51 protein-coding genes and 1 other annotated feature (2 of these 52 running past the window's edge) are annotated in these 57,671 nt (G+C 46.5%); of the genes, 49 read left to right on the top strand and 2 right to left on the bottom strand.

The window, feature by feature from the left end; translation table 11 throughout:
• The 5 genes from KAI37_RS17225 to KAI37_RS17205 form a co-directional block, all read left to right on the top strand.
• Window positions 1-171, top strand: the 3' end of a protein-coding gene (locus KAI37_RS17225) for a TerC family protein (protein WP_071641784.1). It extends 489 nt beyond the left edge of the window; 171 of the gene's 660 nt are visible here — the last part of the coding sequence; its start codon lies off the left edge, out of view; its stop codon occupies window positions 169-171.
• 94 nt (window positions 172-265) lie between these two features.
• On the top strand, window positions 266-757 hold the full coding sequence (locus tag KAI37_RS17220) for a hypothetical protein (protein WP_220029882.1): 492 nt from the start codon (window positions 266-268) through the stop codon (window positions 755-757).
• A gap of 292 nt (window positions 758-1,049) precedes the next feature.
• On the top strand, window positions 1,050-2,891 hold the full coding sequence (gene typA, locus KAI37_RS17215) for a translational GTPase TypA (RefSeq protein WP_013311112.1): 1,842 nt from the start codon (window positions 1,050-1,052) through the stop codon (window positions 2,889-2,891).
• 125 nt (window positions 2,892-3,016) lie between these two features.
• A complete protein-coding gene (locus KAI37_RS17210; RefSeq protein ID WP_068942355.1) occupies window positions 3,017-4,078 on the top strand; it encodes an LCP family protein in 1,062 nt (353 codons plus the stop codon).
• A 300-nt stretch (window positions 4,079-4,378) separates the two neighbouring features.
• Window positions 4,379-5,710 carry a PhoH family protein gene (locus tag KAI37_RS17205; RefSeq protein ID WP_025722103.1) on the top strand — a complete coding sequence of 444 codons (1,332 nt, stop codon included), beginning with the start codon at window positions 4,379-4,381 and terminating at the stop codon, window positions 5,708-5,710.
• 100 nt (window positions 5,711-5,810) lie between these two features.
• On the opposite strand, the gene KAI37_RS17200 is transcribed toward KAI37_RS17205, so the two are convergent.
• A complete protein-coding gene (locus KAI37_RS17200) occupies window positions 5,811-6,896 on the bottom strand; it encodes a coiled-coil domain-containing protein (protein ID WP_076293498.1) in 1,086 nt (361 codons plus the stop codon).
• A 297-nt stretch (window positions 6,897-7,193) separates the two neighbouring features.
• On the opposite strand from KAI37_RS17200, the gene KAI37_RS17195 reads away from it, so the two are divergent.
• The 37 genes from KAI37_RS17195 (at window position 7,194) to KAI37_RS17015 (ending at window position 48,684) form a co-directional block, all read left to right on the top strand.
• Window positions 7,194-7,844, top strand: a complete 651-nt coding sequence (locus KAI37_RS17195; protein WP_013311108.1) for an RsfA family transcriptional regulator — start codon at window positions 7,194-7,196, stop codon at window positions 7,842-7,844.
• A gap of 126 nt (window positions 7,845-7,970) precedes the next feature.
• Window positions 7,971-8,930 carry a ketopantoate reductase family protein gene (locus KAI37_RS17190; protein ID WP_076293497.1) on the top strand — a complete coding sequence of 320 codons (960 nt, stop codon included), beginning with the start codon at window positions 7,971-7,973 and terminating at the stop codon, window positions 8,928-8,930.
• A gap of 4 nt (window positions 8,931-8,934) precedes the next feature.
• Entirely contained in the window at window positions 8,935-9,324 is a 390-nt protein-coding gene (locus KAI37_RS17185; RefSeq protein ID WP_220029881.1) for a DUF3397 domain-containing protein, read from the top strand.
• 153 nt (window positions 9,325-9,477) lie between these two features.
• Entirely contained in the window at window positions 9,478-11,178 is a 1,701-nt protein-coding gene (locus KAI37_RS17180; RefSeq protein WP_220029880.1) for a peptide ABC transporter substrate-binding protein, read from the top strand.
• A gap of 197 nt (window positions 11,179-11,375) precedes the next feature.
• Window positions 11,376-12,308: an ABC transporter permease gene (locus KAI37_RS17175; protein WP_023989458.1), complete on the top strand. Its 933-nt coding sequence runs from the start codon at window positions 11,376-11,378 to the stop codon at window positions 12,306-12,308.
• A 4-nt stretch (window positions 12,309-12,312) separates the two neighbouring features.
• Complete coding sequence (locus KAI37_RS17170; protein ID WP_013311103.1) at window positions 12,313-13,263, top strand: ABC transporter permease; 951 nt, start codon at window positions 12,313-12,315, stop codon at window positions 13,261-13,263.
• Between the two features lie 11 nt (window positions 13,264-13,274).
• On the top strand, window positions 13,275-14,213 hold the full coding sequence (locus KAI37_RS17165) for an ABC transporter ATP-binding protein (protein WP_076293496.1): 939 nt from the start codon (window positions 13,275-13,277) through the stop codon (window positions 14,211-14,213).
• A 122-nt stretch (window positions 14,214-14,335) separates the two neighbouring features.
• Window positions 14,336-15,967, top strand: coding sequence for a bacillithiol biosynthesis cysteine-adding enzyme BshC (bshC, locus tag KAI37_RS17160; RefSeq protein WP_220029879.1), 1,632 nt, complete (start codon window positions 14,336-14,338; stop codon window positions 15,965-15,967).
• Between the two features lie 64 nt (window positions 15,968-16,031).
• Window positions 16,032-17,297, top strand: coding sequence for an adenosylhomocysteinase (locus KAI37_RS17155; protein ID WP_013311100.1), 1,266 nt, complete (start codon window positions 16,032-16,034; stop codon window positions 17,295-17,297).
• 332 nt (window positions 17,298-17,629) lie between these two features.
• On the top strand, window positions 17,630-18,067 hold the full coding sequence (gene mraZ / locus KAI37_RS17150) for a division/cell wall cluster transcriptional repressor MraZ (RefSeq protein WP_013311099.1): 438 nt from the start codon (window positions 17,630-17,632) through the stop codon (window positions 18,065-18,067).
• A gap of 17 nt (window positions 18,068-18,084) precedes the next feature.
• On the top strand, window positions 18,085-19,035 hold the full coding sequence (gene rsmH, locus KAI37_RS17145) for a 16S rRNA (cytosine(1402)-N(4))-methyltransferase RsmH (RefSeq protein WP_071641766.1): 951 nt from the start codon (window positions 18,085-18,087) through the stop codon (window positions 19,033-19,035).
• 24 nt (window positions 19,036-19,059) lie between these two features.
• A complete protein-coding gene (locus tag KAI37_RS17140) occupies window positions 19,060-19,440 on the top strand; it encodes a hypothetical protein (protein ID WP_025721604.1) in 381 nt (126 codons plus the stop codon).
• A 60-nt stretch (window positions 19,441-19,500) separates the two neighbouring features.
• Window positions 19,501-21,855 (top strand): penicillin-binding transpeptidase domain-containing protein, encoded by a 2,355-nt coding sequence (locus tag KAI37_RS17135; protein WP_220029878.1) that lies wholly within the window; start codon window positions 19,501-19,503, stop codon window positions 21,853-21,855.
• A gap of 81 nt (window positions 21,856-21,936) precedes the next feature.
• Complete coding sequence (locus KAI37_RS17130) at window positions 21,937-23,853, top strand: stage V sporulation protein D (protein ID WP_025721601.1); 1,917 nt, start codon at window positions 21,937-21,939, stop codon at window positions 23,851-23,853.
• Between the two features lie 55 nt (window positions 23,854-23,908).
• On the top strand, window positions 23,909-25,396 hold the full coding sequence (locus KAI37_RS17125) for a UDP-N-acetylmuramoyl-L-alanyl-D-glutamate--2,6-diaminopimelate ligase (RefSeq protein WP_220029877.1): 1,488 nt from the start codon (window positions 23,909-23,911) through the stop codon (window positions 25,394-25,396).
• Entirely contained in the window at window positions 25,396-26,799 is a 1,404-nt protein-coding gene (locus KAI37_RS17120; protein WP_220031496.1) for a UDP-N-acetylmuramoyl-tripeptide--D-alanyl-D-alanine ligase, read from the top strand. Before KAI37_RS17125 ends, KAI37_RS17120 begins: the two co-directional genes overlap by 1 nt.
• 22 nt (window positions 26,800-26,821) lie before the next feature.
• On the top strand, window positions 26,822-27,790 hold the full coding sequence (gene mraY, locus KAI37_RS17115) for a phospho-N-acetylmuramoyl-pentapeptide-transferase (RefSeq protein WP_013311092.1): 969 nt from the start codon (window positions 26,822-26,824) through the stop codon (window positions 27,788-27,790).
• Between the two features lie 4 nt (window positions 27,791-27,794).
• A complete protein-coding gene (gene murD, locus KAI37_RS17110) occupies window positions 27,795-29,216 on the top strand; it encodes a UDP-N-acetylmuramoyl-L-alanine--D-glutamate ligase (RefSeq protein WP_220029876.1) in 1,422 nt (473 codons plus the stop codon).
• Between the two features lie 49 nt (window positions 29,217-29,265).
• Complete coding sequence (spoVE, locus tag KAI37_RS17105) at window positions 29,266-30,363, top strand: stage V sporulation protein E (protein ID WP_013311090.1); 1,098 nt, start codon at window positions 29,266-29,268, stop codon at window positions 30,361-30,363.
• 6 nt (window positions 30,364-30,369) lie between these two features.
• On the top strand, window positions 30,370-31,479 hold the full coding sequence (murG, locus tag KAI37_RS17100) for an undecaprenyldiphospho-muramoylpentapeptide beta-N-acetylglucosaminyltransferase (protein ID WP_076293491.1): 1,110 nt from the start codon (window positions 30,370-30,372) through the stop codon (window positions 31,477-31,479).
• 146 nt (window positions 31,480-31,625) lie between these two features.
• The gene (murB, locus tag KAI37_RS17095) at window positions 31,626-32,531 is read left to right on the top strand and encodes a UDP-N-acetylmuramate dehydrogenase (protein ID WP_025721591.1); all 906 of its coding nucleotides are present in this window, start codon (window positions 31,626-31,628) and stop codon (window positions 32,529-32,531) included.
• Window positions 32,521-33,831 carry a UDP-N-acetylglucosamine 1-carboxyvinyltransferase gene (murA, locus tag KAI37_RS17090; protein WP_177235814.1) on the top strand — a complete coding sequence of 437 codons (1,311 nt, stop codon included), beginning with the start codon at window positions 32,521-32,523 and terminating at the stop codon, window positions 33,829-33,831. Before murB ends, murA begins: the two co-directional genes overlap by 11 nt.
• 56 nt (window positions 33,832-33,887) lie before the next feature.
• Window positions 33,888-34,652 (top strand): cell division protein FtsQ/DivIB, encoded by a 765-nt coding sequence (locus KAI37_RS17085; RefSeq protein ID WP_071641754.1) that lies wholly within the window; start codon window positions 33,888-33,890, stop codon window positions 34,650-34,652.
• Window positions 34,653-34,851: 199 nt separating this feature from the next.
• A complete protein-coding gene (gene ftsA / locus KAI37_RS17080) occupies window positions 34,852-36,123 on the top strand; it encodes a cell division protein FtsA (protein WP_013311085.1) in 1,272 nt (423 codons plus the stop codon).
• Between the two features lie 67 nt (window positions 36,124-36,190).
• On the top strand, window positions 36,191-37,315 hold the full coding sequence (ftsZ, locus tag KAI37_RS17075; protein ID WP_013311084.1) for a cell division protein FtsZ: 1,125 nt from the start codon (window positions 36,191-36,193) through the stop codon (window positions 37,313-37,315).
• Window positions 37,316-37,503: 188 nt separating this feature from the next.
• On the top strand, window positions 37,504-38,490 hold the full coding sequence (spoIIGA, locus tag KAI37_RS17070; RefSeq protein WP_220029875.1) for a sigma-E processing peptidase SpoIIGA: 987 nt from the start codon (window positions 37,504-37,506) through the stop codon (window positions 38,488-38,490).
• Window positions 38,491-38,596: 106 nt separating this feature from the next.
• On the top strand, window positions 38,597-39,337 hold the full coding sequence (gene sigE / locus KAI37_RS17065) for an RNA polymerase sporulation sigma factor SigE (protein ID WP_013311082.1): 741 nt from the start codon (window positions 38,597-38,599) through the stop codon (window positions 39,335-39,337).
• A gap of 96 nt (window positions 39,338-39,433) precedes the next feature.
• Complete coding sequence (sigG, locus tag KAI37_RS17060) at window positions 39,434-40,216, top strand: RNA polymerase sporulation sigma factor SigG (RefSeq protein WP_007431182.1); 783 nt, start codon at window positions 39,434-39,436, stop codon at window positions 40,214-40,216.
• A 112-nt stretch (window positions 40,217-40,328) separates the two neighbouring features.
• Window positions 40,329-40,673, top strand: coding sequence for a YlmC/YmxH family sporulation protein (locus KAI37_RS17055; protein ID WP_023989440.1), 345 nt, complete (start codon window positions 40,329-40,331; stop codon window positions 40,671-40,673).
• An 82-nt stretch (window positions 40,674-40,755) separates the two neighbouring features.
• Window positions 40,756-41,640 carry a peptidoglycan editing factor PgeF gene (gene pgeF, locus KAI37_RS17050; RefSeq protein ID WP_220029874.1) on the top strand — a complete coding sequence of 295 codons (885 nt, stop codon included), beginning with the start codon at window positions 40,756-40,758 and terminating at the stop codon, window positions 41,638-41,640.
• 8 nt (window positions 41,641-41,648) lie between these two features.
• On the top strand, window positions 41,649-42,350 hold the full coding sequence (locus KAI37_RS17045) for a YggS family pyridoxal phosphate-dependent enzyme (protein WP_220029873.1): 702 nt from the start codon (window positions 41,649-41,651) through the stop codon (window positions 42,348-42,350).
• On the top strand, window positions 42,341-42,793 hold the full coding sequence (locus tag KAI37_RS17040) for a cell division protein SepF (protein WP_023989437.1): 453 nt from the start codon (window positions 42,341-42,343) through the stop codon (window positions 42,791-42,793). Before KAI37_RS17045 ends, KAI37_RS17040 begins: the two co-directional genes overlap by 10 nt.
• A gap of 7 nt (window positions 42,794-42,800) precedes the next feature.
• A complete protein-coding gene (locus KAI37_RS17035; RefSeq protein ID WP_023989436.1) occupies window positions 42,801-43,058 on the top strand; it encodes a YggT family protein in 258 nt (85 codons plus the stop codon).
• Window positions 43,059-43,066: 8 nt separating this feature from the next.
• Complete coding sequence (locus KAI37_RS17030; protein ID WP_071641746.1) at window positions 43,067-43,849, top strand: YlmH family RNA-binding protein; 783 nt, start codon at window positions 43,067-43,069, stop codon at window positions 43,847-43,849.
• A 172-nt stretch (window positions 43,850-44,021) separates the two neighbouring features.
• Entirely contained in the window at window positions 44,022-44,531 is a 510-nt protein-coding gene (locus KAI37_RS17025) for a DivIVA domain-containing protein (RefSeq protein WP_023989434.1), read from the top strand.
• Window positions 44,532-44,699: 168 nt separating this feature from the next.
• Window positions 44,700-44,983 (top strand) — a binding site (T-box leader).
• A gap of 78 nt (window positions 44,984-45,061) precedes the next feature.
• Window positions 45,062-48,151, top strand: a complete 3,090-nt coding sequence (gene ileS, locus KAI37_RS17020; RefSeq protein ID WP_104497042.1) for an isoleucine--tRNA ligase — start codon at window positions 45,062-45,064, stop codon at window positions 48,149-48,151.
• A 140-nt stretch (window positions 48,152-48,291) separates the two neighbouring features.
• Complete coding sequence (locus tag KAI37_RS17015) at window positions 48,292-48,684, top strand: DUF5665 domain-containing protein (RefSeq protein WP_181127285.1); 393 nt, start codon at window positions 48,292-48,294, stop codon at window positions 48,682-48,684.
• A gap of 22 nt (window positions 48,685-48,706) precedes the next feature.
• Here the strand turns inward: KAI37_RS17015 and KAI37_RS17010 are convergent, their stop codons facing one another.
• Window positions 48,707-49,441 carry a TraR/DksA C4-type zinc finger protein gene (locus KAI37_RS17010; protein ID WP_071641742.1) on the bottom strand — a complete coding sequence of 245 codons (735 nt, stop codon included), beginning with the start codon at window positions 49,439-49,441 and terminating at the stop codon, window positions 48,707-48,709.
• Between the two features lie 236 nt (window positions 49,442-49,677).
• Here KAI37_RS17010 and lspA point away from each other — a divergent pair, with 236 nt between their 5' ends.
• From lspA to carB, 7 genes are all read left to right on the top strand, one after another.
• A complete protein-coding gene (gene lspA, locus KAI37_RS17005; RefSeq protein WP_023989430.1) occupies window positions 49,678-50,169 on the top strand; it encodes a signal peptidase II in 492 nt (163 codons plus the stop codon).
• Window position 50,170: 1 nt separating this feature from the next.
• The gene (locus KAI37_RS17000; RefSeq protein WP_071641740.1) at window positions 50,171-51,142 is read left to right on the top strand and encodes an RluA family pseudouridine synthase; all 972 of its coding nucleotides are present in this window, start codon (window positions 50,171-50,173) and stop codon (window positions 51,140-51,142) included.
• A 505-nt stretch (window positions 51,143-51,647) separates the two neighbouring features.
• Window positions 51,648-52,214, top strand: coding sequence for a bifunctional pyr operon transcriptional regulator/uracil phosphoribosyltransferase PyrR (gene pyrR, locus KAI37_RS16995; RefSeq protein WP_043882258.1), 567 nt, complete (start codon window positions 51,648-51,650; stop codon window positions 52,212-52,214).
• On the top strand, window positions 52,211-53,125 hold the full coding sequence (locus KAI37_RS16990; RefSeq protein WP_023989427.1) for an aspartate carbamoyltransferase catalytic subunit: 915 nt from the start codon (window positions 52,211-52,213) through the stop codon (window positions 53,123-53,125). Before pyrR ends, KAI37_RS16990 begins: the two co-directional genes overlap by 4 nt.
• Before the next feature lie 59 nt (window positions 53,126-53,184).
• On the top strand, window positions 53,185-54,507 hold the full coding sequence (locus tag KAI37_RS16985) for a dihydroorotase (RefSeq protein ID WP_220029872.1): 1,323 nt from the start codon (window positions 53,185-53,187) through the stop codon (window positions 54,505-54,507).
• Between the two features lie 60 nt (window positions 54,508-54,567).
• Window positions 54,568-55,704, top strand: coding sequence for a glutamine-hydrolyzing carbamoyl-phosphate synthase small subunit (gene carA / locus KAI37_RS16980; RefSeq protein ID WP_071641736.1), 1,137 nt, complete (start codon window positions 54,568-54,570; stop codon window positions 55,702-55,704).
• 1 nt (window position 55,705) lies between these two features.
• On the top strand, window positions 55,706-57,671 hold the 5' portion of the coding sequence (carB, locus tag KAI37_RS16975; protein WP_220029871.1) for a carbamoyl-phosphate synthase large subunit. 1,250 nt of this gene lie beyond the right edge of the window; only the first 1,966 of its 3,216 coding nucleotides appear in the window; its start codon is at window positions 55,706-55,708; its stop codon lies off the right edge, out of view.

The raw sequence follows: 57,671 nt of genomic DNA, 5'->3' as shown, positions 1-57,671 counted from the left end.
GGATCTGCAATCCTGGCTTTTACGGCAGGAGAAATGCTACTGCGTGATCCCCGATTGGGTGTGTGGTTAGCAGGTACGGGGGAGCTAATACATGCATGGTTACCGGGACTTTTGGGCGCAGCAGTTGTCATTGTAGGAATATATCGTCAGTTACGAGCTCGCCATATTTGAACGTAGTTTTTTTGGAAAACATCGGCTAAAATATACTTAAAAACAATCACATTAAAAGACCTAAAAACAAATTCAGCAAACAAAGGAGACCACGATGAATTCCGGAAAAGAGCGTATGGTCGGAGTGGGTATTGTTGCCGTAGGACTTATTATTTTGTTGGGGAAACTGGGGACGTTCTCCTTCTTGGGACGAAACCTTTGGCCTTTGCTGTTTTTAATACCTGGAATCGTACTGCATGCAATGTACATGAAGCGTAAAGTTTCACCCTTTATGTTGCTGCCGGCAGGGATTTTGTCGGTTTATGGCTTCTTATTTTTGCTCTGCAATATTTGGGGCTGGCATTTAATGGCCTATTTATGGCCTTTGCTACTTCTAGGTGTGGCGATTGGATTATGGCAGTACGCCATTAATGATATTTCGCTTTCTCGTAATGTTTATACAGGGGGCGTGATATTTGGGTTGATATCGGTGTTTTTACTGGTCATTACCCTGCTAAGAACGGGCATCATATATGTAATTGCAGTTTTACTGATCGGAGCTGGAATCTGGTTGGTCTTAAACAACCGTGGCAAACGCAAAAGGTAAAACGACAAGCTGTGAGATTTTATGGCGGTAAATTACGGAACAGGCAATAATGTCTTGCTTTATGACATATTTCAACTATAATATAATGGATATGATAAGAGCGTCGGAATGATTTCTGACGCTTATTTTAAGGTTTTCACGCGAATCGGAGAGAGAAGCTGTCTGTACAAAGCCTGAAACATATAGAAGGCTGGCAGGGAGTGGGCCTAAAGAACGATTGTTAGCCTTGAATCAGCACTGCTTCAGGATAGAGACACTATTTTGATATACGGAAAGGATATGGATACAAACCATGCATGCAAGAGAAAACATTCGCAATATTGCGATTATTGCCCACGTCGACCACGGAAAAACGACGCTTGTCGACAAGCTGCTTCAACAGTCCGGAACATTTAGAGAACACGAGGCTGTTCAGGAGCGCGCCATGGACTCCAACGATCTGGAGCGTGAACGCGGTATTACGATTTTGGCTAAAAATACAGCAATCACTTACAAAGATTACCTGATTAACATTGTAGATACACCGGGACACGCCGACTTTGGTGGCGAAGTGGAACGGATTATGAAAATGGTTGACGGTGTTTTGCTCGTGGTTGATGCTTACGAAGGTTGCATGCCGCAAACGAAATTCGTACTGCGTAAAGCGCTGGAACAAAATCTGACGCCTATCGTTGTAGTGAACAAAATTGACCGTCCGGCAGCTCGCCCGGCAGAAGTCATTGACGAAGTATTGGATCTGTTCATCGAGCTGGGTGCGAATGATGAGCAATTGGAATTCCCTGTTGTGTACGCTTCGGCGCTGAACGGAACATCCAGCATGGATGCTGAAAAGCAAGACGACAACATGCAAGCATTGTACGAAACAGTTGTAGAGCACATTCCGGCTCCAACTGAGAAAGTAGATGAGCCTCTTCAATTCCTCGTAACACTGATGGACTATAACGAATACCTTGGCCGAATTGCAGTAGGTCGTGTAAACCGCGGTATCATCAAGCAGGGGCAAGCAGTCACAGTTATGCAGCGTGATGGTAGCAGTAAATCAGCGCGTATTGAGAAGCTGTTCGGCTTCCAAGGTCTGAAACGTATTGAAACTGACCAAGCGGGCGCTGGTGACATTGTAGCGATTGCGGGAATTAAAGATATCAACATCGGTGAAACCATTGCCGATCCGAATCATCCTGAAGCATTGCCTGTACTGAAGATTGATGAGCCAACGCTGCAAATGACCTTCCTGGTTAACAACAGCCCATTCGCAGGTCGCGATGGTAAGTGGGTAACATCCCGTAAATTGCGTGAGCGTCTTCTGAAAGAACTCGAAACGGATGTCAGCTTACGTGTTGATGAAACAGATAGCCCGGACGCCTTTATTGTATCCGGACGTGGTGAGTTGCATCTGGGTATCCTGATTGAAAACATGCGTCGTGAAGGTTACGAACTGCAAGTGTCCAAACCAGAAGTTATCGTCAAGGAAATTGATGGTAAGAAAATGGAGCCAATCGAACGTCTCCTCATTGATATTCCGGAAGAAAGCATGGGCGCGGTTATGGAAAGTTTGGGCTCCCGTAAAGCCGAAATGGTTAACATGATTAATAACGGCACCGGACAGGTTCGCTTGGAATTCTTGATCCCTGCACGTGGTCTGATCGGTTACACTACAAACTTCCTGACTTTGACTCGTGGTTACGGCGTAATGAACCATGCGTTTGACAGCTATGGACCATTTGTTGGTGGTCAAGTAGGTGGACGTCATCAGGGTGTTCTCGTGTCAACGGAAAACGGCAGCTCTACATTTTATGGTATGCTGGGCGTAGAAGATCGCGGTATTTTGTTCCTGGAGCCAGGTACTGAAATCTATGAGGGCATGATCGTTGGGGAGCACACACGTGATAACGACATCGTCGTTAACATTTGTAAAGAAAAACAATTGACAAACGTTCGTTCAGCAACAAAAGACGATACAGTTAAACTGAAAACACCTGTTATCTTCTCTCTGGAGCAGGCGCTCGAATATCTGAATGATGATGAGTATTGCGAAATTACACCTAATGCCATCCGTTTGCGTAAAAAGATCTTGAACAAAGGTGAACGCGAGCGTGCGGAGAAGCAACGTAAAACAGCACAAGCAAATACGTAATTGATTGGATTGGTCTTTGGCCACAGCGGCGACGCCCGGGAACGGGATGCGCCGCTGTGTGTGTTTTAGGATTGTAAACTTGGAGAAAGCGATATTTCTCAAAACGCAGGAAAAGGTGTTGAAGCATGAGTAATCTTTCGAACGGATTGCCTCCCCGGACACAAAGCGGGAAAAAATCCGCCAAACCGAAAAAAACGAAAAAGAAAAAAAGCTTTTTCAGATCGTTTATGAAGTTTGTCTTGTTTCTGCTCATTATAGGTATTTTGGCAGCAGGTGGTTATACCTACTATCTTTACAATCAGGTAGAGGAAGTTTTGGATACGGGGATCAACAAGGAAGTACCCAAAACACAATTGGCTGAAGCTAAGCCTTTGACTATCTTATTGCTAGGAACCGATTACCGCCCTGATCATCCGACTTATTTGTCAGATGTTATTATGGTAGCTACCTTAAACCCCAATACCAAATCGTCTACCATCGTGTCCTTACCACGCGATACGCGTCTAGAAATGGATGGATATAAACCACGCAAGTTGAATGAGTATTATCCGGTGTTTAAGGCTAGAGAGAAAGAATCTGGTGAAGTTGCTGAAGAACAAATGAAGAAGATGATCGGCAAATATTTAAACATTGATATCGATTATGTGACGGTTATTAACTTCCAGGGCTTTAGAGATGTAGTAGATAATTTGGGTGGCGTAGATGTGACGGTTGATAAAAACATGTGTTATCGTGACCGTGCAGATGGTACCGATATTAACCTGACAGCTGGAGCCAAGCATTTGAACGGTGATCAGGCTCTTGATTTTGTTCGCTACCGAAAATCGAATTGTCGTCCAAGAACAGCTGAATCTGACGATTTTGATCGCAATCGTCGACAAAATCAGGTGCTTCATTCCCTAATTGACCAAATGCAATCCTTTAACGCTTTGACCAAGTTTAGCGCAATTATTAAATCGGTTGATAAGAATATGATGACAGATATCGAGTCACAGCAAATGAAAAATATCGTACAAACCTATTGGAATATTTCCAAGCAAAATGTGAAATACAATCCGGTGGCGGGAACGTGGCGTAGCCCGTATGTGTACATTGATGAGCAACAGCTCGATTTGGCCAAACAAGCGCTACAAGAGGAATTAGCTAAAAAAGCAAGCGACACTACTGCAGCTTCTTCCAATTCCTGAGTATGTATCTTTCTCCTCTCTTATGTTATACTCGCAGCGAGTAAAGCTCTTATATAACATAAGGGGGTTGAGGTATGTCTAAAGTTATAGTGAACCAAGTCTAGGTCCAGTGAGCAATCACTGGGCCTTTTGTGTCTAATTTTAAAAATGTACAGGCTCATAGCTATCTTCACTACAACTTCTCGTTGCTTTATCTGGTGTGTGGGTTCTTTTTTCAGGGAATCAGCAAGTATTGGGTACCTGGTGAATAGGTATAGGTATGAAACACGAGATTGTCCACGCCGCTTTGGAGGGGATTTAATGAAGAAAATTTTTGTGCTGGATACGAATGTGCTGCTGCATGATCCGAAAGCCATTTTTACCTTCAAAGAACATGAAGTTGTCATTCCAGCTGTTGTTCTGGAAGAAATCGACTCCAAAAAACGCAACGCGGATGAGATTGGACGGAATGCCCGCAATGTATCGCGATTGTTAGACGGGTTGAGAGAAGTAGGTCATCTGCATAGTGGCGTTCCACTTCCCCAAGGTGGAAGGCTTAAGGTTGAATTAAACCACCGAAGCTTTTTGAAAGTTCAGGAGATGTTTGGGGAGGTTTCGAACGATAACCGGATTTTGGCGGTCGCCTTGAATTATCATCTGGAAGAGCAGGAGCAGCCTGAACCGCGTTCGGTCGTTTTGGTCAGTAAAGACGTGCTGGTCAGGATCAAGGCAGATGTATTAGGACTGCTGACCGAAGACTATCTATCCGACAGAACAGGCGATCTAAGTGAGCTATATCCCGGATACTCGGCAATACAGGTGCACCCGTCCATCATAGATGAATTTTACTCTAACCGTTTTTTACCAATCAAGCCACTGGAACTACCTTATACGCTGTATCCGCATGAATTTGTTATTCTGAAAGATGAAATGGGAACTGGAAAATCAGCTTTGCTGAAAGTGAATCAGGAGGCAGAGCGATTAGAGCCGCTGTACTTAAGTAACGAATCGGTGTGGGGAATCAGCGCGCGTAATGCTCAACAGCGGATGGCATTGGAGCTTTTGCTTAATGACGATATCCCCCTCGTGACCATTACAGGAAAAGCGGGTACGGGCAAAACGCTGCTGGCGCTGGCGGCAGGTTTGCTTAAGGTAGAGGATGAACATCGCTACAAGAAACTGCTAATTGCTCGGCCTGTTGTTCCTATGGGTAAGGATATTGGTTATTTACCGGGAGAAAAGGATGAAAAACTTCGCCCGTGGATGCAACCAATCTACGACAATCTAGAGTATCTGTTTGATGCCAAAAAATCAGGTGATATCGACAAAATTTTAATGGGCTTGGGCAGTATTCAGGTGGAGGCACTTACTTATATTCGCGGGCGTTCGATACCTGGGCAATTTATTATAGTCGATGAGGCGCAAAACTTATCCCGACATGAGATCAAAACGATTGTGTCCCGGGTGGGTGAGGGAAGCAAGATCATTTTAATGGGAGATCCGGAACAAATTGATCACCCTTACCTGGATGCAGCCAGTAACGGTCTAACCTATGTGGTGGAGCGGTTTAAGCAAGAAGGGATTAGCGGGCATATTATGTTGGAAAAAGGAGAACGCTCCAAGCTCGCACAGTTGGCAGCCGATCTACTATAAAATCCCTACCGTTATTACAATAATAAAGACCTCGGGAATATCCCGGGGTCTATTGTTTTGTACACGTAAAAATTCAGAATAATGAAAGGTGAGCAAAATCTTACTTAAAGTTTAATTCAAGCTTAACTTCAAGCATTCCTGCTAAAGTGCGCACTTCTGTGGCTTTGACATATGAAATAAGCTGCTGTGGGTAGAAACCCAGATCAAAATCCTTTTCCAGTTTGTTGCGAGTCGTATCAGGTAGTTCCAGGCCATTAAACACCAATCGATCCACATGAAATAAAATTGCATTTTTCGGTTCATTCTCTACCGTGTAGTGACCTTCTACCCTTAATTTCATCGTCCCCTGCTGGCCTTCTACTACAATTCGATCCTGCGTAAATGTAAAGTTGAAGTGATTAAACAATTCATTTTCTGACTTTAAAAAACGGTTAAAGTCCTCTTCACGAATGCTTATCGTAATGACTTTTCCATTTGTAACCATGGCACCTTGTTGTTGTTGAATGAATTGTGGTAAATCCTGCATAGCTTGAGCTAATGCTTTAAAGTGCTTATTTACCTCGTAGACACCTACATTCTCCCAATAAGCTGTCATTTCGCCAATTAGCTTGCGTAGTGTATCCGGATCATTACTGGCGTTAACGCCGTCATTTACACGCGACTGAAGCAGGACAATGCGTTTACGTTGTGCCAGTAAGTTTGTTTTGACAGTCTCCAATTCCATTGAGGCTTGGGTAACTTGTTGTTCTGTTTTTCGCATAGATTGATAATTGGATTCGTATTCTTGAAGCACATCCTGATCGTGACTAATCAATAATAAGTAGTAATCGTACAGAGAGAGAAGTTGCCTTATACTTTTCGCCCCTAACACCACACTCAACAGCTTGTCCCTTTCCCCCATATAATAAGATCGCAGCACAGAACCTGCACGCTTCCGTTGTATGGTCATTTGCTCTTGCTGAACGGTGAGATTACTTCGCAGTTTCTGCTGACGCTGCAAAAGGGTATGCTGCTCCTGACTGATTCGCTCAATTTCATGGTCTATCTCTACAATCGACAGGCTATCTTGTAAAATCTGACTTTCTTCATGGGAGGGAGCGGCCAGGGTAGGACGTACATATATGAAAGTTAGCAACATAATGGTGGTCAGCAGGGTGCTGATTGTGATTTTTATTCGTTTGTTCATTTGGTTTCCCCTTTTATGTATTCCCGAAAAAAACTAATGGTAATGTATATGATCCTTTCTGTTTCTTTAACCATTCATTTTATTGTACAGCAGTCTGAGCATGCTTGAAACCCGAAACTGTTTACGTTCACGTATGAGTTCTTGCAGAAATGGAAATACAATTTAGTATCAAATAGATTCTATGAACTCTACGAGAGGCATAGGAATGAATAAACAGCTTTTATACCCTATTCAAATACCGGCAAGATCGGTTCATGAAGACGGTTATTTCAGGATGTTGTTAGGAGGGCTAGAGGCATGACTGCAATAAGACAAGATGCATGGAGTGTGGAAGATGACTTGATATTGGCGGAGGTGACATTGCGGCATATCCGTGAAGGTGGAACGCAGCTCGCAGCGTTTGAGGAGGTTGGACAAAAAATAGGAAGAACCTCTGCAGCATGCGGTTTTCGTTGGAACAGCTGCGTGCGCAAACGTTACGATGAAGCGATCAGTATTGCCAAAGCGCAGCGCCAGAAGCGCAGTTATATCCGTAAGCAGAACCCGGTGGGTGTATCACAGGTTGCGGCTTTTGCCTCGCTTGATACAGTAGAAGGTGGATACAGAACGGATGGTGCGAGTGAGGATACGTTATCTATTGATGCAGTAATTCGCTTCTTGCGCCAATGGAAGGGATCCGTCCAGGAAACGAATCGGCAGATTAAGATGTTGGAGAAAGATTTACGGGAAAAGGAAGAAGAATTGAATCAGCTTCGCTCCATTAATGACCGGCTGTCCAAAGAAGTGAATGATGTACAAACCGACTATCGTGTTGTGAATGATGATTATAAAGCTCTGATTCAGATTATGGACCGGGCTCGGCGCTTGGCTTTAATCACTGAAGATGAGGAAGAGCTTAAATCCAGATTCAAAATGGACGCCAATGGGAATCTGGAGCGCATTGAGTAACAAGATTACTTCTGTAATATTGAAATAAAACGTCAACTAGCGCTTTGCCGTAGTTGGCGTTTTTTGTATTTCTTTAGAGTGCATATGATATAGTAGAAAAAAAGATGGAAGCGAGACGATACAAAGGTGATTGATATTATTGGAGCGGGTTCGCTGGGATTGTTGTTTGCCGGGAGGTTGTCTGCTTCGGGTACAGAAGTAAGGCTGTGGACGCGTACACTTGAGCAGGCACGCGTCATTGCTCGTGAAGGGATTACTGTGTTTGATAAGGAGGGGCAGACGGCAGTACATGTGTCCGGGGATAAATTGAAGGTAGCGCCATTGGCAGATTGGCAACGGTTAAATTCACAGGCTCCAGCACGATGGATAATGCTTATGACCAAACAGGGGGCGATTGAGGAAGTATTAGAACAGATCCAGCCTGCAGCTCAAATGGATAGAGATACAGGAATTGTTTGCTTGCAGAATGGAATCGGCCATATAGAACGCATTAGACAGGCTTGGCCTAAAGCTGTGGTATACCCTGCTGTGACGACTGAAGGAGCCAAGAGGCAGGGAGTAGCATCTATTGTACATGCAGGATCGGGTGTTACTGAAATTGGTAGTTCGGAGGAAAGGGAGGAGGCGAAGAACAATAATTTTAATCAATGTGTGCTAAATCGGTTGCTTGCAGCAGGATTTGACGCCTGCTTGTCGAAAGAAATCGATAACGGTATGTATCGCAAATTGTTGATCAATGCTGTAATCAATCCGCTGACGGCGGTATGGCGAGTTCGTAATGGCGAGCTGCTTTCGGACCCTATTCGAATACATATGATGCGCAGGCTATACGATGAAGGCATTCAAGTGTATGAAGCTCATGGTATCCACTGGGAAAACGCATGGTGGGAGCAAATTATGAATGTATGCCGGGCAACGGCAGAAAATCACTCGTCCATGCTAGCTGATGTACTTGCACAGTCCATGACGGAAGTTGCTTCGATTAACGGACAACTGGTGCAGATGGCAGATCGGGCTGGAGTTACTGCACCAACTCATGAGGTATTGTGGCAATTAATTGAAGGTATGCGGCTAAAAGAGGGGTGATCAGTTGAGTCTTATACAAGGTACTATTATCACTTTCAGTATTCTTCCCTTTTTTCCGTTTTTGATCGTGTTTGCGGTTTGTCGCTACATTCTTAAAATGGAAAAAAAGAAATCGTTACTTACTTCTATGGATATTACCACGTTTTTTCTGATATTTTCCGTAGCAGCACTCTTTAACGTCATTTTTTCATCTCGATTCGGTTTTTATTTGATTCTACTGCTCCTATTACTGGCCTTGGGTTTAATTGGAGGAGCTCAAAATCGAATAAAAGGGAAGGTTGATGGTAAAAGATTATGTAGAGCGGTCTGGAGATTAACTTTTATAGCGATGACATTGGCGTATATTTTGTTAACTGTTGTTGGTATATTTAAGAATATATTCAACATCATGTGATATAAGGTGACATGAAAAGGTGAAAAAATATGAATTAATCATGTTTTTTTGAAAAAAAAGCTCAATTTGAAGAAATGTAATGTAGATTTTTTTGACCGCTGGTTGTATAATCTATAAACATATACCACTTTAGAACTAGGGGGAAAACGCTAGATGAAAAGGAAAAGCTTTTTAGTCCTTTTGACACTCATTCTTGCAGTTGGTGCACTGCTCGCAGGTTGTGGCTCCAGCAAGAACGATAATGGTAAGGGCGCACAAGAAAACACCTCGACTACGCCGGCTCCGGCCAACAAGCAAATTTTGCGCATTAACCTTGCTTCCGAGCCGCCAACCTTCGATCCGGCACAAGCTCAGGATAGTCAAACTAACACGGTTCTGAAAACTTTGTATGAAGGTCTCGTACGTATGGGTCCTGACGGCAAAGAAATCCCTGGCGTAGCTGAATCTTGGAAAATTTCCGATGACGGCAAAACCTATACGTTCAAGCTTCGTGATACTGCAAAATGGAGTAATGGCGACCCAGTCAAAGCAAGCGACTTCGTATTTGCTTGGCAGCGGGTACTGGATCCTTCCACGGCTCCTGCACCTCCATATGCTTACCAATTGTACTATATCAAAAATGCTGAGGGTTACAACCTGAGCACTTCGAAATCTTTTAAAGGCACTAAAGTTACAGACTTTAAAGATGTAGGTGTTAAAGCTGTTGACGACCATACATTGCAAGTAGAGCTGGAGCACCCAACTCCTTACTTCTTGGGATTGACTTCTTTCTACACTTTTTACCCTGTAAATCCTTCCGTTAAAGGTAATGATAAGTGGGCTGTTAAGAAAGATAGCATGATCACTAACGGACCTTACACATTAACGACTTGGGACAGCGGTCAAAAGATCGAAGTAACCAAAAGTGAAAACTATTGGGGTAAAGATGATATCAAGCTGAACAAAATTACGATGTCCCTTGTAAATAGCGGTGCAACAGAGCTGGCTTCTTATAGAAGTGGACAACTCGATTACGCAGGTATGCCAAACGGTGAAATTCCTACCGACCAAATTCCGGCTGTGAAAAAAGAACTGCCTAACGAATTTAAGGCAAAAGGGATTGCAAGTACGTACTACTATCTGTTTAATGTAACTGAAAAACCATTTAATAATGTTAAAATTCGTAAAGCGTTTGCGATGGCTATTGAACGCCAACCAATCGTTGAAAGAGTAACATTGGGCGGTCAAATTCCTGCATACGGCTTTGTACCTCCAGGTATCAAAGGAGTATCTCAAGAATTCCGTACTGAGAATAAAGATGATTACTTCAAAGAAGACTTCACTGAAGCGAAAAAATTGCTTCAAGAAGGTATGAAGGAAGAAGGCGTAACTACACTTCCTCCGGTAACATTGCTGTATAACTCCAGCGAGAGTCACCAAAAGATTGCTTTGGCAGTTGCTGATATGTGGAAGAAAAACCTTGGTGTTGACATCAAAACTCAAAACCAAGAGTGGGGCGTATTTATCCAAACACGTAACAAGCTGAATTTCCAAATCGCTCGTGGTGGATGGTCTGCTGACTATAATGATCCAATGACATTCCTGGATATGTGGACAACAGGCAATGGCAACAACAATGCAGGTTATGCTAACCCAGCATATGATGCTTTGATTGAAGCAGCTAAAAAAGAAACTGATCCAGCAAAACGCATGGAAGATTTTGCGAAAGCGGAGAAAATTCTGGTTCAAGATGATATGGTAATGCTTCCGATCTACTACTACTCAAATGTTTCTTTAACGAAACCGAATGTAAAAGACATTGGGCTTGACTTTAGTGGAGCAGTTGATTTCACAAGAGCGTATATTACACAGTAACTGAAGCTCGATTCTGAAGTTTGATAGTTACTTCGGGATATATATGTGGATAGAACCATATATATCCCGTTTTTTTTGTGTGTCATGGTCTTTTCCATCATCATGTAACCATGCAAATAAGTAGAATGGACAGTCCAATTCTATTTCGATAAAATCGAATGGTGTCGAAAAAAATTTATGGGGGGTGTAAACGGGCAATGACGCGTTATTTGATCAGTAAATTTTTCTATATGCTGCTATCTTTGTTCATTCTGATCTCTGCGACGTTTTTTCTCATGAAAGCAATTCCGGGTAACCCCTTCATGAGTGAAAAAGCGACTTCTCCTGAGATTCAAGCCCGGTTAATGGAGCAATATGGGCTGGATAAGCCTGTATATGTCCAATATTTTAAATACTTAGGTGATATTGCTTCAGGTGATTTTGGTATTTCTATGAAAAAGCTGAATCAAAGTGTAACTGACATTATCGGACAAACTTTTACGGTTTCCCTCAAACTAGGTTTTGTTGCCATAATCGTGTCGATAATTGTCGGTCTCTTGCTAGGTATGCTGGCAGCTTTGTATCATCGTAGGCTAATAGATAACGTTGCAATGGTATTAGCTATCATGGGGATTGCGGTTCCCAGCTTCGTTCTAGCATCGTTGATTCAATTTTTCTTCGCTCAACAGTTAGGTTGGTTTAATGTTATGGGCTTTGACGGTCCGATGGACTACGTTCTGCCTGTTGCAGCTTTATCTGCTTCCCCAATTGCGTTTATCGCTCGACTAACGCGTTCCAGCATGCTGGAAGTGCTTCATGCGGATTATATTAAGACTGCCAAAGCTAAAGGCTTGAAATCCATTACAATTATGTTCAAACACGTTGTACGTAATGCTATTTTGCCGGTCGTTACCTATGTGGGACCCATGACGGCCAATATTATTACGGGTTCAGTTGTTATTGAACGTATCTTCGGGATTGGCGGTATTGGTAAGGTATTCGTAGATAGTATTACAACACGCGATTATACCATGATTATGGGAGTTACTATTTTTTACGGTATTTTGCTGATGGTGGCGCGTTTTATTACAGATATTGCATATGGATTTATTGATCCGCGGATTAAGCTTACTGGCGGGAAGGAGGGATAACTTTATGTCTGTTAAAGATAATGCTGTGAACTTGGATAAGCTTCAGGTGAAACCGGAAGATTTCCAGAAGGTCGGGGCGGATGAAAAGCAGTCTGAAGTTATTCAGCGCGAAAGCCTGTCCGCTTGGCGAGATGCTTGGGAGCGACTTCGTAAAAATAAACTGGCAATGACGAGCTTGAGTGTTTTGGTTCTCATTGTGCTTGCTTCAATTGTTGGTCCGATGCTGTCCCCATATGATGACCGCACGAATGATTTGTTGAGCACCAATCTTCCTCCTTCGGCGGAACATTGGTTCGGAACAGATGATCTGGGGCGTGATATGTTTGTACGTACTTGGATGGGCGCTCGGATTTCCTTGATTATTGGTTTGGCTGCTGCAATGATTGACTTGATGATTGGAGTTATTTATGGTGGAATTATGGGTTACTTTGGTGGCCGCGTTGATGAAATCATGAATAAATTTTCTGAAATCTTGTACTCCATTCCTTACTTGCTTGTTACGATCCTGTTGCTGGTTGTACTGGAGCCAAGTATCACTACAATTATTATTGCGCTCTGTGTAACGGGGTGGATTAACATGTCGTGGATTGTACGTGGTGAGATGTTACAACTTAAAAACCGAGAATTCGTACTCGCTTCCCGTTCAATGGGTGCAGGTGCTGGTCGTCTGCTGTTCCGTCACTTGTTGCCCAATGCGGTAGGACCAATCATTGTCACACTGACTTTGACAGTTCCAAGTGCTATTTTCTCTGAGGCATTCCTGAGCTTTCTTGGATTAGGGGTACAGGCACCTCAGGCGTCACTGGGTTCAATGATTGAATCAGCTCTGACTGGGTGGATGTATTACCCGTGGCGAATGCTTTTCCCAGCAGGTTTGATCAGTTTGATTATGCTTGCGTTCAACCTTTTTGGCGACGGCTTGCGTGATGCGCTTGATCCGAAGTTGAAGAAATAGGAGGTGAGATCATGGTGAGTAGCAACAATTTAATTGAGGTTGAAGGTCTTAAAAAGTATTTTAATGTTGGCAAAAACCGTGTGCTCAAAGCGGTGGACAACCTGAATTTCTATATTCGCGAGGGTGAAACGCTGGGTATGGTTGGTGAATCCGGTTGTGGTAAGTCTACAGCGGGTCGTACGATTTTGCGCTTGTATGAACCTACAGCAGGTAGCGTACGTTTTAACGGTACGGATATTTACAAATTATCACCAAGTAAAATGAAAGCAATGCGCCGTGATATGCAGATGATCTTTCAAGATCCGTATGCATCATTGAACCCGCGTTTTACCGTTTCTGATATTATTGGTGAGGCACTCGATATTCACAATATGGCGGGTAGCCGTGCAGAACGTAAGAAACGGATTGAAGAGTTACTTGATCTGGTTGGTTTGAACCCTGACCATGCAACACGCTATCCGCATGAGTTTTCTGGTGGTCAACGTCAACGGATCGGTATTGCACGCGCACTAGCGGTTAATCCTAAATTCATCATTTGTGATGAGCCGATTTCAGCTCTTGACGTATCTATTCAGGCTCAGGTTGTCAACCTGTTAAAAGAGCTTCAAGAACGTTTGGGTCTGACATACCTGTTCATTGCGCATGATCTGTCGATGGTCAAGCACATCAGTGATCGGGTAGCTGTAATGTATATGGGGAGAATGGTAGAGCTTGCAGAAAGTGCTGAATTGTATGCAAATCCGATCCATCCTTATACGAAAATGCTTTTGTCGGCGATCCCACTTCCTGATCCAGAAGTAGAAGCCAACAAAAAACGGATTATTATGCCAGGCGACCAAGCAGGCCCAATTCATGATGCAGCTGGCAGTAAGACAGGGGCTTATAACCTGGAAAATGCCACGCTCATCGAAGTGTCTAAAGGACATTTTGTAGCTGAGCCTTACGCCTGATCTTGTTTTATGCACCAACCGCCGAATTATTCGGCGGTTTTTTTTGTAGGAAGCTTTGACGTGGACATGGGCTTTCGGTACAATCAAGCAGTAAGGTTTTGGTGGAGACAGGAGGCAGACCCATGAAAATAATTCCGGAAACGCTTCGCGTAGGGTCGGCTTTGGCAGAAGATTATATACAGGGTATAGGACGCGCAAGCGACTTGTATGAATATAATGTGCTGCACGCCGATGCTTATGCCCAACGGGCGAAGTGGCTGGATAAGACGGGGCATCTGCGATTAAACCGTAAGGATGTCGTAGCATGTCTTCGTATATACAATGAGAAATACAATTCGTATGAGGCGGTTCGTGCTTCATTGGACCGTTTGGAAAGTCCAGATGCCTTAGTAGTAGCTGGCGGGCAGCAAAGCGGATTGTTCACAGGTCCGATGCTGGTCATTTACAAAGCTGCTACCCTAATTAAGGCGGCGAGAGAAGCTGAGGAACGGCTTGGACGTCCGGTTATTCCCGTCTTCTGGATTGCTGGCGAAGATCATGACTGGGACGAGGTCAATCATACATACGTAATGGCAAATGACCCACAAGCCGTCAAAATCAAGCTGAATAAGCAACCTGAACGCCGTTCTTCGGTTAGTGCCATTAAAGTTGACGCTGTTGAGTGGAAGCAAGCGATAGCGGATATAGAGCAAAGCTTGCCAGATTCAGAACATAAGGCTGATATAATGCGCATGATTAAGAACGGGCTAACGGATTCATATGGACTGAGTGAAGCCTTTGCCAAGTTGCTGGGCCTTTTGTTCGGCACCTATGGATTAGTGCTCTTGGATTCAGCAGATCCTTCGCTACGCAAGCTGGAAGCATCCATTTTTAAGCAACTGGTTCAGCACAATGATGAGTTGGAGCAGGCTTACCGGACGACTGCTGCGCGGATCGTAGATTATGGATATCATTTACAAGCCGATGTGCATGAAGGTGGCGCGAATCTCTTTTATATCCATGAAGATGAACGCTTGCTGCTTTTCAAAAAAGCTGGACTATTCACGGATCGCCACGGGCTGGTGGCGTTTACTGTGGATGAACTGCTTGAAGAGATAGATAGACATCCCGAACGTTTTAGTAACAATGTGCTAACTCGGCCTATAATGCAGGATTCACTGTTTCCGGTGCTGGCATCTGTGCTGGGTCTAGGAGAGATTGCTTACTGGGCGATTACACGGGATGCTTTCGGGGTGTTGGAGATGCAGATGCCGATACTGCTGCCACGAATGTCTTTTACGTTGGTAGAGCCAGGTGTGGAGAAGCATATGCTTAAGTATGAATTGAGTTTTGGTCAAGTTAGAGACGGACTTGAGGAACGGAAAAAGCTATGGATCGCCACTCAAGATCAGCTTGGAATGCAGGATCAGTTTTCCGGTGCTAAGGAAGCTTTTGTCCGCATGTACGAACCGCTTGTGCAGCAGACAGGTTTGATTGAAAAAGGTTTGCTACCGCTCGGAGAAACCAACCGCGATAAGATTCTGGCACAGATCGCCTATCTGGAGGCAAAAGTTCAAGAAGCATTGCTTCGGCAAAATGAAACAGCACTTCGCCAGTGGGATCGTATTGAATGGTCGATTTTTCCGTTTGGACAGCCGCAGGAGCGGACGTATACGATCTATCATTTTCTCAACCGTCATGGGCTCAGCCTGATTGATATGATTATGAATGTACCATTGGATCTGACGGGTACGCATCGCGTTATTTATGTATGATTTATTATTTTATATAGGATTTATCATGGTTCAAATTTAACCAATATGAAGGAGGAAACAAAGTATGACTTCCCATTCTCTGCAAAATAGCATAGTTCACGATCTTAAATTGGCCCCTGAAGGTCATTTGAAAATTGATTGGGTAGAAGCCCATATGCCGGTATTGAACCGTATACGTCAACAATTCGAGCAAGAGCAGCCTTTTGCTGGTCTGAAGGTAACCATCTGTCTACATCTGGAGGCCAAAACGGCTTATCTGGCTAAAGTGGTACAAGCAGGTGGAGCGCAGGTAACTATTACGGGTAGTAATCCATTGTCCACACAAGATGATGTTTGCGCCGCATTAGTTGAAGATGGCGTTACAGTATTAGCTAAATACAATCCGGACCCAGAAGAATTCAAAAATTTGCAAATCAAGGCACTGGAAACAAAGCCGGATCTCATTATAGATGATGGTGGTGACTTGGTTACTCTGTTGCAATCCGAACGGCCTGATCTGATTTCTACGATCCGTGGGGGAGCAGAGGAGACAACTACTGGGATTATTCGTTTGAAGGCTTTGGAAAAAGAAGGGCAACTTCACTTTCCGATGGTGGCTGTTAATGATGCTTACTGCAAATATTTGTTTGATAACCGCTATGGTACAGGACAGTCAGCTTTCGACGGCATTATTCGTACGACTAATCTGGTTGTAGCCGGAAGTACAGTGGTTGTGGTAGGTTATGGCTGGTGTGGCAAAGGAGTTGCAATGCGTGCGAAAGGACTGGGAGCCAACGTTGTTGTAACCGAAGTTGATCCGATCAAGGCAGTAGAAGCCCATATGGATGGTTTCCATGTCTTGCCGATGGTAGAGGCTGCCAAACTGGGTGACTTCTTTATTACAGTAACTGGAAACAAGGCTGTAATTACAGGAGAACACTTTGATGTGATGAAGGATGGAGCTGTGCTGTGTAACGCAGGGCATTTTGATGTGGAGGTTAGTAAGCCTGAGCTTGCTAAACGTTCCGAATCCATTCGTACGGTGCGTCGTAATATCGAGGAATATCGCTTTAAAGATGGACGTAAAATGTATTTGCTGGCAGAAGGACGCCTCGTGAATCTGGCTGCTGCTGATGGTCATCCTGCGGAAATTATGGATACGACATTTGCGCTTCAGGCGCTTGGCTTGAAATATGTGAATGATCGTTACAATGAGCTAGGCAAAGCCGTTATTAATGTACCTTATGAAATTGATGAGCAGGTAGCTCGATTCAAGCTTGATAGTCTGGGAATCCAAATTGACACGTTAACTGAAGACCAAAAGATCTATTTGGACAGCTGGAACGCGTAATCGGATTATTTCATCACGATTTTCGCTGCAAATGTGTTGCGTTTTTAATGCAAGTGTTTGTTTAGGTTGGCATAATGGACAGAGAGTAAGCCCTTTATTCCGTGTTGTTTCGAAACCTGATGCATATTGTCGGGGGCCGGCTTCATGGGATAAGGGGCTTTTTTGCATCTTGTGACGCAGGGCTACAATAACAGACATAAGGGTATGGATCCGGCTTCTATCACTTTTTGGTAATGAAAAAGAGGTCTTTGATTTTTTAAAGCGAATCTATTATGCTTAGGTGGTGGAAAGTGGGCCAAAGTGGGAGAATGGGGTAAGGGGTGACGAAACCAATGTTTATGGGGGAGTTCCAACATAGCATTGATGAGAAGGGTCGGCTTACTGTACCGGCCAAGTTTCGTGAACTTCTCGGTGCCTCGTTCGTGGTTACCCGCGGGCTGGACCAATGCCTCTTCGTGTATCCCATGGATGAGTGGGCTGTCATGGAGAAGAAACTTAAAGCACTGCCTCTGATGAAGGCCGATGCGCGGGCGTTTACCCGTTTTTTTTTCTCGGGGGCGACTGAATGCGAATTGGACAAACAGGGCAGGGTAAATTTACCGGGGAATTTGTGCGAATACGCCAAGCTTACTAAAGAGTGCGTCGTATTGGGAGTGTCCACCCGTGTAGAGATTTGGAGCAAGCATACTTGGGAGCAATATTTCAACCAATCAGAAGAAGCATTTAACGACATTGCTGAGAAATTGGTTGATTTCAACTTTGAATTGTAATTTAGGAGGTCAGCCGTTTGTTTCACCACATTACCGTACTCAAAGAAGAAGCAACACAGGCACTAAACATCAGGCAGGACGGGATTTATGTGGACTGCACGTTGGGAGGGGCAGGACACAGTTCCGTCATTGCATCACAGCTTGGCCCTGAGGGAAGGCTCATTGCCTTTGATCAGGACGACTGGGCATTGAACAATGCGCGAGAGAAGCTGTCAGCCTATGAAGGAAAGATTTCATTAGTGAAATCCAACTTCCGACACTTGCAGGACAAGCTGACCGAGCTGGGATTGCCCGAAAAAGACGGCGTCCCGCAAGTCCAGGGTATTTTGTTCGATCTGGGTGTATCCTCGCCTCAGTTCGATGAGGGGGAACGGGGATTTAGCTACAATCATGATGCGCCGCTTGATATGCGGATGGATCAGAGTAGCTCGCTTACGGCTTACGAAATTGTCAATGAATGGTCAGAAGCAGAGATTGCGCGTATTTTGTTTCATTACGGAGAAGAGAAGTTTTCACGGCGGATCGCAAAGTTCATGATTGAACGTCGATTGAACAAGCCTATTCACACAACAGGGGAACTTGTCGATATTATCAAAGAAGGAATTCCGGCTGCGGCACGCAGAACCGGGGGACATCCGGCTAAACGCAGTTTCCAGGCTTTGCGGATTGCTGTGAATGATGAGTTGGGTGCACTGGAAGATACTTTGCATCAGGCAATAAGATGTCTGGCTCCAGGAGGCAGAATTTCGGTCATTACATTCCATTCTCTGGAGGATCGGATATGCAAGCATATTTTCAAGGAGTATCTGGCGAAAAGCATCTATCCATCTGATTTGCCTATTTTGGAGGACAAAATGGAAGGCGATCTGAAGCTGGTGAATCGTAAGCCGATTGTGGCGTCAGAGCAGGAACTGGAGCTTAATCCACGGTCCCGGTCAGCGAAGCTGAGAGTTGCCGAGAAATTGTGAATTTAATGGAGAAGGAGAGGCGACATGGCTTATACACGCGGTAATTTGGCTGTAAAAGAAAGAGCCCGTCAGGAACAGGTTCAGCAACAACGGTATCGTGAGACTACCAAAGTCGTTACACGCCGCAGAGAGCTGCCGATTCGAGAAAAGCTGCTGTATCTATTGACACTTGTAGCGTGCATTGTCATTGCTGGTATGTTGATTAGCAGGTACGCTCACATTTATCAAATCAATTATTCGATTAATACGGCAAGCAAGGACATTTCCAAATTACAGACCAATATCGCCCAACTGAAGATTCAAAAGGAGCGTCTGGAAAATCAGATCGTGCCGACTGCAAAGCAACAGGGATATATCGAACCAACAAGAGAGCCCATTCGTGTGGAAAAGCAGGCTGCCAAATAGTTAAGGGCATAGCATCAAGCTATGCTCTGACGTACATTTTTTTGCAGAGAGGTTTGAGCTATGGTCAAAAGAATAAAGCTTCGCACACTGCTAATAGGGGGATGTATTACCCTCTTTTTTCTTGTTCTGCTACTTAAGGTATTTTGGATTCAAGTTGTGAGTGGGGAGTACTGGCATAACCTGGTAGTTAATCAAGTAGAAAGAGATCAGGTGATTCAGCCCAAGCGTGGAACCATTACGGACCGTAAAGGAAACGTATTGGCTACGGATGCACCGGCTTATACGGTAGTTGTCAATCCTAGCATCATTCAGGAGTATGATTTGGAGAATGAGGTTGTAGCTAAGCTGCACCAGTTACTCAAAACGCCTGAGGATGAGCTGAGAGGACATCTTTCTGCAAAGGATAAAAAGGGGAACTACTTAAAAAATCGCGAGATTCGTAATGGGGGCTGGAAGGTAGATCCTGAGGTAAAGGCACAAGTGGATACGTTCAAAGAGTATTTGAAGGATAAGTATGAAGTAATTGGAGCTGTGGACACCGTTCAAGAATCCAAACGCTATTATCCGGAAAATAAGCTGGCTTCCCATGTTCTTGGCTATCAAAGAAAAGATGGCACAGCAGGTATGGGGTTGGAAGCTTATTATAATAAAGAGCTCTCGGGGACGGCTGGAAAGCTTCTGTATCAGCGGGATCGGAAGGGAGTTCCTCTTCAAGGATCGGAAAGTGTCTATGAGCCGGCACAAAATGGTAAAAATTTAAAGCTGACGATTGACGATACGATTCAGTATTATATAGAGGATGCCATGCAGGAAGCTATTGCAAAATACAACCCGAAAACGATGACTGTTGTAGCTGCTGATCCTCAGACGATGGATGTTCTCGGTATGGCAACTTATCCGAATTTTAATCCCAATACATATGGGAGTACACCCTTGGAATATTTCCGTAATAATGCTACTCAATCTATCTACGAGCCTGGCTCCACGTTTAAGATTGTCACCTTGGCAGCTGCGGTCCAAGAAAAGGTGTTCAATCCAAATGAATCTTACCAATCTGGTATGATTCGGGTCGGAGGCTGGGATATTCGTGATGTAAGCCGTAACTGGGGAACGTTAACCTATCTTCAGGGAGTCAAGCGCTCAAGTAACGTCGGTTTCGTCCATCTGGGACTGGATAAGTTGGGTGGCGAGAGACTGAAAAAATATATTAATAACTTTGGATTCGGCGTGAAAACGGGCATTGATCTTCCGAGTGAGTCTACTGGAGCTATTACATTCCATACCCAGTACAAATCGGAGGTCGCAACGGCTTCATATGGACACGGACGTGTCCAGGTAACGCCAATCCAGCAGGTAGCTGCCATCTCGGCAATTGCTAACGGGGGGAAGCTGATGCAACCTCATCTGGTAAAAGAAATCATGAACCCAGATACAGGCGAAGTTCAGACGATTCAACCGAAGGAAGTCCGCCAAGTGATTACTCGGGAATCGGCAGTCCAGACAAGCAGCTATCTGGAGCAGGTCGTATCTGACCAAGAAATTGGTACGGGACGCCTTGCTTATATTGACGGATATCGTGTAGCTGGAAAAACAGGTACAGCGACGAAGGTCGTCGGAAAAGTATATGACCATTCGAAGGATGTCGTGTCCTTTATAGGTTTTGCACCGGTAAATGATCCGAAAATAGCTGTTTTGGTTGTTATGGACGAACCTAACAAATCAGTAGGCGGCGGTACAGCAGCAGCGCCTGTATTTAAAAAAATCGTATCCCAATCGTTGCAATATATGGGGGTTCCAAAAACAGGAACTAAAACGAATAAATCAGGTGGCGCTGTTGTAAAAACAGTGAATTTGCCAACGGTACCAACATTAACTGGTCAGGTGAAGAAGGATGCGCAAAATGCATTGCTCAAACAGGGAATTGCCTATGAAACGGTAGGCAAAGGCTCCAAAATTGTTCGCCAGTATCCTGAAGCAGGCGTCAAAATGAAACCCGGACAACGCATTTACTTGCTGACTGAGGATAGTGCCAACATGACTATTCCTGATTTTACAGGTGTTTCTTTGCGTGACACACTTCAAGTTCTGACCCTTATGAAGGTTGGTGTGCAGGTAAGCGGCGAAGGTTATGTTGTCTCTCAAAAGGCGCAAATGGTAAATGGAAAGCGGATCGTCAGCGTGACGCTTCAGCCAGCCAAAGAAACGGTGACCGGAGTGAAACCGGAGGAAACACAGGACTCGACCAATGGAGTTGCAGCTAACCAGAACGGCAGCGCAACAAAAACGGAGGCCGATACTAAAACCGAATCCAGTACTACTGCTGATGCTGGAACAGACGCGGGAGCTCCTAAGGGAGGAATATCTGCTGTTGCAGATGAGAAAAGTGCTGCTGCGATTAAAGGCGAGGATAACTGATAGCTTGTTCTAATGTCCGTTCTTTTGAATATGCATGAGGTAAGACATGTCATGAGTATTTGAGGAACGGAGGGAGCGCGTTTGAAAAAATCTAACGTGACCATGCGGCGGAGGCTGGTATGGGGGCTAATGGGATTATTTGTACTGTTTGCGGCCTTGTCGATCCGGCTCGCCTATGTTCAATTGGGTAAAGGAGGCGAGCTCTCGGCCAAGGCTGAGGATTCGTGGCGCCGCAATATTCCATTTGCCGCCAAGCGCGGCGAAATTTTGGATCGGCAGGGTACGGCGCTGACTTACAATGTCAGTTCGCCGACAGTCATGGCGATACCAGTGCAAATTAAGAAGCCGGAAGAAACGGCACGCAGGCTGGCGCCCTTGCTGGATATGAGTGAGGATAAAGTGCTCAAGCTGATTACCAAACGAACAGCAAGCCAAAAACTTCAGCCCGGCGGACGAAAAATTACGATGGAGAAAGCGCAGCAAATTCGTGATTTGAAGCTGCCGGGTATCGTTGTTGCTGAAGACAACAAACGTTATTATCCTTATGGTGATCTAGCGGCTCATATTCTTGGGTTTACAGGAATTGATAATCAAGGGCTGACAGGCGTAGAGAAGCAGCAAAACAGTAAGCTACGGGGAATCGACGGAAGCATTGCGTATTTATCGGATGCAGGTGGTCGTCTAATGCCTGGTTCTTCTGAAAAATACATTGAACCGAAGGATGGACTGAATTTACAATTAACCATTGATAAGTCTGTGCAGTCCATTATGGAACGGGAGCTTGACCAAGCCATGGTCAAATTCCAGGCGAAGTCCGCGTTGTCTATTGCTATGAACCCCAAGACGGGTGAAATATTAGGCATGGCTGGACGACCAAGCTATGAGCCAGCGCTATACAAGCAATATGCTCCTGAAATTTATAATCGAAATCTGCCAATCTGGATGACATATGAACCTGGTTCTACTTTCAAAATTATTACACTGGCTGCTGCCTTGGAAGAAAAGAAGGTCAATCTCAAAAATGACCGTTTTTTTGATCCGGGATATATTGAAGTCGGTGGAGCACGCCTGCGTTGCTGGAAGAAAGGCGGACATGGAAGCCAGACTTTCCTTCAAGTAGTGGAGAATTCTTGCAACCCCGGTTTTGTAACATTGGGGCAGCGATTAGGTAAAGAAACACTGTTCAAATACATTCGCAATTTTGGTTTCGGCAGCAAAACGGGGATCGACATGATTGGTGAGGGCAACGGCATTTTGTTCAAGCTACCTCAGGTCGGTCCTGTAGAGCTGGCGACAACCGCTTTTGGTCAAGGGGTGTCTGTCACTCCGATTCAGCAGGTTACGGCAGTATCAGCGGCAATTAATGGCGGTAATCTTTATAAGCCTCACATTACAAAAGGTTGGGTTCAGCCGGGAACCGGAAAAGTGCTGGAAAAAGTAGAACCAGAACTGGTACGTAGGGTTATTTCAGAGGACACCTCCCGACAGGTAAGGGAAGCGCTGGAAAGCGTCGTTGCTAAAGGTACAGGTCGTCCTGCTTTTATTGAGGGTTACCGGGTGGGAGGTAAAACGGGGACAGCACAAAAGGTGATTAACGGACGTTATTCTTCCTCGGAGCATATTGTATCCTTTATTGGTTTTGCGCCGGCGGATGATCCGCAAATCGTCGTTTATACCGCTGTCGATAACCCGAAGGGCATTCAATTCGGCGGGGTGGTTGCTGCGCCAATCGTGCAAAATATTTTAAAGGACGCGCTGATTGCCTTGAAAATACCGCCCCGCACCAATCAAATTGCCAAAGAGTACAAGTATGGAGAAAATCCGATCGAAACGGTACCTGATCTGGTAGGTGCTACTGCAGCTGATTTGTACGAAGATATGAATATGAACTTTATGCTCGTGAAATCTGGGTCAGGCAAAACGGTCGTGAGTCAGGCGCCGAAGCCGGGCTCCAGATTGGAGCGGGGATCAACGATCCGTATTTACATGGGGGATTGATAGGTTCATTTTATACCATACTATGAATAACGAGAGAGCAATGGAGGAATGAAAGATGCAGCTTCAACAATTGGCTTCACTGCTGGCCGTCTCCCGTGTAGTGGGTGACGGTACAGTGGATTGCCGAGGAATCGGGGCGGATTCACGTCGAGTGCAACCGGGGGATTTATTTCTGTGTTTGCCAGGTTTTACAGTGGACGGACATGACTATGCTGAGCAGGCAATTGCGTCCGGAGCGGCAGCTTTGGTCGTTGAACGGGAGCTGGATGTGCCTGTTCCGCAGCTTGTAGTTAAGGATGCACGACATGCCATGGCGGTTTTGGCGGATTATATGTTTGATTCACCGAGCCGACGCATGCGCATGATCGGCATAACCGGAACCAACGGTAAAACAACGATAACTTATCTGATTGAAAAGATCATGAAGGATGCCGGGGTGAACACCGGACTGATTGGTACGATTCAAATGCGTTACGGTGGTCAGCCTTACCCAATGTCTGGCACTACGCCCGAAGCGGTGGAACTGCAACGTTATCTCGGAAATATGGCAGAGCAGGGGGTTCAATGCTGTGTCATGGAAGTATCCTCACATGCGTTGGAGCAGGGCCGCGTCAAAGGAACTGATTTTCGCACCGCTATATTTACAAACCTGACGCAGGACCACCTGGACTACCACAACACAATGGAGGAGTACCGTGCTGCAAAAGGACTTTTATTCTCTAGGTTGGGAAATGCTTTCTCGCGGGATGCATCAGATAGCAAATATGCTGTTCTGAATGCAGACGATTCGGCTTCTTCCTATTTGCAGGCTCAAACTGCGGCCCAAGTGATTACATACGGCGTGGAAAAGGAGTCTGATGTGCAGGCATCTCGTATCACGATAGGTTCCAAGGGAACCTCCTTCCATGTGTCTACTTTTAAAGGAGATACCGATATTGAGCTTCGAATGGTGGGCAAGTTCAATGTGTACAACGCACTGGCGGCCATTACCGCTGCTTTGCTGGAAGGAATCTCGCTGGTGGATATCAAGCGCAGTCTAGAGTCTATCGCAGGCGTAGATGGGCGAGTAGAGCCTGTAGATGCGGGTCAGCCCTTTGCTGTTATTGTAGATTATGCCCATACACCGGACGGATTGGAAAATGTCCTTCGCACCGTAAAGGAATTTGCGGTCGGTAAAGTATGGTGTGTATTTGGATGCGGCGGTGACCGAGATCGTACGAAACGTCCATTGATGGGGAAAATTGCTGCGCGTTACAGCGATCACTCGTTTATTACTTCCGACAATCCGCGAACAGAGGACCCGAAAGTGATTTTGAAAGACATCGAACAAGGGCTGATTGACGAAGGTGTACCCGCAGAACGATACGAATTGATCGTGGATCGCAGAACTGCAATTCATAAAGCTGTTGAAATGGCAAGCCCTGACGATGTAGTATTGATTGCGGGAAAAGGTCATGAGACTTACCAGTTGATCGGAAAAACGGTGCATGAATTCGATGACCGCATCGTAGCCAAAGAAGCGATAAGGGGTTTATCCAAGTGATGAAAAGAACAATCGGTCAGATTGCATCTATGTGTGGAGGAATACTTCACGGAGAAGCGGACACCGAACAGATGGTCGAAGGCGTTTTTACAGATTCTCGCAGGCCGCAAAGCCAAGGGTTGTTTGTTCCACTCGTGGGCGAACGGTTTGATGGGCATAATTATGTGCAGCAGATCGTAAGCGAGGCTGGTGCAGCTGCGTTTTTATGGCAAAAGGATCATGGAGCACCTCCGGCTGAGAACGCTATTGAGGTAGAGGATACGTTAGAAGCCCTGCAGCATCTAGCAGCTGCATACTTACGCGAAACCGGCGTTTCTGTCGTTGGGATCACGGGAAGCAACGGCAAGACGACAACGAAAGACATCGTAAACGCTCTGCTGGGCACGACTTTTAAAGTACACAAAACCGAAGGGAATTATAACAATCATATCGGTTTGCCTTTAACTGTACTGTCCATGCCGCAGGATACAGATATTCTCATTCTGGAGATGGGCATGAGTGGACGTGGAGAGATTCGTCTGCTGGCTAATATTGCCCAACCAGATGTAGCTATCATAACGAACATAGGCGAATCGCACTTGCTGCAGCTTGGTTCTCGTGCGGAAATCGCTCGTGCAAAGTTGGAGATCACAAGTGGCCTTAAGCCCGGTGGTTTGCTGATCTACAACGGGGATGAACCACTGCTTTCACAAGTGTTGGAGGAGTCTGAAACGGTCAAGCCTGAAGGTTTAAAATTGTTTACGTTCGGGCTAGCTGCAGGCAACGATGACTATCCAACTGAAATCACTTCGGATGGAGAAGGTAGCTTATTTATAACAGCCCAATCTGGCAAAGAGGCTTTCCGGCTTCCCTTGCTTGGACAGCACAATGTTGTAAATGGTTTGGCGGCACTGGCGGTAGCGCGTCATTTCAATGTCGATGCAGACCATATACGTAAAGGGTTGTCGTCTTTAAAGCTGACGGGCATGCGCATTGAGGTCGTGAACTGTCCTAATGGACTTACCGTGCTAAACGACGCTTATAATGCCAGTCCGGCTTCAATGAAGGCTGCGATTCAGACGTTGTCTGCGTATAAAACGGACGGACGTAAAATCGCCGTGCTTGGTGATATGCTGGAGCTGGGACCTGAGGAAAAGCAATTCCATGAGGAAATTGGAATTTTCGCGGCAAAGCACGACGTAGAAGTACTGTTTACTTACGGTGCGTTAGGCACTTCGATTGCGCAGGGTGCGCAAGAGTTGATGCCAACTGCTAACGTTCACGCTTATACAGATAAGCAAGAGCTGATCCAGTATTTGCTGGTTCATCTACACGCCAATGATATTGTGCTGGTTAAGGCATCCAGAGGGATGCGACTAGAAGAAATTGTGGATGCGCTGAAAAACGGTCCGCTACAGAACTGATGTTGACGAGAGGAAGACTCCCATGGATATTCAATTATTACTGCTGACGATCGTCGTATCGTTTATATTGGCGGTCATTGCCGCTCCACTGCTCATTCCGCTGCTGCGGCGAATGAAATTCGGCCAGCAGGTCCGGGATGACGGGCCACAGAGCCATCTTAAAAAAATAGGTACGCCTACAATGGGCGGTATCGTAATTCTGGTGGCTTTTACGCTGACCTTTCTTAAGTTTTCAGCTATCAAAAATACGGACTTTTACGTTCTGCTGGTTGCTACGCTCGGTTTTGGGCTGATCGGCTTTTTGGACGACTACATCAAAATTGTATTTAAACGCTCGTTAGGTCTGACGGCGCGTCAAAAGCTGTTTGGGCAATTATTGTTTGGCGCGATCATGTGCTGGCTTCTGCTTAGCAATGATCATAGTACTGCGATCGGCATCCCTGGAACGTCATGGTCATTTGATTGGGGCGGCTGGTTTTATTATCCATTCATCATTATTATGATGCTGGCGATTAGCAATGCTGTCAATTTCACGGATGGGCTGGACGGGCTGCTGTCCGGTACAAGTGCCATTGCCTTTGCTGCTTATGCCATTGTCGCGATTCAGGCAACCTCGCTTCCGGCAGCAGTATGCTCAGCGGCTATGATTGGCGCTGTACTCGGATTTCTCGTATATAATGCTCATCCTGCCAAGGTGTTTATGGGTGACACAGGCTCGCTGGGAATTGGCGGCGCCATAGGTGCCATTGCCATCGTTACGAAAAGCGAAATTTTGTTCCTCATTATCGGTGGTGTATTCGTAATTGAAATGCTGTCCGTGGTCTTGCAAGTAGCTTCCTTTAAAACACGTGGCAAGCGTATTTTCAAAATGAGCCCGATCCATCATCATTTCGAGCTGTCCGGCTGGTCCGAATGGCGCGTAGTTATTACATTCTGGGCTGTAGGACTGTTGTTGGCAGGACTCGGACTTTATCTCAACAAGGGGTTGTAGACAAATGAACCATCCAGACGCATACAGAGATCAGGAAGTCGTCATTATCGGTCTGGCTAAAAGCGGCGTGCAAGTTGCCAAGGTGCTGCACCAAGCCGGAGCCAAGCTGACAGTCAATGATAAAAAAGATAGGGAACAATGTCCCGAAGCTTCTGAATTAGAGGCTTTGGGAATTTCCGTTTTATGCGGGGGTCACCCAGAGGGGCTAATTCATCCTGGAGTGAAGCTGGTTGTCAAAAATCCAGGGATTCCTTATACGGCCCCTCCCGTACAGAAAGCTGTCGAGCTCGGCATTGAGGTCGTGACCGAGGTTGAGGTCGCCTACCATCTATGTAAAGCTCCGATCATCGGAATTACTGGCTCCAACGGAAAGACGACCACGACAACTTGGGTAGGCAAGCTGTTGGAGGCATCCGGCATGAATCCAATCGTGGCTGGTAATATCGGTACGCCCGTATGTGAGGCGGCTGTGGATGCCAAGTCGGACGAGTGGATGGTTGTGGAGCTGAGCAGCTTTCAGTTAAAAGGAACAAAAGATTTCAAGCCCACTGTGGCCTGCCTGCTCAATGTAGCTGAGACCCATTTGGACTACCACGGAGGCATGGAGGACTACGTTGCATCCAAGGCGCGTCTATTTGCCAATCAAACCGCGGCGGATACTGCAGTAGTGAACTGGGATGACCCCATCTGCCGGGAGCTCGTACCCTATATAAAAGCGAAGCTGCTTCCGTTCTCGATGACAGAACGTTTGCAGGAAGGGTTGTTCGCTGACCCGCCATACATACCGGATGTGACGGACGACATTGAACGTAGCATCGTATATCGCGATGGAAATGGTGTGCTGCATCCCATTATAGGCGTAGCTGAGATTGGACTTCCAGGTCGTTTTAACGTAGAAAATGCTCTTGCTGCTTGCGCAATCGCCATTGCTGCAGGCGCAGAACCAGCGAATTTGGCGGAACCATTAAGTACTTTTCGCGGTGTCGAACATCGGCTTGAATATGTTTTAGAACACGCTGGTGTAGCTTATTACAATAACTCCAAAGCAACCAATTCGAAAGCAACAATGATGGCCTTATCTTCCTTTAAGCAACCCGTTGTACTCATTGCCGGAGGATTGGATCGCGGTTCTGATTACACAGAGCTCGTACCTTCCTTGCAGGAAGGTGTGAAAGCCGTTGTGCTCTTGGGTGAGACACGGCATAAGTTGGCTGAGCGGGCCCAGCAGGCCGGAATAGAGTATGTCAAGGTCGTCGATAATGGGGAGGATGCCGCCGCTACGCTCGTGGAGGCTGTGAACAAGGCTGCTGAAATTGCTGAGACGGGAGATATAGTATTACTCTCACCCGCCTGTGCAAGCTGGGATATGTTCCGATCCTATGAAGAGCGTGGACGTATTTTTAAAGAGGCGGCGCATAAATTGTAAGTAGGGGGGTTGGATAAGCCCCTACTTTTATGCAAGGGGTGGCCTCCTGATGAAGCAATCTCGTCCAGCGCCGGATTTATGGCTTTTCGTTTGTATCATAAGCTTATTAGCCATCGGCATGGTTATGGTATACAGTGCGGGCGCCGTCCTCGCTTTTCACGAGTACGGGGACTCCTACTATTTTGTAAAGCGGCAATTGCTGTTTGCAGGGCTCGGCCTTGTAGCGATGTACTTTACTGCCAGAACGGACTACCGAATCTGGCAGAAATATGCCAAGGTCGTGTTGTTGATCTGTCTAGCGTTGCTGGTTGCCGTATTAATTCCCGGCATTGGTGTAGTAAGAGGCGGGGCACGAAGCTGGCTCGGTATTAGCTCTTTTGGCATTCAGCCTTCCGAGTTTATGAAGCTGGGTATGATTCTTTTTCTCGCTCGTTGGCTCAGTCGTCCTGACTATGATATTAGCTCTTTTACGCGTGGCCTGTTGCCTCCGCTTGGACTCATGGGACTGGCTTTTGGGCTTATTATGCTCCAGCCCGATTTGGGCACTGGTACGGTAATGATGGGAGCGTCCATGCTCATCGTATTTACGGCAGGCGCGCGTATGAAGCATCTCGGTCTGCTGGCTTTGTCGGGAGCAGCAGGATTTGCTGCACTGATTGCAGCAGCGCCTTATCGGCTCCAGCGCATCACCGCTTTTCTGGACCCTTGGTCCGATCCGCTTGGCGCAGGTTATCAAATTATTCAATCGCTATATGCGATTGGTCCTGGCGGCCTGGCAGGCTTGGGGCTTGGCATGAGTCGACAAAAATATAGCTACGTTCCTGAGCCGCAGACTGATTTTATTTTTTCCATTTTGGCGGAGGAGCTTGGCTTTATCGGTGGAATGGCGGTGTTGGGGCTCTTTTTGGTTCTCGTGTGGAGAGGAATGCGTGTCGCTATAACCATTCCGGATACCTATGGTAGTTTGCTTGCGGTGGGTATTGTCGCAATGGTCGCCGTACAGGTCGTCATTAATATTGGTGTCGTCATCGGTTTAATGCCGGTGACAGGAATAACACTGCCCTTAATCAGCTATGGAGGTTCTTCTCTGACCTTAATGTTAACTGCTCTGGGCATTTTACTAAATTTATCACGTTATGCGAGGTGAACGTTTATGCGCGTCGTGTTGAGCGGCGGCGGCACCGGAGGGCATATTTATCCGGCGCTGGCCGTAGCCAGACAGTGCGAAGAGATTGATCCGGACGCTGAATTTTTATACATTGGCGGTCAACGAGGACTCGAAAGCAAGTTGGTTCCTCAGGAAAAAATTCCATTTGAGGCTATTGATATCACAGGATTTCGTCGCAGCTTGTCTGTGGAAAATATAAAAACGATCATGCGCTTTTTCAAAGGGGTTCGCAGATCCAAAGCATTATTAAAGAAATTTAAGCCAGATGTCGTTATTGGCACGGGGGGATATGTATGCGGCCCCGTCGTTTATGCAGCTTCCAAGTTGGGAATTCCCAGCATTATTCATGAGCAAAATGCAATTCCAGGGCTGACTAATACATTTCTGAGTCGCTATGTGGATACAGTGGCTGTTAGCTTTGAAGGCTCAGAAGGAGCTTTCCCTAAAGCTAAAAATGTACTGTACACCGGGAATCCGCGTGCTACAACAGTTCGTTTGGCTAACCGGGATCGGGGATTTGCTACTATTGGGGTTCCGATGAACAGTTCGGTCGTTCTTGTGGTCGGTGGCAGCAGGGGAGCGAAGGCCATTAATGACGCCATGATTGCAATGGCTCCGCAACTTTCGCAACTGAAAGACGTCCATTTTGTATATGTAACTGGTGAATCTTATTATGAGCAAACGCTGGATAGCATACGGAATCAGATCGGCTCATTACCCAATCATCTACACGTGCTTCCCTATATTCACAATATGCCAGAGGTGCTGGCTTGTACCTCATTAATTGTTAATCGCGCAGGTGCATCCTTCTTGGCAGAGATCACATCGTTGGGCATTCCGTCCATTCTGATCCCATCACCTAATGTGACGAATAACCATCAGGAGGCTAATGCTCGTACACTTGAAAAAGCAGGCGCATCCGTCATGATTGTAGAAAAGGAACTGAGTGGCCCGGTCCTCTTTCAATCTATAGCGGGAATTATGAAGGATGAGGCATGGCGGAGTCGCATGGCAGAGTCGGCGTCTGCGCTTGGCAAGCCTGACTCAGCAGATATTTTAGTAAAAGAAATGGAACGTCTTGCCCATAAAAGGTAGTCTGCAGCGCAGAATTGGGCGGTTGTCACACACCGGATGGTATTTACATAGGATACCCTATAGATTGTGACCATCACTCAGGCTGCCGGTTGTCAGGTGAGAGCCTTATAACCATGCGGGGCAAGCAACAAGGAGGTTTCAGTACAATGCAGCAATGGATGCCATTATTAGCGGAACATGATATCGGAAAAGTGCTGGAGCATGAGCCGCTGTCCAAATATACGACATGGAGGATTGGAGGCCCTGCGGATGCACTCGTCATCCCGGATACCAAAGAGCAACTGGCAAGAGTATTGAAGCTGGCTAGCGAGCACGGAATTCCCTGGATGCAGTTGGGTCGGGGCTCCAACATGCTCGTCTCTGACAAAGGGATACGGGGACTTGTGATCAAACTGGGGCCAGGATTTGATTATGTTCATTTTGAAGATGAACAGATCGTTGCTGGAGGAGGCGTTTCACTGGTCAAACTGTGCGTTATGGCCAGCAAGCAGGGCCTGTCCGGCCTTGAATTTGCTGGTGGTATCCCAGGATCAGTCGGTGGGGCTGTCTACATGAACGCCGGTGCCCATGGGTCTGATGTGTCACAAATATTCCAGTCCGCTGAGATTGTGCTGGATACAGGGGAATTGGCTGTGTACGATGCCGAGAATATGCATTTCAGCTATCGACACTCCGTGTTGCATGAGCAACGTGGAATGGTGACAGAGGCAGTGTTTCGGATGAAGCGGGGCGACCGCGAGGAAATTTCAGCAGCGCTTGCGGCTTTTAAAGACCGCCGCCGGCTGACCCAGCCGCTACAGTTAGCCTGTGCAGGAAGCGTATTCCGTAATCCTCCAGGAGACTATGCTGCTCGTCTTATTGAGAGCGCAGGTCTCAAGGGCTTGAAGGCGGGAGGCGCAGAGGTATCTGTACAGCATGCCAATTTCATTGTAAATACCGGTCAAGCGACAGCAGAGGACGTGCTTACCCTAATGAAGCATATTCAAAGTACAATATCATCTCAAACCGGCATCAAGCTAGTTCCGGAGGTTTTCGTAGTGGGTGAGCGGTAAACTCGGAGGTGATACATTGGACAAATTGGTGATTGAGGGAGGCCGTCCCCTGTCAGGCACCATACGTATCCATGGGGCAAAAAATGCGGCACTACCTATTCTTGCAGCGAGCTTACTAGCACAAGGTAAGGTAGAAATTCGGAATGTGCCCCATCTTTTAGACATTAAGGTCATGCTGCACATCCTTGAAAGACTCGGTTGTACATGCCGACATGAAGAGGAAACGGTATACGTGGATACGTCGTCCGTCCGAACGTTCCAAATTCCAGAAGATTTGATGAAGCAAATGCGCTCATCTATCTTTCTGATGGGACCGCTGCTCGCCAGATATGGAGAAGTATCCATTTACCAGCCCGGAGGCTGCGCCATAGGCGAGCGCAAAATTGATCTTCACCTAGAGGGCTTAAAAGCTCTTGGCGCAGAGATAGAGGAAAAAGACGAGCAAATTACATTTCGAGCCCACAAGCTAATCGGCTCGGACATCCACATGGATTTCCCGAGTGTAGGTGCAACGGAAAATATTATGATGGCCGCTGCGTTGGCTGAAGGACGAACAACGATCACTAATGCAGCGAGGGAACCAGAGATTCAGGATCTACAAAACTTCTTGAATGCCATGGGAGCCCGCATTATCGGTGCTGGAACCGACACAATTACAATTACGGGGGTCAGTCGCCTCAATCCGTGTACGTATGAGGTCATTCCTGACCGCATAGTAGCTGGAACGGTTATGATCGCAGCTGCAGCTACACGAGGAAGTGTGTCGCTGACCCACTGCAATCCATCCCACTTGTCTGCTCTGATTCACGTCCTCAGGCGGGCTGGTGTTCAAATCGGCATCTTGAATGATATAATGACCGTAAGTTGTATGAGTCGTCCCAAAGCAGTGGAGAGGATCGTTACCTCCCCTTACCCGTCTTTTCCGACGGATTTGCAATCTCAGGTCATGGTTCTGCTTTCCTTGGCGGACGGATTCAGTGTCATGAAAGAGACCGTCTTCGAAAGTCGATTCAAACATGTGGATGAACTAAATGTAATGGGTGCTGATATTACGGTTGATGCAAATGCTGCTTTTATAAGAGGAGTTTCTCGTCTGTACGGGGCTACGGTAGAGGCTACCGATCTGCGGGCAGGGGCTGCGCTGGTCATAGCGGGCCTAGCGGCTCAAGGGCGTACCATTGTCGAGCAGGTTCATCATATTGACAGAGGGTATGACCGGATCGAACGTCTTTTCCAGGGACTGGGTGCTCGAATGAGCCGTCAGTCTCCGGTGCCGGAGCAGCTGGATTTCGTAAATTAATGCCTGTAATGTCCCTCCGTTAGCGGGGGGACAAAAGGCTTTTGTGGAGAGAAGCTATGCCAAATGCTCAAATACCTGTTCTTAAAAAGAACAGAACGAAAAAAAGAACAAGCCGGAAGATTGCTATTCTTCTCATTTTGTTGTTTATCGTACTGCTCGCTGTTCTCTTTTTCCGTTCTTCGTTGAGTCGGGTTTCTGAAATTCGTTTTGATGGTAATGTATTTTCGACCCGAGATCAGCTTCTTAATCGAAGCGGTCTGGCTGTTGGAGACCAGTATTTCGGAGTCAGTTCATCCGACATCTCTGAGAAGCTGCGGGAAATTCAATCGATACAGCAAGTCACAGTGGACAAGCAGTTTCCGGGGATTATTGCTATTCACATTAAAGAGTTTGCTACGGTCGCTTACGAGTTGCAGAGTGACGGGAGTCTTCGTGCTATTCTAGCGAACGGGACAAGCGTGGGCGTGGGGAGTAGCGGAATAGCCGTTGAGAAGCCTATTTTGACCAAATGGAAATCTGATGATCCGTACAAAGCGAAGCTGTGTGATGCTTTATCGCGCATTCCGGGGGAATGGACAGCCGATATTTCGGAAATCATTCCCGCGCCGATTCCTTCTTTTCCGGACCGCATCAAAATGTACACACGTTCCCAGTTTGAGGTTATTACAACCGTTTCTCTACTGAATTCTAAAATCAGCTATTTGAACCAGGTGCTAGAAACAGAAGATCCAGGTTTGATCACCATGTTGGAGGCGGATTCCTACGTTCCGTTCAAACCGGATACGAGTGAAGAGGGCCAAGAAAAAGATACTACTCAGTGATGTGAAAAAATGCTAGAATTGATTTTATGGGTAATAGACTTGCCTCCTTCTTTTTTCTTCAAATTTTTATGTGACTGCAACCATAAATTGGCTTCTAAAAAATTTGTAGAAAAAAGAGGGAAAGCATGGAGTTTGTTGAATATGTACAGAGTGTGTTTAAAGAACGAAATTCATTTTGGAGTCAGGAGGTGCCACAGACTTGAGCAACAATGACATCATTGTTAGTTTGGACATCGGTACATCCAAAGTTCGGGCTATTATTGGGGAAATGAATAATGGAACCTTTAATATTATTGGAGTTGGATCTGCCGACTCGGAAGGGATTCGCAAAGGTGCAATTGTAGACATTGATCAAACCGTGCAATCAATCCGTAACGCCGTGGATCACGCAGAACGCATGGTTGGTATTCAAATAACAGAAGTGTATGTGGGGATTTCAGGCAATCATATTGGCCTGCAAAATAGTCATGGCGTAGTAGCCGTGTCCAACGAGGACCGTGAAATCGGTGAGGAGGACATTGAGCGTGTACTGAAGGCAGCTGAGGTTATTGCTGTACCACCGGAGAGAGAAATTATTGACGTGGTAGCCAAGCAGTATGTCGTGGATGGCCTTGAAGGCATTCAGGACCCTCGCGGTATGATTGGAGTTCGTCTCGAAGTAGAGGCTACGATTGTTACTGGAGGCAAGACCCCGATACATAATCTGTTGCGCTGCGTTGAGAAAGCTGGCTTGAGGATTAAAGATCTGGTCTTGCTACCTCTTGGAGCCGGACAATTGTCTCTTTCGAAGGATGAAAAGGTGATGGGTTCAGTGCTGGTGGATATTGGTGCAGGATCTACGAATGTTGCCATTTTCCAGGAAGGAACGATTGTTGCCACATCAACACTTCCGATTGGTGGAGAATTTGTAACCAATGATATTGCCTACGGACTGAGAACCCTTACCGATCAAGCCGAAAAAGTAAAGCTTAAATACGGCTGCGCATGGTATGATGATGCGGCAGCCGATGTCGTCTTTAAAGTGACGCGTATCGGTAGTAATGTGGACAAGGAGTTCAACCAGCAGGATTTGGCTGCTATTATTGAGCCGAGAGTGCAGGAAATTTTTCAACTCATTCAGGCGGAAGTTAAGCGCTTGGGTTACACAGAGCTTCCGGGAGGTTATATACTTACCGGAGGCACCGTCTCCATGCCTGGTGTACTTCAGGTGGCACAAAGCGAACTGGCCGCTTCCGTAAGGATCGCCGTACCTGATTTTATCGGTGTAAGGGATCCGGGTTACACGAGCGGAGTTGGAATCTTGCATAATGCTATTCGTTACTATCGCGGAAGATCGACTAGCGTTAGCAACAGTGGCGGAAGTACCAAGAAGCCGACTAACCGAACTAAAAGCAGTAGTCCCGCTGCGGAAGGCGAGCAAAAGCAGGGGTTGATTGAACGCTTAAAAAATATGTTCAGTGAATTTATATAACGTTCATTGCTAATTATGCCAATCATGGACGGGCCATCCATGCACATTGAGGGGGAGATGGAATAGTATGTTGGAATTTGATTTTGAAATGGAGAGCTTGGCTCAAATTAAAGTGATCGGCGTCGGAGGCGGCGGCAGCAATGCGGTTAACCGAATGATCGAAAATGGTGTTCAGGGTGTGGAGTTCATCACAGTCAATACAGATGCCCAGGCACTTCATTTAGCGAAGTCTGAGCATAAGCTTCAAATTGGGGATAAGCTGACCCGCGGTCTGGGTGCCGGCGCTAACCCCGATGTGGGTAAAAAAGCGGCTGAAGAATCGCGTGAGCTCATTATGAATACGCTCAAAGGTGCGGATATGGTATTCGTAACGGCGGGAATGGGTGGCGGTACTGGAACCGGAGCGGCTCCTGTCATTGCTGAAATTGCCAAGGAATGCGGCGCGCTGACTGTAGGCGTGGTAACCCGACCATTCACGTTTGAAGGGCGTAAGCGTTCCAATCAAGCTGAACTTGGTATTGAAGGATTAAAAGAAAAAGTAGACACTTTGATAGTAATCCCTAATGACCGTTTGCTTGAAATTGTGGACAAGAAAACCCCAATGTTGGAAGCATTCCGTGAAGCGGACAATGTTCTGCGTCAGGCGGTACAAGGTATTTCAGATTTGATCGCTGTACCGGGTCTAATCAACCTCGACTTTGCTGATGTTAAGACGATCATGACGGAGCGTGGCTCCGCTTTGATGGGGATTGGCGAAGCAACTGGTGAAAATCGTGCGGCTGAAGCAGCACGCAAGGCTATCATGAGCCCGTTGTTGGAGACATCCATTGAAGGTGCTCGTGGTGTGATTATGAACATCACTGGTGGCAACAACCTGTCTCTGTATGAGGTTAATGAGGCAGCTGAAATTGTAACATCGGCTTCCGATCCGGAAGTAAACATGATTTTCGGTGCTATCATTGACGAAGAGTTGAAAGAAGAGATCAAGGTTACCGTCATTGCCACTGGCTTTGAAGGCAAGCCAAGTCAACCGGCACCGGGACGTAAACCGGCAGCCAACCCGGCTACTTCCGAATCGGCGGAAAAAGGCTCTCCTAACTTGCGTCCATTTGGTAACACTCAAAGCAGTGACCAATTAGACATTCCTACATTCTTACGTAACCGCTCGCGCAATAATAATAACGATAACTAGTTTCAATTCAGACTGCCCGCATTCTCCTTGGAGATGCGGGCTTCTTTCTGTTTTCCGTATCCTGCAGTTCAGGCGCTTCTCCTCTTTCCGACAAAATTAGTCGGTCACCGTCCCCACCGTTAGACAGACTTTGAACAGCATGACTACTATACTTAAGCCTATCCTGCAAACGCTGGGCGGGTGAAGCCTTGGTTGTTTATATCGACTTGATTTTTTTGACCAATTTGTTCATTGATGCTGTGCTGCTGATGGTCACCGCTTGGATGAGAAAAATTCGTCCAGTGTGGTGGAGGTTGATGGCTTCAGCTGGAATCGGCGCAATGTACGTGGTCATGATGTTTGTGCCGGAACTGTCCTTTTTATTTACGTTCCTGATCAAACTGGCATTATCGGTCATAATGCTGTTGGTGGCTTTTGGATTTGGCAGCATGCAAAAGTATCTTCGTACAATAGGTGCTTTTTACATGATCAATTTTGTAGCTGCAGGTGGCATTTTGGGAATGCATTATTTTCTCCAAAATACGGGGGAATTGTTTAATGGTATCTGGTACACCGCTTCGGGAGGAATGTCTTTTGAACTGAAAATCGCATTCTGGTTTATTTTATGCGCATTTGGCGGAGTGATGCTTTTCTTTCGTATTGTGCAGTCCTCAAAGCAGCGCACAGAAAGGATGAGTGGGTTTCTGGGACAAGTGCAGGTGTGGATTGGGCAGGATCATATTGAGTGTACAGGCTTGTTGGATACAGGTAACCAGCTCTATGATCCTTTGACCCGAACTCCCGTGATGGTCATGGAGGCGGCCTTGTGGGAATCGTATTTGCCCGCCTCCTGGCTCCGAAAATGTTCTGAGGGGAATGCTGACCAACTGGTGATGGAACTGGGGGACGAATCGTTTAGCTGGCAGGATCGTGTTCGTCTCGTCCCTTATCGTGGAATTAACCGCAATCATTCCTTTATGCTGGCCATTAAACCAGACCGGGTAGAGGTGGTGATGAATGGGGTTCATTTTGTACATCATCGAGTGTTGATTGGCTTGGATGGGGGAACATTGTCAGCAGAGGGTAAGTATCGCGCCATCATCCACCCGGATGTGACGGCACAAGAAGAGGGCAGTGCTAATACCAACCAGAAACGAGATGCACATTTTAGTGAGCATTTTACGGAATCAGGATGACGGAGCATAACCACAAAATGATGTTTGAAGGCGACGAGAAATATCCAATGGTGAAATGGGCGGAGCACAGCTGGAATTGCACTATTTTCAAAAGGGGGAGAATGATATGCGGGAACAGATGAAATTGAAGATGAAAATTAGGCTAGCGTTGCAATTGCAATATTATCGTATTTTATTTTTATTTGGGCTGAAAAGTGAAGAAATTTATTATATTGGCGGCAGCGAGGCGCTCCCCCCACCGCTGACGAGAGACGAAGAAGAATATTTGCTGGGGAAACTTTCTTCTGGAGATGCAGCAGTACGGTCGATGCTAATCGAAAGAAATTTGCGGTTAGTCGTATATATTGCCCGTAAATTTGAGAATACGGGAATCAACATTGAGGATCTCGTATCCATTGGTGCTATTGGACTAATCAAAGCGGTTAACACTTTTGATCCAGAGAAGAAAATCAAACTTGCGACATATGCGTCTCGATGCATTGAGAATGAGATTTTGATGTATTTGCGTCGCAATAGTAAAACGAGAACGGAAGTTTCTTTTGATGAGCCTCTGAATATTGATTGGGACGGTAATGAATTATTGCTTTCCGATGTGATGGGGACAGAAAATGATACCATTTACCGTAATATTGAGGAGCAGGTGGACCGTAAATTATTGCATAAGGCACTGGATAAGTTGACGGATCGAGAGCGTTTGATTATGGAGCTGCGCTTCGGCTTACAAGACGGAGAAGAGAAGACACAGAAGGATGTTGCTGACCTGTTGGGTATCTCGCAATCGTATATTTCGCGTCTGGAAAAGCGAATTATAAAGCGCTTACGAAAAGAATTTAATAAAATGGTATAATGCATGGGTATATCCGGAAGCGATGGAAACAGCGAATAAAAAAATGCCCTCAGGAGATAATGTACATTAATGTTGCTCCTTGGGAGGTAAGACACGATGACCCGAAATAAAGTGGAAATTTGCGGTGTGGATACTGCCAAACTGCCGGTATTAACCAATGCAGAAATGCGCGAGTTGTTCACATCACTTCAGCAAAATAATGAACGATCAGCCAGAGAAAAATTGGTCAACGGCAATCTCCGACTCGTCCTGAGTGTGATTCAACGATTTAACAATCGGGGAGAGTTTGTGGACGATTTGTTCCAGGTAGGATGTATCGGCCTAATGAAGGCGATTGATAATTTTGACCTTTCGCAAAACGTAAAGTTCTCCACTTATGCGGTGCCGATGATTATCGGAGAGATCCGCCGTTATTTGCGGGATAACAATCCGATCCGTGTATCTCGTTCGTTACGGGATATTGCATATAAGGCGCTTCAGGTGCGGGACAGTCTGACGAATCTGAACTCGCGAGAACCAACGATTTTTGAAATTTCAGAGGCACTGAATGTGCCTAAAGAAGACGTTGTGTTCGCGTTGGATGCGATTCAGGATCCAGTTTCGCTGTTCGAGCCGATATATCACGACGGGGGCGACCCAATCTATGTGATGGATCAGATCAGTGATGACAGAAATAAAGACGTCTCATGGATTGAGGAAATCGCTCTGCGGGAAGCGATGCATCGCCTGGGCCAGCGTGAAAAGATGATATTGTCTATGCGTTTTTATGAAGGAAAGACGCAAATGGAGGTTGCCGACGAAATCGGTATCTCTCAAGCCCAGGTTTCAAGATTAGAGAAGTCGGCTATACAGCAAATGCAAAAACATGTAAAGTCCTAATGAAATGAATGCTTGAATGATTCAGCGATAAAAACGATCCTACCCGGATCGTTTTTGCGTTTACAGGACATTTTTTGGGCTCTTCCGCTCATATAGTGAAATAAAGGATGTGATGCGTGTGAGTGCACCGGAAACGTCAGTAAGAGCAATGAAAATCTCCGAGTTTCAAACGAAGGATGTCATTAACATTGTAGATGGACGACGTCTGGGACAAATCAGTGATTTGGAGATTGACGTGCGGCAGGGGAAAATTGAAGCCATTGTGGTTCCAGGCAGCAGTCGTTTTATGGGCTGGTTTGGAGGCGGAAGCGAGTTGGTCATTCCGTGGCGCAACATTGTGAAAATAGGTTCGGATGTTGTGCTTGTACGACTGGAAGGATTGCATGAGCCACCCGGTGAAGGGGAGGAAAAGTTGTATATCGAACGTCAAGAGCGGAGTGACCGACGGGGCTTCTGAACTTGCAGATCTACGTATTTTAGTGTGTTGTGAAGACACGGCGGCGGCTTTTTGGTACACTGGGCAGTAGAGGTGAGAATGAATGGAACCATTTGTAGTGAACACCGAGGCTACGGGGGCTACGCTAATGCAAGATGGCGGACGTCCCGTACCGGAGTTGTTATATATTCAATCTTGGGAGCGGCAGGTTCAGGGATTAACAGCGGGTTTTACAGGTCGTCATGGCGGTGTCAGTGAGGTGCCCTACGCTAGTCTGAACTGTGCATTTCATGTAGGGGATGACTCCGAGCAAGTTATTCGTAACCGTCGGCTCATTGCTGAGCAGCTTGGCTTTGCTGCTGAAGCGTGGACGTGCGGTGAACAGGTTCATAGTCATCATGTTGCTGTGGTCAAGGCCGCTGATCGCGGGCGGGGCTTTATGGATCGTGCATCCGCTTTTCAGGACACAGATGGACTTTTGACGAATGTACCTGGCATTTTGCTGACGTCCTTTTATGCAGACTGTGTACCATTATATTTTTGTGATCCAGTCCGCCGTGTGATTGGGTTGGCTCATGCAGGCTGGAAGGGAACCGTTGCGGAAATCGCATTGAAAATGGTACAGACCATGCAAAACGAATATGGATCTCAGCCGTCTGATATACTAGCAGCTATTGGTCCTTCCATTGGTTCTGAATCCTATGAGGTGGATGAGCATGTGATGAGCCAAATTCGGGTTTTGGAGCATGATTGCCCGGGTAATGATAAATGGGAAGGTTCTGTTTACTTCCCCTTAACCGACGGAAAAACACTACTTGACTTGAAACAATGCAATCGACACATTATGATGAAAGCAGGAATATTGCCGAGCCATATCGAATGTACTACCTTATGCACGAGTAGCCGTAGCGATTTGTTTTTTTCATATCGCAAAGAAGGCGGCGTCACAGGAAGAATGGCGAGTTGGATTGGTCTGGAAGAGAGGTGAGTCCTCCCGTGTCTTTGGAGGAACGAATTAAAGAAGTGAATGCCCGTGTAGAAGCGGCATGTGCCCGAAGCGGACGTTCGCGTGATGAAGTTAATGTGATCGCTGTCACGAAATATGTTTCGGCGGCGACAATGACATCGGTATTGGATAGCGACTTAGAGCATGTGGGCGAAAATCGCTGGCAGGATGCTGCGGATAAATGGAGCAAGTTGGGTAACCGGGGAACGTGGCATTTTATTGGTCATCTCCAAACGAATAAGGTTAAAGATGTGATTGGAAAATTTAAATTTATACATTCGCTTGACCGCTTATCGCTCGCTCAGGAATTGGACAAGAAGGCAGCCGCTCTGGGACTGCGAGTTAAAGCTTTTGTGCAAGTCAATATTTCTGGGGAAATATCCAAATATGGCTTGTCCTCTGAGGCGGTTGTCCCCTTTTTGGAACAGATTCGCGAGTTGGAGCATGTGGACGTGATTGGCTTGATGACAATGGCTCCTCATGAGGAAGACCCGGAAAAAACTCGGCCTGTGTTTCGGGGATTACGTGAATTACGGGATAGGTTAAATGGACAAGCCTTGACCAGAGAACCCATCGTTCACTTGTCAATGGGGATGTCCAATGATTTTGAAGTGGCGGTTGAAGAGGGAGCGACTTGGCTGCGGCTTGGTTCCGTACTGGTCGGACGAGAGGAGGATTTCCATTGGGCGTAATGAATAAGTTCATGAACTTTCTGGGGCTTCAGGAAGAAGAGGAAGTTATAGAGCGAGAGGTTATGAATACGCCGGAAGATCAAGAAATTGAAACCCCAAGCTTTGATAAACGTAAGAACCAGAAGAGCACTAATGTTGTCAGCATCCATTCACAGAAAAATGTGAAAGTTGTCCTGTATGAGCCGCGTTCTTATGATGAAGCACAGGAAATTGCCGACCATATCCGTTCCCATCGCACTGTCGTAGTTAATTTGCAACGAATTCGCAAGGATCAGGCGCTACGCATTATTGATTTTTTGAGTGGTACTGTGTATGCACTGGGTGGTGGTATTTCCAAGGTCGGGAACAATATTTTTCTGTGTACACCAGATACGGTTGAGATTCAAGGCTCTATTACGGAAATACTGGCTGACACTGAACAAGAACTTAACAGAATGAGGTGAACTTTTCTTGATCGAGGTAATTTACTGGCTATTTCAGATTTATTCGTACATGATCATTGCATATGTTCTGCTGTCATGGCTTCCTAATGCGAGAGAGAGTGTAATTGGTGATTTACTTGCCAAGTTTGTGGAGCCGTATTTGTCTCCTTTTCGCAGGTTTATACCGCCAATCTTCGGGATGATTGATATTTCACCCATCGTTGCGCTGATTGCTCTGCGTTTTGCGTCATACGGTTTGATTTCTTTAATTGGTAATTTCGTCTAGGAGGAGTTATGCGAACTGAGATTTATGAGCATTTTCACCCGGATGAACGGGATTATGTGGATCGCGCTTCCGAATGGATCAGTCATGCGGGAGCTTATCATGAGCAGAAGCTGACTGATTTTTTGGACCCGCGCCAACAGTACATATTGGAGACACTTGCTTCGAAGGAAGACAAGGTCACGATTAGGGTAGATGGCGGATATATGGCTTCAGAACGAAAGCGGGCGCTTATTGCGCCCGATTATTCGTATTTGGACGGTGAGGAGATGGGGATTCAGGTCCTTTCCATCACATCTGACGATCATAAAGTAGGTACCCTTGAGCACGGTGATTATCTAGGTGCCCTACTGGGACTTGGAATCAAACGTGGGAAAATCGGGGACATTCATGTACTTGATGATGGGTGCCATGTATTGGTAGCTTCAGAGATCGGTGATTTTATGACGATGCATTTGCAGCAGGTACATCGTGTTCATGTATGGACAGAACTGTTGCCTGTAGCGAGTCTGCGAACGAAGGAAGTTGCATTAGAGGCGCTAGATCTGACGGTCGCTTCTTTGCGCCTGGATGGTATTGCCAGCGATGTGTACAAGCTAAGCCGCAGTAAAATATTAACACCGATTCGGGCGGGACGGTGCCGGGTAAATTGGAAGGTGGAGGAGAATCCATCCACTCTACTTAAAGCTGGGGACGTTATTTCTATGCAGGGTTTTGGGCGTTTCAAAGTGCTAGAAACAGACGGGATGACAAAAAAGGGAAGATTCCGTGTCAAAATTGGTAAGTTTGTATAGCTGTAGGCAGGAATCACAAGCTTTCTGTCGAAAGAATTAAGCTATAGCGAAGAACTGGAACGATTTTGCTCTGTACAGTATTCACAAAACGGGGTATGATGACCGATAGATGATAGTGAGCGTCGTGACGCGGAAAATGTATTTTTTGTCAATCTTATAGGAGGTGGACGGCATGCCATTAACGCCATTGGATATACATAACAAGGAATTTGCCCGACGGCTTCGCGGTTATGATGAGGATCAGGTTAATGAATTTTTGGATCAGGTGATCAAAGATTACGAGGGCGTTATTCGTGAAAATAAAGAACTGAGCACCGAGTTGTTGAACGTACAGGAGAAGCTCGATCATTTCGCGACCATTGAGGATACGCTGAGTAAGACGATTATCGTGGCGCAGGAAGCGGCTGATGAAGTTCGTAACAACGCCAAGAAAGAATCCCAACTGATCGTGAAGGAAGCGGAAAAAAATGCGGACCGTATTGTGAACGAAGCATTGTCTAAATCCCGCAAGATCGCGTTGGAGGTTGAAGAACTGAAGAAGCAGGCATCGATTTACCGAGCACGGTTTCGTACACTGGTGGAAGCACAGCTTGACTTGTTAAGCCAAGACGGCTGGGAAGCCCTTGAAAACCGGGAACGCGAAGTACTGGAGCGCGAGCGTGAGATGAAAGAAATTTACTAATTTCATTTCTGACAAGCTTTTATTAGGCTTTGTTAGGGTTGACTTTTATCTTTAAACAGGCTATAACTGTAAATACTATACTGAATTCAATGATTATCCGTCTGTCGGCTGATGGTTGTTATTCAAGGCAACGATGTTGCTGGTTTAATATTCGATGAATTTAACATGTTTAATTCGTTGATGGGAACGAGTACGTCATGATTTGTCCCTCAGAGAGTTGGCCTTCCGGTGCAAGCCAACGTTCAGAACATGACCGAAGATCCTCCCGGAGAAGTGAGCTGAAGCGCTTAAGATTTTTTATGGTGTGTGTAAGCAATCACCGTTTGCCATGCGTTATAATGGCGCCCTGCTGTAGTTGAGTGGGGCTCAGAGAGCCGTGATGAGACTGTATTTTAGAATGGTCTGTTTTTACGGAATCAGGGTGGTAACGCGAGCACAGTCTCGTCCCTTTACAGGGATGGGGCTTTTTTTGTTGCTTTTTTTAGGAAATGCTAGGGAAATCAATGATGAGCAGAGAGGGAGTATGAAGTATGAACAGAGTGGATGTTAAAGAAAAAGCACGGTCCCGTGACCTGCGCATCCTGAGCAAATGGAAAGAAGAGGACACATTCCGTAAATCCATCACAAATCGTGAAGGAAAGCCCAATTTTGTATTTTATGAGGGTCCGCCAACAGCTAACGGTAAACCGCATATCGGTCACGTGCTGGGCCGTGTAATTAAGGATTTTGTAGGCCGCTATCAGACAATGAAGGGATACCGCGTCGTACGTAAGGCAGGCTGGGACACGCATGGTTTGCCGGTAGAATTGGGTGTACAAAAGCAACTGGGAATCTCCCACAAACCTGAAATTGAAGAATATGGCGTTGAAAAGTTTATTAAAAAATGTAAGGCGAGCGTGTTTGAGTATGAGCAACAATGGCGTGATCTAACCGAAGCGATCGGATACTGGACAGACCTCGATAACCCGTACATTACATTGGATAATAACTATATCGAGAGCGTATGGAACATTTTGGCGACAATTCATGAAAAAGATCTGTTGTATCGTGGTCATCGTGTGAGTCCGTATTGCCCGGATTGTCAGACGACGCTAAGTTCTCATGAAGTAGCACAGGGCTACAAAGATGTGAAGGATCTAAGTGCCACGGCCAAATTCAAGTTGCACAGCAGTGGTGAATATGTACTGGCTTGGACGACAACACCTTGGACCTTGCCGAGTCACGTGGCGCTAGCCGTCAACCCTGAACTGGAATATGCACGTGTGAAGCAGGAAGACGGTGTGTACATCGTTGCTAGAAATCTGGTTGAGGACGTAATTAAAGGCGATCATGAAGTGATTGGCACACTATCTGGTTCAGAACTGGTTGGCCAAACGTATACCCCGCCATTTACGTATTTTCAGGTTGAGAAGGGTAATCAGATTCTGGGTGCGAAGTTCGTAACAGACTCCAGCGGTACAGGTATCGTTCATATGGCTCCGGCGCATGGTGAGGATGATTACCGGGTATGCCGTGAAAATGGTGTTGAATTCATCAACGTAGTGGATCTCCAAGGTAACTATGTAGAGGAAGTCACTGATTTTGCAGGCCGTTTTGTGAAAGACTGTGATATAGATATTGTTAAAATGCTGTCCGAAAAAGGCTTGCTGTACAGCAAGGAAAAATACGAGCATAGCTATCCGTTCTGCTGGCGCTGCGATACTCCATTATTGTACTATGCTATGGACAGCTGGTTTATCAAAACAACTGCGATCAAGGACCAACTGATTGCCAACAACAGTGAAGTCGAATGGTACCCGGGCCATGTACGTGAAGGACGTTTTGGAAAGTTTTTGGAAGAACTGGTGGATTGGAACATCAGTCGCGATCGCTATTGGGGTACACCGCTAAACATCTGGGTTTGTGAGGAAACTGGAGAACAGTTCGCTCCACATAGTATTGCTGAATTGAGGGAACGTGCGATTGGCGATGTACCAGCGGACATCGAGCTGCACAAACCATATGTAGATGATATTAAGGTACGTAGCCAATGCGGTAAATACGAAATGACTCGTACACCGGAAGTAATCGACGTATGGTTCGATAGTGGCTCCATGCCGTTTGCACAGCATCATTATCCTTTTGAAAATAATGAAACGTTCGAGCAGCAATTTCCGGCAGATATGATCTGCGAAGGGATTGACCAGACTCGTGGCTGGTTCTATAGCTTACTTGCGGTTTCGACTATGCTTACTGGCAAAGCTCCTTATAAAGCTGTCATGGCGACAGGCCATGTACTGGATGAGCAGGGACAGAAAATGTCTAAATCCAAGGGTAATGTTATTGATCCGTGGGAAGTGATTGACGAGTACGGTACAGATGCTTTCCGCTGGGCATTGCTGTCAGATAGTGCACCATGGAATAGCAAACGTTTTTCCAAAGGCATTGTAGGTGAGGCTAAATCGAAGCTGGTGGATACGCTTGTCAATACACACGCTTTTCTGACCTTGTATGCGGATATCGACGGATTTGATCCGGCACAGCATCCGTTCAAACCATCGGCTCATAAGTTGGATCGCTGGATTTTGTCCCGTCTGAACAGCCTGATTTTGGTAGTGGACAAAGCGCTGGCTGTAAATGACTTCTTGAACTCATCCAAAGCGATTGAGTCCTTTGTAGATGAGCTGAGCAACTGGTATATCCGTCGTTCACGCGACCGATTCTGGGGCAATGGTCTTACAGAAGATAAGCTGGATGCATACCGTACACTGACCGAAGTGCTGTTAACGACTGCCAAACTACTTGCGCCGTTTACACCACTGCTAGCAGAGGATATTTACCTCAATCTGAGCAACGGGGAAAGTGTTCATCTGGATGATTATCCGACTGCCAATGAGTCCTTGATCGATCTGGAACTGGAACGAGACATGGAAACGGCACGTCGTGTCGTCGAATTGGCGCGTAACGTCCGCAACGAAACGGGTTTGAAAACGCGTCAACCGTTGTCCGAGTTGATTCTGTCCATGGATCAGGATTTTGAACTGAGTGGCTATGAGGAAATCATCAAAGATGAGATTAACGTGAAGCATATTCATGTTGAGACGGACGATAGCGGCTTTGTAGATTTTACACTGAAACTGAATTTGAAAGTAGCAGGCAAGAAATACGGCAAAAATGTCGGTTTCCTACAAAACTTTTTCAAAGGAATGTCTGCTGAGGATACCCGTTCTGTTGTAGAAAAAGGAGTGTTAAACGTCGCTTCTCCAGAAGGTGAAGAACTGCAGGTTACGGCCGAAGAACTGCTGGTGGAGAAAAAAGCGAAAGAAGGCTTCGCTTCTGCTTCCGGTTATGGCTTAACGGTAGCGTTGAACACAGACATTACGCCGGAGCTGGAGCAAGAGGGTTGGGTACGTGAAGTGGTTCGTGCGGTACAGGATTATCGTAAAAAACTGGATCTGCCGATTGAAAAATATGTGGCGTTGACGTTGGATGTAGATAACGAGCTGCGTCAGGCCATCGAAAGCTTCGACTCTGTGTTGCGTGAGAACGTATTGGTTACTACTGTGACATTTGGTCAAGCCGAACCGGCAGAACATGTGGATGTGAACGGTAAAACCATCGGCGTTCATATTGGAGAATAATTACAAGCCCCCTGTCCCATAATACAATAACAGGCAGCATATAAAAACGAGCCTAAGCATCGGAAACGGTTTTTCTCCGTTACGTGCTTCGGCTCGTTTGCTGCGTTCAGGGCAGCCATGGGAAAAGGGGGATTGTGCATATGACGGCACGATCAAGGCGTAGACAGGGGAGAAGTCTCCGAGGTATGAACGGAGAAGGATCTGCCGTGGCCACAGATAAAAGCAAAACAGGTAATCAGGCAGGGCAATTAAGTCGTGTTGAAAAGCTGATACGTGCTGTGTCAGAGCAGATGGAACGGACACGTATTGCAGATTATGCTTTGCTGCTGAACAAGCCTTGGCGATTACTTTGGCTAAATCTAATATCAGGCGTTTCCCGGGGAATCGGCATCGCTCTAGGTTTTACTTTTTTTGCCGCTACCATTATTTATGTGCTGCAAGTGCTCGGAGCGTTGAATTTGCCGATTATCGGTGATTATATCGCTGATATTGTACGGATTGTACAACGACAATTGGAGCTTACTACCTATTAGGCAGCGATCTCCACTTTGATGTTCACGATTCGTCTTCGTGCGTATCCGGCTCCAGTAGACCTTCGCCCTCGCCATCTTCGATATAACGCTGATAAATGGAACTACGAATAACGGAAACATTTTGTCCATAAATGTCAGTAGCAACAAAGCTTTCGTATGGTTCTACGAAGCCCATATTATCGTCGCCTGCTTCAATTTCCATATCATCATAACTGTGGATTTCTCGACTTTCGGCCATGGCTGGTGTGTTAGAGGTACCCCAATTTTCGACGATCTGCCAAGCATCTTCACCGTCGAAGCCGTTTTGATCATCCCGCTCATCCAGACTCGTTCTGCCGAACGAGGGAGCGAGAAATTCTTCCTCTACTGGTCGGCGGTTAGACACTTCTGTTTCGGGACTGTACTCTTTGCAGTAAATGGTATAGGGAACAGCCAGTAGGCGCTCATAGGGAATGGGTTTACCGCTGGCGGCACAAATGCCATACGTCCCCTTTTCCATGGCCATCAGAGCTGATTCGATGCGTTCTAATTGGAATTCGTCGTGCTCCAGCAAGGAAATATCCTTGGCTCGCTCGTAGGTTTCGGTAGCCAGATCTCCCGGGTGGTTATCAATAGGAGAAAGCTCACCGGTTTGATCGCGTTGGGAATCGCCGAGTCCGTAATGGTCGTTGTCCTGCAAACGATGCTCAATTTCTTTTTTGCGTTCCAACAGTTCGTTACGCAAGCCCTGCAATTGTTGCTCCGTCAATGGGGACATGAAATCCTCTCCTTGTTCTAGGTTTACATGCGCATGCGTTGTGTCGAGTATGCTCCTTGTAGTTTGCACCGGGAAGACCTCTTTTACATAGGAAATTCTAATCAAATGCGAAGGAGTTCATTTTATGGATGATCTGTGCTTGATAGCTTGCGGGTTTCGTGGACGATCTGAGAACGCTTATGCTACAATAAATGGGTTCAACAACGGATATAAGCGGATCGGAGTGACGAAGGACTGTGATTTATTTTGGTATTGCGCTAATTATTTTTTTGATTGATCAGGGAGTTAAATATTTGGTGGCTACGCGGATGGAATTGTACGAGCAAATACCAGTCATCGGCAATTTCTTTTTAATCACCTCCCATCGTAATCGTGGAGCCGCTTTTGGGATTTTGGAAGGTCAACGTTGGCTTTTTATCGTGATTACAATTGTAGTGGTGATTGGTATCGTCTGGTACCTGCGAAAAACAGTCAAGGCTGGACAAAAGCTACTTCCTGTTGCGCTAAGTTTGGTGCTGGGGGGAGCAGTTGGTAACTTTTTGGATCGAGCTATTTCAGGGGAAGTAGTTGATTTTGCGCAATTTAATTTTGGAAGCTATACGTTCCCCATTTTTAATGTGGCAGATTCGGCGATTGTCATCGGTGTAGCACTGATTATTTTGGATACATTGCTGGAATCGCGTCGAGAAAAGGGAAATGGCAATGATAGCATTGAAGGGAAGTCATAGCATGAGCGAAGTGAATGAAAACGGCGAAGCCGCAGGTCTGTCTTATGAGGACGAACTGGAGAGTGAATCTCTGGAATGGACAGCGGATTCCGGGGATGCCAAAACACGTATAGACAAATATATCGCCGAAGAAATGAAGGAAGTGTCTCGTTCTCAGATACAGCTGTGGATCGGAAATGGTCGGGTGCTGGTGAACGGTACGGCGATCAAGGCGAACTACAAGCTGGCTGAAGGAGATCGTATTGTATTATCGGTGCCGGAGCCAGAAAGTGTAGATATTGTACCGGAAAATATTCCGTTGGATGTCGTTTACGAGGACTCGGACGTTATTGTTATTAACAAGCAACGTGGTCTGGTCGTGCATCCTGCACCGGGACACTCTTCGGGAACATTGGTTAACGCACTGATGTACCACTGTCACGATCTTTCCGGCATCAACGGGGAATTACGTCCTGGTATTGTTCACCGTATTGATAAGGATACATCAGGACTGCTGATGGCGGCTAAAAATGATCAGGCTCACGCATCACTTGCAGCACAGCTTAAGGATCATAGTGTGACTCGGAAATATATAGCCTTAGTTCACGGTCATTTGAGCCACGATCAGGGAACGGTAGATGCTCCAATTGGCCGCGATTCGGGTGATCGCAAATTGTTCACAGTGACGGAACGTAACAGCAAGCATGCAGTCACCCATTTTCTCGTCATTGAACGGTTGGGGGATTATACCCTGCTTGAACTTCAATTGGAAACAGGACGCACACACCAAATTCGTGTTCACATGAAATTTATTGGACACCCATTGGTTGGCGACCCTATGTATGGGCGTAGCAAAGGGGTTCGTATGGATGGTCAGGCGCTGCATGCGGCGGTACTGGGCTTTAAGCATCCATCCACTGGAGAATACATGGAATTCAACAGACCGATCCCTCCTGATATGGAGGATGTGTTAGCATCCTTGCGTAGTCGCTAAAACAATGATAATTTGCATTCCTATTCACAAACCTGAATAAATTATTAAGTTGAACCGCCTAAATGGCGGTTTTTTTTATTGTGGGATAAGGTATGGGTAAAAACAACTATGGATAATTATACAATAAAGTTGTATAATTATTAGAGTGCTTCCGGTGGTTCCGGTTGAACGGGTGTTGACACACGATTTTCAATCTGTCATACTTCTTGTAGTTGCGATGAACTTTGTCCAAGAGATGGCTAACCATCTCATACTATGAGAAGCAGGACAAAGGAAATCCTGAATAGCACCTTTAAATCAGTCCCGTGAGGCTGGCAAGGTAACGTGAATGGATCACTGATCAGTGCATCCGCTGCGGCGGTATGTCTTCAGTGTGTCCGAGAGATCGGAGAACAGTAGAAGACTGTTCACACGAGACTCCTTGCCAAACTTGGGCAAGGAGTCTTTTTTGTATCCGAACACGGGACCAGGTCTGAAGGGAACATCACCTGAGGAGGCTGGAAGCATGAGTAATGAAACACATGTACTGATGGATGAAATTGCGATTCGTCGGGCATTGACACGGATTGCACATGAAATTTTGGAGAAAAACAAAGGTATTGACGATTGTGTGCTAGTAGGTATTCGAACACGCGGAGTTCATCTGGCGCAACGCCTGGCTGAAAAAATTGCTGAAATTGAAGGCGCACCAATTCCATGGGGAGAGCTGGATGTCACAGCTTACCGGGATGACCGGAGCAGCGTAGCCGAAGCTAAAGGAAATGGAAAAGAGCTTTTGATGAATCCTGCTGACGTATCGGTTCATGATAAGAAAGTCATTCTTTTTGACGATGTGCTGTATACAGGCCGCACCATCCGCGCGGCGATGGATGCATTGATGCACTGCGGACGACCGCAAATGATTCAGCTGGCAGTGCTAGCGGATCGCGGACACCGTGAGCTTCCGATTCGTCCGGATTACATCGGCAAGAACATCCCAACCTCCAAATCTGAGGAAATCGTAGTAGCCCTTCAAGAGACGGACGGTAAGGACGAAGTGACAATCATTCAGAACCGGGGGGAACAGCTATGATCACAACAGCCAGTCAACTTAAAGAACGTAGCCTGCTCGGGTTAAAGGAACTTAGTCGAAATGAAATCGAGTCCATTCTGGATCGCGCTCATTATTGGGAGTCTCAACCAGAAAAACTGGTTCCAGTACTGCAATCACGCTTTGCGGCCAACATGTTTTTTGAAAACAGCACTCGCACCCGCTTTTCTTTTGAAATGGCAGAGAAGCGGCTGGGCGCTCAGGTTTTGAACTTTTCCGCTGCGGCTTCCAGTGTGGAAAAAGGGGAGTCCATTTACGATACAGTACGTACGCTCGAATCCATGGGCATTGATGCAGGAGTCATCCGGTTAAAGCCAGCCGGGGTGCTGCAAGAGCTCGCTGAGAAGGTCAGTGTCCCACTGGTTAATGCGGGGGACGGCAACAATGAGCATCCAACGCAGGCTCTGCTGGACCTGTACACCATGCGCAAAACTTTCGGTGAGCTTAAAGGCTTGAGAGTATCCATCATAGGAGACATTCTGCACAGCCGTGTAGCTCGCTCGAATCTGTGGGCCTTGCAAAAATTCGGAGCCAAGGTTAGCTTCTGCGCTCCTGATAATATGCAAGCACCTGATCTTGCGGCGTACGCGCCTTATGTTCCGATGCAAGAGGCACTACAGGCGGACGTGGTCATGATGCTTCGGGTACAGCTGGAACGGCATGCTGAAGGGATGTTGCGCTCAGCGGATGAGTATCGAGAGCAGTACGGTTTGACAGAGAAAAGAGCAGCGAACCTGAAGCCCGGAACGATTATCATGCATCCAGCTCCAGTGAATCGGAATGTGGAAATTGATAGTGCAGTTGTGGAAAGCGAACAATCGCGAATTTTTCCGCAAATGGCAAACGGAGTTCCGATCCGCATGGCGGTTATGGAACGGGCAATGAAGCTGTAGAAGCTGTCAGTAGGATCGTAGGAAAAAGTTGCAGAAAACTGAGCGGAGGAATATTTCAGATGAAACAATTAATAATGAATGCAAGCGTATTGAACGAGCAGGGCGAGACTGAATTGAAATCCATCCTAATCGCCGACGGAAAAATTTTGGCTATCGCAAATGCAGATGCTGGAGTCAGCCTACTTATAGAAGAAGGGGCATCTGAGCAGGAGCGCGAAGTTGAAAAAATCGACGCCCAGGGAAAACTGGTCATCCCCGGTTTAATCGACATGCATGTGCATCTGAGAGAACCTGGCTTTGAATATAAAGAAACGATTGAAACGGGCAGCCGGGCGGCGGTGAAAGGCGGATTTACGACGATTGCCTGCATGCCAAACACACGTCCAGTGACTGACAATGTGGACACAGTCCAGCTGGTATTGAAAAAGGGACAGGAAGCCGGGCTTGCCAAGGTTCTTCCTTACGCAGCCATTACGAAAAACGAACTGGGGCGTGAGCTGACAGATTTTGAAGCGCTCAAGGCAGCGGGTGCAATCGGCTTTACTGACGATGGTGTCGGGGTGCAGAGCGCGCAAATGATGAAGGACGCCATGGCGCGGGCCAAAGTACTGGATATGCCGGTTATTGCACACTGTGAAGATAACACGCTTGTTGAAGGAGCGGCAGTGACGGACGGCGAATTTGCCAAGCGCCACGGACTTAAAGGCATTCCGAACGAATCCGAAGCCATTCACGTCGGACGAGACATTTTACTATCCGAGGCAACCGGGGCACACTATCATGTATGCCATGTCAGCACGGAGCAGTCAGTGCGGTTAATCCGCCACGCAAAATCTTTTGGCATCAAGGTAACGGCTGAGGTATGCCCGCACCACTTGGTATTATCAGATGAGGATATCCCTGGGCTGGATGCGAATTGGAAAATGAATCCTCCGCTCCGCTCCCCACGTGATGTGCAGGCATGCATCGAGGGACTGGAAGACGGTACGATTGACATCGTCGTAACCGACCATGCAGCGCACAGTGAGGAAGAGAAGGCAAGAGGTATGGAGCTGGCGCCATTCGGAATCGTTGGATTTGAGACGGCCTTCCCGCTGTTGTACACAAAATTCGTAGCTACCGGACAGTGGACACTGGACTTTCTAGTGCGTCGTATGACTGCTGATCCAGCGCGTGTCTTCCGCCTTGATACGGGACGCCTGGAAGAAGGGGCTCCAGCTGACCTGACCATGATTGATCTGGAGCAGGAGCAGGCAGTTGATCCGCAAACGTTTGCCAGCAAAGGGCGCAACACTCCTTTTACAGGCTGGAAGCTCAAAGGCTGGCCCGTGAAAACTTGGGTAGACGGCAAACTTGTATGGTCTGCTGACGAAGCAAAATAAATAGAACCACTAAAAAAATAGAACCTAATAGCAGGAAACAATATAGAGGAGTGAGACGGGATGCAGGCAAGATTGTTACTTCAGGACGGCACGCTGTTTACAGGCACATCATTTGGTGCGGAAGGTGAAAAAACAGGCGAGGTCGTTTTCAACACAGGGATTACAGGCTATCAAGAGGTGCTGACTGATCCCTCTTATTGCGGACAAATCGTAACGATGACTTACCCGCTGATTGGCAATTACGGAATTACTCGGGATGACTTTGAATCGGTACGGCCTTATGTCCATGGCTTTGCTGTTCGACATTACGAGCCGGCGCCAAGCAACTGGCGTGCTCAATACAGCGTGGGCGATTTGCTGAAGGAATATGGCATCATTGGCATTAGCGACATCGACACCCGCATGCTTACCCGGATTATTCGCCATCACGGCACGATGAAGGGCATTTTGACGACTGGTTCCCAGCCGCTGGAAGAACTGAAAGAAATGATGTCTGACCTCACCATTGAAGAATTGCGTAATCAGGTTCCTATGACTTCCACACCTCATCCGTACAGCAGTCCTGGCAACGGAGAGCGGATCGTATTGATTGACTACGGTGCAAAAAGCGGCATTTTGCGCGAACTGAATAAACGGGACTGCGATGTAGTTGTCGTACCACATGATACGACGGCTGAGGAAATTCGCCGCTTGGACCCGGACGGTATCCAGCTGTCTAACGGCCCTGGAGATCCAAAAGACGTACCCCATGCCGTTCGTACGGTAGCTGAACTGTTAGGGGAATACCCGATTTTCGGAATTTGCTTGGGACACCAGTTGTTCGCTTTAGCTTCGGGAGCGGATACGGAAAAGCTGAAATTCGGACATCGCGGTGGTAACCATCCGGTGAAAGAACTGGAGAGCGGACGCTGCTTTATCACTTCGCAAAATCACGGCTACACGGTAAATGAGGATTCGATCCAAGGAACTGAGCTTGAAGTGACGCATATTAATAACAACGATAAAACGATTGAAGGTCTTAAACATACCAAGTATCCCGCGTTTTCGGTTCAATATCATCCAGAAGCTGCACCAGGACCTTACGACAATGGCTACCTGTTTGACCGTTTTCTGGACATGATCCGTGAGCACAAAAGAAATCATCCAAAGCAACCGCGTCAGGCTGCTATCGCCGCCGCAGTGAGAGGAGAGCGCTAATATGCCGAAAAATACAGAACTTAAAAAAATACTTGTGATCGGTTCCGGTCCTATCGTCATTGGTCAGGCAGCAGAATTTGATTACGCTGGTACACAAGCTTGTCAAGCGCTCAAAGAAGAAGGCGTCGAGGTAGTACTGATCAACAGTAATCCGGCAACCATCATGACAGACACCAACATGGCAGACAAAGTATACATCGAGCCGATTACACTTGATTTTGTAACACAGATTATCCGTCAAGAGCGTCCAGATGGTCTGCTTCCTACGCTGGGAGGACAGACAGGTCTGAATATGGCAGTGGAACTGGCTCGCGCCGGAGTGCTGGAGCGTGAAAACGTCAAGCTGCTGGGAACCCAACTGAATTCGATAGAACAAGCCGAAGATCGTGATCTGTTCCGTGATTTGATGCGCGAGTTGGAACAGCCTGTACCGGAGAGTGTAATTGTAACAACCTTAGAAGAATCGTTAGAATTTGCTAATGAAATCGGTTATCCAATTATCGTTCGCCCGGCTTATACACTAGGGGGAACAGGCGGTGGTATCTGCTCTACAGAAGAAGAACTGCGTGAAACCGTCAGCTCTGGCTTGAGATACAGTCCAATCGGACAATGTTTGGTGGAAAAAAGTATCGCAGGTTTGAAGGAAGTCGAGTATGAGGTCATGCGTGACGGCAATGATAACTGCATCGTTGTTTGTAATATGGAGAACTTTGATCCAGTCGGCGTGCATACTGGCGACAGTATCGTCGTAGCTCCGAGTCAGACGCTGTCAGATCGAGAGTACCAAATGTTGCGCTCCGCTTCTCTGAAAATTATCCGCGCCCTCAATATCGAAGGCGGCTGTAATGTACAGTTTGCGCTTGATCCGCACAGCTATCAATACTATGTAATTGAAGTAAACCCGCGGGTAAGCCGCTCCTCGGCGCTGGCTTCCAAGGCAACCGGATATCCGATTGCTAAAATGGCTGCCAAAATTGCACTGGGCTATACGCTGGATGAAATTGTGAATCCTGTAACGGGACAAACGTATGCTTGCTTTGAGCCAACACTGGATTACATCGTGAGCAAAATACCACGCTGGCCATTTGACAAATTCATTTCTGCCAACCGCAAGCTGGGCACGCAAATGAAAGCAACGGGTGAAGTCATGGCCATAGGACGCACATTCGAAGAGTCCATCCATAAAGCGGTACGGTCATTGGAAATCGGTGTAAACCGTCTGCATCTTAAGGGAGCCGAACAGCTGTCTGATGATGTGCTCAAGGATCGCCTGATTAAAGCAGATGATGAGCGTTTGTTCTTGGTAGCCGAGGCATTCCGTCGTGGCTGGCAGCAGCAGGAGATTCAAGATTTGACGAAAATTGACTGGTGGTTCCTCGATAAGGTAGAGGGGATCGTCAAGTTCGAAGCCATCATCGCTGGAGAGTCTGAGCTGACCTACGAAACACTCTATCAGGCCAAACGTAAAGGTTTTACCGACCGCTCTATCGCCGAGATTCGCAGTATGGGCCAAAACGACAGTATGACAACCGAGCGTGAGGTACGTGAATTCCGTCTAGCTCAAAACCTGCGTCCGGTCTACAAAATGGTAGATACGTGCGCAGCCGAGTTTGAAGCCACAACTCCGTACTACTACTCCTCTTACGAGGTGGAAAATGAAGTGATTCCATCTAACAAAGAGAAAGTTATCGTACTCGGCTCTGGACCGATTCGGATCGGACAAGGGATTGAATTTGATTACTCCACCGTACATGCGGTATGGGCTATTCAAAAAGCGGGCTACGAAGCAGTGATTATCAATAACAACCCGGAGACGGTATCTACGGACTTTAACACATCCGACCGCCTCTACTTTGAACCGCTTTTCTTCGAAGATGTAATGAATGTCATCGAGCAGGAAAAACCGATTGGGGTTATCGTCCAGTTCGGTGGTCAAACGGCCATTAATCTTGCAGCTCCGCTGAGTG

Source organism: Paenibacillus sp. S25, from assembly GCF_019454085.1.
Classification (GTDB): domain Bacteria; phylum Bacillota; class Bacilli; order Paenibacillales; family Paenibacillaceae; genus Paenibacillus; species Paenibacillus polymyxa_B.
This window is presented reverse-complemented; position numbering and strand designations above follow the sequence as displayed.

What these genes read in the sequence shown, in the direction of transcription:
- KAI37_RS17170 (WP_013311103.1), top strand. Translation starts at nt 12,313, where the DNA reads ATGTCTGTTAAAGATAATGCTGTGAACTTGGATAAGCTTCAGGTGAAA.
- KAI37_RS17165 (WP_076293496.1), top strand. Translation starts at nt 13,275, where the DNA reads ATGGTGAGTAGCAACAATTTAATTGAGGTTGAAGGTCTTAAAAAGTAT.
- KAI37_RS17010 (WP_071641742.1), bottom strand. Translation starts at nt 49,441, where the DNA reads ATGTCCCCATTGACGGAGCAACAATTGCAGGGCTTGCGTAACGAACTG.
- KAI37_RS17025 (WP_023989434.1), top strand. Translation starts at nt 44,022, where the DNA reads ATGCCATTAACGCCATTGGATATACATAACAAGGAATTTGCCCGACGG.
- mraY (WP_013311092.1), top strand. Translation starts at nt 26,822, where the DNA reads ATGGATATTCAATTATTACTGCTGACGATCGTCGTATCGTTTATATTG.
- murG (WP_076293491.1), top strand. Translation starts at nt 30,370, where the DNA reads ATGCGCGTCGTGTTGAGCGGCGGCGGCACCGGAGGGCATATTTATCCG.
- sigE (WP_013311082.1), top strand. Translation starts at nt 38,597, where the DNA reads ATGCGGGAACAGATGAAATTGAAGATGAAAATTAGGCTAGCGTTGCAA.
- KAI37_RS17200 (WP_076293498.1), bottom strand. Translation starts at nt 6,896, where the DNA reads ATGAACAAACGAATAAAAATCACAATCAGCACCCTGCTGACCACCATT.
- KAI37_RS17180 (WP_220029880.1), top strand. Translation starts at nt 9,478, where the DNA reads ATGAAAAGGAAAAGCTTTTTAGTCCTTTTGACACTCATTCTTGCAGTT.
- KAI37_RS16985 (WP_220029872.1), top strand. Translation starts at nt 53,185, where the DNA reads ATGAAACAATTAATAATGAATGCAAGCGTATTGAACGAGCAGGGCGAG.
- KAI37_RS17220 (WP_220029882.1), top strand. Translation starts at nt 266, where the DNA reads ATGAATTCCGGAAAAGAGCGTATGGTCGGAGTGGGTATTGTTGCCGTA.
- KAI37_RS17055 (WP_023989440.1), top strand. Translation starts at nt 40,329, where the DNA reads ATGCGTGTGAGTGCACCGGAAACGTCAGTAAGAGCAATGAAAATCTCC.
- KAI37_RS17210 (WP_068942355.1), top strand. Translation starts at nt 3,017, where the DNA reads ATGAGTAATCTTTCGAACGGATTGCCTCCCCGGACACAAAGCGGGAAA.
- KAI37_RS17140 (WP_025721604.1), top strand. Translation starts at nt 19,060, where the DNA reads ATGGCTTATACACGCGGTAATTTGGCTGTAAAAGAAAGAGCCCGTCAG.
- KAI37_RS17120 (WP_220031496.1), top strand. Translation starts at nt 25,396, where the DNA reads ATGAAAAGAACAATCGGTCAGATTGCATCTATGTGTGGAGGAATACTT.
- KAI37_RS17015 (WP_181127285.1), top strand. Translation starts at nt 48,292, where the DNA reads ATGACGGCACGATCAAGGCGTAGACAGGGGAGAAGTCTCCGAGGTATG.
- pgeF (WP_220029874.1), top strand. Translation starts at nt 40,756, where the DNA reads ATGGAACCATTTGTAGTGAACACCGAGGCTACGGGGGCTACGCTAATG.
- KAI37_RS17175 (WP_023989458.1), top strand. Translation starts at nt 11,376, where the DNA reads ATGACGCGTTATTTGATCAGTAAATTTTTCTATATGCTGCTATCTTTG.
- KAI37_RS17085 (WP_071641754.1), top strand. Translation starts at nt 33,888, where the DNA reads ATGCCAAATGCTCAAATACCTGTTCTTAAAAAGAACAGAACGAAAAAA.
- KAI37_RS17135 (WP_220029878.1), top strand. Translation starts at nt 19,501, where the DNA reads ATGGTCAAAAGAATAAAGCTTCGCACACTGCTAATAGGGGGATGTATT.
- ileS (WP_104497042.1), top strand. Translation starts at nt 45,062, where the DNA reads ATGAACAGAGTGGATGTTAAAGAAAAAGCACGGTCCCGTGACCTGCGC.
- KAI37_RS17195 (WP_013311108.1), top strand. Translation starts at nt 7,194, where the DNA reads ATGACTGCAATAAGACAAGATGCATGGAGTGTGGAAGATGACTTGATA.
- ftsZ (WP_013311084.1), top strand. Translation starts at nt 36,191, where the DNA reads ATGTTGGAATTTGATTTTGAAATGGAGAGCTTGGCTCAAATTAAAGTG.
- KAI37_RS17205 (WP_025722103.1), top strand. Translation starts at nt 4,379, where the DNA reads ATGAAGAAAATTTTTGTGCTGGATACGAATGTGCTGCTGCATGATCCG.
- carA (WP_071641736.1), top strand. Translation starts at nt 54,568, where the DNA reads ATGCAGGCAAGATTGTTACTTCAGGACGGCACGCTGTTTACAGGCACA.
- KAI37_RS17125 (WP_220029877.1), top strand. Translation starts at nt 23,909, where the DNA reads ATGCAGCTTCAACAATTGGCTTCACTGCTGGCCGTCTCCCGTGTAGTG.
- sigG (WP_007431182.1), top strand. Translation starts at nt 39,434, where the DNA reads ATGACCCGAAATAAAGTGGAAATTTGCGGTGTGGATACTGCCAAACTG.
- bshC (WP_220029879.1), top strand. Translation starts at nt 14,336, where the DNA reads ATGAAAATAATTCCGGAAACGCTTCGCGTAGGGTCGGCTTTGGCAGAA.
- murB (WP_025721591.1), top strand. Translation starts at nt 31,626, where the DNA reads ATGCAGCAATGGATGCCATTATTAGCGGAACATGATATCGGAAAAGTG.
- spoVE (WP_013311090.1), top strand. Translation starts at nt 29,266, where the DNA reads ATGAAGCAATCTCGTCCAGCGCCGGATTTATGGCTTTTCGTTTGTATC.
- KAI37_RS17155 (WP_013311100.1), top strand. Translation starts at nt 16,032, where the DNA reads ATGACTTCCCATTCTCTGCAAAATAGCATAGTTCACGATCTTAAATTG.
- typA (WP_013311112.1), top strand. Translation starts at nt 1,050, where the DNA reads ATGCATGCAAGAGAAAACATTCGCAATATTGCGATTATTGCCCACGTC.
- KAI37_RS17000 (WP_071641740.1), top strand. Translation starts at nt 50,171, where the DNA reads ATGAGCGAAGTGAATGAAAACGGCGAAGCCGCAGGTCTGTCTTATGAG.
- murD (WP_220029876.1), top strand. Translation starts at nt 27,795, where the DNA reads ATGAACCATCCAGACGCATACAGAGATCAGGAAGTCGTCATTATCGGT.
- pyrR (WP_043882258.1), top strand. Translation starts at nt 51,648, where the DNA reads ATGAGTAATGAAACACATGTACTGATGGATGAAATTGCGATTCGTCGG.
- mraZ (WP_013311099.1), top strand. Translation starts at nt 17,630, where the DNA reads ATGTTTATGGGGGAGTTCCAACATAGCATTGATGAGAAGGGTCGGCTT.
- KAI37_RS17030 (WP_071641746.1), top strand. Translation starts at nt 43,067, where the DNA reads ATGCGAACTGAGATTTATGAGCATTTTCACCCGGATGAACGGGATTAT.
- KAI37_RS16990 (WP_023989427.1), top strand. Translation starts at nt 52,211, where the DNA reads ATGATCACAACAGCCAGTCAACTTAAAGAACGTAGCCTGCTCGGGTTA.